The sequence below is a fragment of the Candidatus Chloroploca sp. Khr17 genome (assembly GCF_004138165.1).
GTDB lineage: Bacteria > Chloroflexota > Chloroflexia > Chloroflexales > Chloroflexaceae > Chloroploca.
Map to the genome: position 1 here is coordinate 57,672 of NZ_RYFF01000010.1, position 57,671 is coordinate 115,342.

Consider the following 57,671-nt stretch of genomic DNA (forward strand, 5'->3'; position numbering starts at 1 on the left):
TCTACAATGGTCAACGCCACGTGGCAACCTTGACGACGTTGGGAACCGCCCACACGACGTATGAGGTCTGGGTTCAAGAATTTGCCGGAATGGTCAATGGTCGCTATCCGGGGGCTTACTATCCACATATTCGTTATACCTCGGTGGTTGGGCGGAGTGTGCAGGGCAAACGTCTGGGGACACCCGAAGAGATTCTTGCCTTCCGCTCGTATGACGTCTCGTTTGGCGATGGTAACCAGCTTGGTGATGGCATTATTCCTACCCATGCCTGTTATCTTGACGGAGCCGATAACTTGGTGCTTGAAGGGGTGCGCCACGCACCCTACAATGCCCCACGGACATGGTATGGCGCACGCGATGTCGTGCTGGCCTGGTGGGAAGGCAGTAGTCTTGATGAGACGGTGCCTCGTAGCCAACCAGCACTGCTGAGCGGTCTTGCGCATGGGTAGGGTCGCAAGAACTGGTCAAAAATATTGACCAGGACTTGCTCGTTTTGTACTATAATACAATTGCATGTTCAAAAGGCTAAGTGACCGACAAATTCTGTATGCAATGGCCCTGGTCAGTGGTATCTCACTCGTATGTTATACCGCCGTACTCCGGCTCTGTCGACTTGAAGCACAGGAGCATCAAGCCGAGCGCGCCGCACAACGCACACGATTGGCGAATCTCGCACACGTGCTTGACTGGGTGATGAACGCGATGGTTGCCATCGTGGGAATTGGAAGACTCTTTCGCGAAGAGGATTTTGGGGGGCAGCATCAGCCCCGGTGGCTGAAGATCTATTTTATGATTACCGGCCCACTCCCAACCATTGGCATGGTTGGTGCGATGATCACGGGTCATCGTTGGGGGCCACAACTTGGGAGTGATCCCAGGCGGCGATCCATCCATCGGGCGTTTGCCTGGGTTGGCTATATTAGTTGGTGGCTCAGTTATATTCCTATCTTTGCCCAGCCACTGCTCAACCGCATCAGTGAAGAGCGGGTCGAAAGTTCGAGACCGTTAAGTGAGTAGAAAGACCACAGACATGACCAGTGCGGAGGCACAGTTTCGTTGTTTTCCGAATTGTCGCTGCATGAGCGATGATGCTGAACTCTACTGTTCTATGGAACGGGCCTATGAGATGGTCTTCAAAGGCACCGTTGACTTCTTTGTGATCAAAGCGGCGTACGATCTTGATTTGTTCGAGGCTATGGCGAGTGGGCCTCAGGAGGTTGAGACGCTGGCAAACGCAACTGGCAGTGTCCCGATGCGTCTTGAGCGGTTGCTGATCACCATGGAACAGATCGGCCTGACGCACCTGCACGAAGGGATCTGGGCGCTTACCCCATTTGCCGAGCAGTTCTTTACGACCCCCGAGCAACATCGCAACATGACGATGCTGCCCTTTGTCAGCTATATGACTGACTTGATCCAGACCTACTATTCTAGCCTGGCCGATGTGACCCGTGGCAAGATGGATTTTACCAGTCATGTGCCCCATCCGCCTCGTACTCGCGAAGATAGTGTCTTTTATGAAACAATCCATCGTAGCAATATCCACTTTGTGCAGAAGTTCTTGCGCGATCAAGCCAACTTGAACGGGGTTGAGCGACTCACAGATGTTGGCGGTGGCATTGGCGATATTGCGGCATCGCTGTGTGCCAAATACCCCGAGTTGCAGGTGACCCTGATCAACTTGCCGAGTGCGCTTGATCTGGTGCGTGAGAATGCCGAGGTGCGGGGGGTTGCAGGGCGAATTAACCCGATTGCGATCGATATGTATCGCGACCCCTATCCCAAAGCTGATGCGGTGCTCTTTGCGCGTATTCTCTACCCAATGAATCGCCAATTCTGCACGATGCTGCTACAGAAGGCGTATGAAGCCCTGGAGCCGGGTGGGCGCGTGCTCGTCCTTGATATGATTATCAGTGACCGCAGCAAACCAAATTATGACTATCTCACCCATTATCTGTGTGGGATTGGGATGAACTTCTCGGTACTCGAATTCAAAGATCACGCCATCTATCCCGAATTGCTGCGGGAGATCGGGTTTGATGAGGTGACGTTCGCCGAAGGGTATGATCATGTGCTCTATCAGGCGGTGAAAGTCTGATTGTGTACGCGTAGTGTGGGCAAGCGACCATATCTGAGTGTTAACATGCTCTCTACTTCTGAAAAACAGGTGCCACTCGGCAAAAAGATCAGGGCTCATATTGATCTGGCTGATCCGGTGACATGGATCTCGCCTTCGATTGTGACGATCTGTGGTGCCCTGGCATCCGGCCCATTGATTGGTTTTCAGTGGACAAATGTGCAACACTGGGGGCTTGTCATGCTCGGGGCATTGATGACTGGGCCACTCGGGACGGGATTTAGCCAGAGCATCAATGATTACTATGATCGTCACCTGGATGCCATTAATGATCCTGAACGTCCCATTCCAGCCGGGCTCGTCACGCTCAATGAGGCTCGCCTGAACTGGATGTTTTTGGCAACAGCGACGCTGCTTGTCTCGTTTGTCTTTCAAAATCTCTGGATCGTCTTGCTGGCCCTCGGTGGGTTGGTTTTGTCGGTCGTTTATAGTATGCCGCCAATCAAGCTCAAAAAACATTTCTGGCTTGGTCCGCCTGCAGTCGGGTTGGGCTATGTCAGTATGAGCTGGCTGGCAGGACATCTTATTTTTGCCCCGCTCACCTGGGAGAGTGTGGTTGTGGCGTGGATCAACGGCGCACTCGCTGCGGGTTTGCTCTTTCTCAACGACATTAAGAGCGTTGAGGGTGATCGGCAGCATGGGCTGCAATCGCTCGCGGTGGCAATTGGGGTGCATAAAACGTTACTGGTCGCCTATGCGACAATTAATCTGTCGCAGGCGCTGCTGATGGTTCTGGCGATTGTGTGGGGTTACTATGCTATCGCCGTGTTTATTGGATTGTCAATCGTTGTCCCGATTTATAATCAAATTAAACTCTATCAGGATCCATCGCAGAAGAACTATGTGCGGTATTTGCTTGCGAGCAATCCGTTCGTAGCGATTATCCAGTTCTTGTCGGGCTTTATGGTCGGCGGCTACTTTCGGTGATTGCAGATGGTAGTTGCTGCTTGGTGGAAGCTGGACTGATGAATGGTGTCAGAGGCTTCCATCGCATCTGTAATCGGTAAGAGCACAAGGGAGGAAAACATGTCGGAAACCACAGGTGAAGTGAGAGTGCGTAGCGTCCGCCCACAGCGGAATGACAGCGCGATGGAGTCGGCAGTTGAGTTTGGTGGCGGGATCGTGCGGTTCGGCTTTTCGCTGGTCACGCTGCCGTTTGCCTTGCTCCCCAGCGAGAGCCGACAGCATATGCGCAATGCCTCCAAGGAGTTGATGTACGCGTTCGCCAGCCTGCCCAAAGATTTTGCTGATATCGCAGGTGAGGCTATTGAGGAGTGGGCCGCCCAGGGTGAGGATGCTCCGGCCAAGCAAGCGCCGAAGGATGAACTCGTTGCTGGGTAAGCGGTCTGAAGACGATAGAAGGAGTGACGCATATGAGCGAACAAACAGGCGTAGCCCGTACAGAGCGTGACGGTGTGTTCGAGATGGGCGCGGCATTCGTAGGAGGTGCGGCACGCATCGGTCTGACGATCGTCTCGGCACCGTTGGTGCTCTTGCCCCGTGGCTCACGCCGCCGGGTTCGTCGGGCGATGGTTGAAGTGGCCCGTGCGGTCGTTGTGCTCCCCAAAGAATTGGCGAATGTTTCGGAGCGAGTGGTGGATGACATTTTCACCGGCCCGGCTCCGACGCTCAATTTGCCAAATTTGCCAAGCCCTGACCGGATCGGTGAGCGTGCCCGTGCGTTTACCGAGCGTTTGGCGAAGGCTGCTGATGAGTTTGGGGCCAGTGTCGGGCGTGCGGCGAACCGTGCTGCCGATGGCGTCGAGCGCACGGCAGCGAAGGTGGATGAGTGGGTTGAAAAACCCCCGACGACGCCCTCGGCCTGAGATGACAATGGTCGTTCCCCTGAGGTGATGCTGTTTGCTTGCCTTGCTGAACAGGCAGCATCACTTCGCGCAGTGAGGATCGAGCCTCGCTGTGCGGTTGGGGCTAGATGACAATGGGCCTGGATTGGGGGCGGCTGGTCAGCCGCCCTTGTTGTCGTCATGAGCGTCGCGAAGGCTGCGAATCCGTGCATTGATTTTTCAAAATCATGGTATGCTATTGGTATGCAAATCATCATTCTAGGTGCCGGTTATGCCGGTTTACGGACCGCGCTCGATCTTGATCAGATGCTCCGTGAGCGTGGACGCGACGACAAGGTTGTTCTGGTTGATCATTTTTCGTACCATCAAATAGTACAAATTCTGCATCTTACGGCTACCGATAGATCGCCTCAAGAAAAGGCGATCTATGAGCTCGCTCCATTGTTGCGCAAGACGAGCGTTGAGTTTGTAGAGGGCCATGTCAAGCTCGTCGTGCCCGGTCAGCGTGAGGTGCAGTTTGATGATGGACGGGTTTTGACGTATGATCGACTAGTCCTTGCGCTGGGGGCCGAGACTGATTTTCGTGATGTGCCCGGGGCGCGTGAGCATACGTTTCCCCTGCGTACCTATCAGCACGCAGTGCGCCTTCGTGACCATCTGATTGCTCAGTTCGAGGCGGCCGCTCGTACGAATGATCCGGTGGAGCAGCGGATCTTGATGACGACGGCTGTGGTTGGTGGTGGCTATACCGGGTGCCAACTTTCGGGTGAACTCGCCGGCTGGGTGAGTGAGCTTTGTCAACGAACAGGGGCACCACGCGGGCAGGCGCGCATTGCGCTGCTGCACCGTAATCCACGTTTGCTCGAGCATTTTGAGCGTTCTTCCTCGCTTGAGGCTGCGCGAGTGCTCGATCAGTTGGGGGTAAGCATTTACCTTGATACCAGTGTGACCAGTGTTGAGCCGCGCTTGCTGCGGGTCAATGATGGGCGTATCTTGCGTGCGGCCACCCTGGTCTGGGCTGGGGGCATTCGTGCCCCGGCGCTTCTCGCGAACTCGGGGTTTGTGGTTGATGAAATTGGGCGGGTGCTGGTTGATCGGTATATGCGGGTTCACGACCAGGCGCTGGTCTTTGCTATGGGCGATTGTGCCGCGATTCCCGATGGCTCGGGTAGCGTGGTGCCGTCTACGGCGAGTTATGCGATGCGCCAGGGTGAGCATATGGCCGAGTCCTTGCTTGCCGAGGTGATGGGCCGCGCCCCCCGTTCGTATGAGCCGCTCAAACTTGGTGAACTGGTCTCGTTGGGTCCCAAAGATGCTGTTGGTAGCCCCCTTGGTCTTCCCGCCAGAGGCTACCCGCTTATTCTGCTCAAAAAAGGAATTGAGCAGTATTACCGTGCGTCGATTGAGAGTGCGTCGTTGTGAGGAGTTTTGTCTATGATTGTGCAAGAAGAGTGGGTCTCGATTACGACAACACCAGATGTTGTTGAACGCCATTTGACCGAGCCAGCCTTGATGGCGCAGTGGCGCTCACCGCTGGTGCAACTTCAACCTGTTGAGGGTGACTTGATGAGCCTCGGCAGTGTCCACAAGATGCGTCTGGTCTCACTGGGGTTGGCAGGTTCTGATTATACGGTGGTCGAACGTGACCGCGAACATATTTTGATGAAGATCAATGGCCTCTGGGAAGGTCAGGAGTTGTGGCGCTGGTTTGCCGATGGCTCGCGGGTGGTGGTGCAGAACCGGGTTGAATATGAAGTGGCGAATGATGGCCTGCGTGTGTTTGTGCTAGGCCTGGGGCGCTTCGTGGCGGATCTGGATATGCGGGTGCAACTCTTCCGCCTCCGTGAGTTGATCGAAGGCCCCGCCTCTGGGCGTTCGTCAGATGGTCGTGGCCCCCAACGGATTGTGGTTGAGGAATAACGTGTCGCGAGGCTCGCTCGACGGGGCGCTGGCTGAGGCCGGGGCCCCGTTTGTTTTTTCCTGAGGCGTTGGGTAAGGTTGTCTTTCTGTAACAGCTTTTCAACTGTTCTACCACACAAGAACATGCTAGGATAGCGGCATATGTTGTGAACTTGTGAGACGATCCTCGTCAGGAAAGGTAGCGGCATGGCACAGCAGCAGCAGCGCCGTTTTAGTACACGTGATGAAGTCTATTTGAATAGCCCAGGCTTTGAGAGTTTTATCGTGGCCGGGATGGTCTTTGCGGCTCTTTTTACGGCCATCTTTATCTATAGCATCAAAGCCCATAGCGAGTGGATGGTCTGGCCTGGGATTGCCATTGCTGGCGCAGCTTGCCTTGGAACCCTCAAGTTCCTGCAACGGCGCGAATATCAGCGTAAATTGGCTGAGCTTGAGGCTGAGCAAGAGTAACTGCAGGACTAGACGCACAAACTGCCAGCTTTGCTGGCAGTTTGTGCGTCTAGGCTTTCAAGCTTGGTTACCCGCGGATGGTGCGTTGGAACATCGAGAGGGCGAGCCAGGTACCGAGGATGGCAAAGAGCGTAACGACGGCGATGCTGAGGGCTAGCGGCAGGGTTGCGGTGGTGCCAAAGGCAAGGGTGCGGATGGCGTCGATCAGGTAGGTGGTTGGGTTGAGCAAGACAATGGCTTGCATCCAGCCTGGCAAGACGGCAAGGGGATAGAGCGCGTTCGAGGCAAAGAGCAAGGGCAGGTTGAAGAGAAAGATCATGCCATGGTAGCCCGCAATCGAACGTGAAACTGCAGCAACGGCGAGCGCAATGCCGCTGAAGCCGACCGCAAAGAGCCCGAGCAGGAGCAGTGAGACGAGCCAACCGGCCGGGTTGAGCGCGAGACGTGCGCCCATCAAGATGCCAACCAGCAACATGAGCACCGCCTGAAAGAGGGCTTTGGTTGCGGTACTCGTGGCACTGCCGAGCAAGATGCTGAGGCGTGGGATCGGGGCAGCGAGATACTCCTTCAGAATGCCACGCAGCCGTTCGTCGAGCATCACCATGCCCCCACCGACCGCCCCGCCGAGCACACTCAGCGCCAGAATGCCCGGGAGGATGTAGGACATATAATCGCGGCCCTCAATCTCGCTGATCAGGCCACGCATGCCCACTCCAAAGAGGACGACCCAGAGCACGGACTGCAAGGCGAGCCCGAGCAGTTCCTCGCGATTGCGGAGGAACTTGACCATGTGCTTGTTCCAGATGACATAGGTTGCGTACATCGTGGGGTCTTTCAATCACGCAGGGCATTGCCCGTATGGTGGAGGAACACGTCACCAAGCGAGGGCCGGGCGACGGTGACATCATCGATCTGAAAATGATTGGCACCTGCGCTCGCCACGATTTCGGCGAGACGGCGACTGCCACTATCGACATAGACCAGCACAAATTCGCCCAGGGTGTCAAGGTCAACCCGGAGGACAAAAGGGATGTTGTTCAGGTGGGCAACAAACTGATCACGCTCGCCGTGACCACGGATCCTGATCACATCGGCACCCAGGTTGCTCACGAGGGTAGCGGGCGCATCTTCAACTACCAGCCGCCCCTTGTCAACAATGCCGACCCGTGCTGCCAGTGCTTCGGCCTCGTCCATATAGTGAGTCGTGAGCAAGAGGGTCAGATCGCGGGTCTGATTCAGGTCGCGAATATAATTCCAGATGCCAACGCGGTTCTGTGGATCGAGACCCTGGGTTGGTTCATCGAGAAAGAGGATCTCGGGATCGGTCATCAGGCCACGGGCGAGTTCGAGGCGGCGCTTCATCCCTCCTGAGTACGTGCGGACACGGCGTTCAATGGCATCAGTGAGTTGCACCAACTCAACCAGTTCACTGATGCGGCGCTGGCGTACGGCGGCTGGTTGGCGGTAGAGGCGTCCGTGGATATCAAGAACTTCGCGACCGGTGAGATCCTGATCCACCACAATATCTTGAAAGGTCACGCCGATCCGTGTGCGTACCTGATTGGCCGCACGCACAACATCGTGCCCAGCAACAGAGGCAGAGCCAGCCGTTGGGACAATGAGCGTCGTCAACATGTTGATCGTCGTCGTTTTGCCGGCCCCATTTGGCCCGAGCATCGCATAGATGCTGCCGCGGGGCACTGCCAGGTCAATCCCAGCCACCGCTGTCAGGTCACCATAGCGCTTGACAAGTCCATGGGCTTCAATCGCAAATGTTGTCATAGGGTTCGTATCATGCTGGAGCTAGCTAGGCGAGCTGCTCTTCGATCCAATCAAGTTCAGCCGTAACGTGGATCAGATGATGGCGGATGATGGCAAGATGATCGGTGGGGAGTACCGTCGCAAGGCTTTTGAGTTTCTGCTGATGGGCCAGGATGTTTTGGCGGCGTGTTTCAAGCAAGGTACGCACCTCGGCAGGGGGGAGATGCTGGTGAAAGATCAGGCCAATATCATTGGCATAGGTTGGAGGGGTATAGGTGGCAAGATTGGCGCGTAGCAGGGCTTGAAAATGGGTTTCACCGGCGGGGGTAATGCGATACACGCGTCGTTCGGGGCGGTTGCCGGTGCGTTCGGTTTCTTCGGTAACATACCCTTCGTGGCGCAGACGCTCGAGCAGATAGTAGGCGGTTGAACGTTTAAGGTCAACACAGAACGCCATCTGCTCGTCAATAAACTCGTTGATCTGATAGCCGTGCATCTCTTGATGGCGCAGGAGACCGAGGAGCAAAAGCTGGCGTTCGCTGTGATCTGGCATTCGTCTGGCCTGCACTGGTTGGCTAACAGAAATAGTCAGACTTGAGTATAGCGAAAAAAGATTCCTCTGTCAAATCTCACCTCGTTCAGCGACGCTTGCGCTCAAGGTTGCACAAAGATCTGATACGACCCATTGCGGGCCGCAGCGGCATTGACGGTATAGCGCAACTGGCCGCGTTCATTGGTACGGACAGAGCCAGAGCGGGTGACCTGGAGATCGGGGCGAGCGGCGACGGTGAAGACAACCGATCCATCGGGTTGGAGCAGTGACAGGGCCAGATCGCCCGACTCGACACCAACGATGACGATCACCTGTAATTCCGTTGCGGGCATGCCCACATCAAGGGTTCGTTCTTGCTGCCCTTCGGCCCCCACAAAGGTTGTCAAGAGATTGCCACTGGCATCTTGCAGGTCAATCATCGTTGTCTCACCGCTGATCAAAAGGCATCCAGTCAACAGGAGCAGCACGATAGCCGTGGCGAGCGGGCGCAACCAGGTGAAGTGCTGGAGGGAGCGGTATTGTTTAGCCATACGACTCGGGCCGATAATCAACGTGATAGGTTTCAGTCTCGGGTACCGGCTCAACCTGGAGGGGGCGACGACGGATGATGCGAAGGCTCGTGCCGCAACGGGGATTCGCGCAAACGACGAGTGATCCTAGCGTAATATACTTCTGCAGGGCAAGCTTCTGCTTGCAGGTTGGGCATCTGACAAATTCGACGTTCACAGCGGTCCCTTTCAGGTAAAGAGCGCATCAACAAACGTCTGAGCATCAAAGAGGGCGAGGTCAGACATCTTTTCGCCGGTACCGAGATAGCGGATCGGTCGTTCGATATCCTGCGCAATAGCGAAAGCGATCCCCCCCTTGGCGGTGCCGTCCATCTTGCTAACGGCCACATCGGTGACCCCGGCAGACTTGAGGAACGCCTTGGCTTGCAAGACCCCATTCTGGCCGGTTGTTGCATCGATCACGAGTAGCACCTCGTGGGGAGCTTCGGGGATCTTGCGTGCGATAATATTGCGCATCTTTTCAAGTTCTTGCATCAGATTGAATTTGGCTTGCAGACGGCCTGCGGTATCAATAATGAGCACATCAACTTGCTGTTCGAGTGCCGCATCAATTGCCTTAAAGACGACTGCCGACGAGTCGGCCCCCTGACCAAGGCTAACACAGGGCACGCCAGCGCGTTCGGCCCAGGTCTCCAGTTGTTCGGTAGCGGCAGCGCGAAAGGTATCGCCTGCGGCTAACAGAATGCTCTTGCCAAAGCGAAACTTCATGCGGTGGGCGAGCTTGGCGATCAGCGTGGTTTTGCCGGCTCCATTGACGCCAACGACGAGGATGACAAACGGTGTGGGTGTCGTAGCGGATTGGGGGCGCACCTGATCCTGGAAGACGCGCACCATCTCGGCCTTGAGCATATCGCGGGCCTCACTTGCCTTTTTGGTGCCATAGCGGTTGACGCGGTCTTTGGTACGATTGACGAGATACTGGGTTGTTTCGAGGCCGACATCGCCTTGAATCAGTGCTTCTTCCAGTTCATCCCAGAGTTCTTCGGTAATCGGATCATCGGTCGCAAACATCTGCGCGATGCGTCCAAAGATACCCTGACGGGACTTTTCGAGACTCTGCGTAACCTGTTCCTCTTCAACTTTAGCTTCTTCTTCTGTGCGTGGCGCATCTTGTCCGCGCCCAAATAAGCGTTTGAACATAGGTTCTGGATTGATCCTTTTGGTAATTTAAGAACAGTCTACCGCAAATTATAGCGCCTTTCAGCGAACCGTGTGAGGCGAACCTAGGGTCAAAACTTGCCGAGCACGATCCTCTGTGGTACAGTAGGTTACTTTCCTCGTGCAAGCAAACAACGTGGGCTGATCGCTAGCGGATCAGCGTGAGCGAAGGTTGAGATCTATGCCGATAGCAATGATCGTTCATGGCGGTGCCTGGGACATCCCGGATGAGCAGGTGGAGGCGCACATTCATGGGTGCCGCGTCGCGCTGGAAGCGGGCCTGAGGATTTTGCGGGTTGGTGGGACAGCCTTGGAAGCGTGTGAAGCAGCGGTTCGCCTCATGGAAGACGATCCTATTTTTGACGCGGGCACGGGCTCGGTTTTGACTAGTGCAGGCACGGTTGAGCTTGATGCAGCCCTGATGGACGGTCGTTCGCTGCGTTATGGAGCGGTGGCTAATCTAAAGCGCATCCGCAATCCGATCAGTTTGGCACGTCGTGTGCTCGAAGGCCCGGCGACATTTATTGGTGGTGAAGGGGCCGAGCACTTTGCGGCCAGTTGTGGCATGCCTTTTTGTGACAATGCGGAATTGATTGTCGAGCGTGAAGTGGCTCTGTGGCAAGCCTGGAAGGCGAGTCGTCGTCAGGACGAAGAGAGCACGCTGGTGGCGCAACCCGATCCTGGTGTGGTGCATGGTCATGATACCGTAGGAGCGATTGCGCTTGATAAGAGTGGCAATCTTGTCGCGGCCAATTCAACTGGTGGCACCCCGTTCAAGCTTCCGGGCCGTATTGGTGATACCCCGATGGTTGGATGTGGTCTGTATGCTGATGCAACGATTGGTGGAGCGGTTTGCACTGGTTGGGGTGAAGGCATTGTTCGCGTGGCGTTGGCCCGCCGTGCAATGGAACAACTCGAGCGAGGTGTACCGCCCCAGACGGCCGCAGAAAGTGCGATGCATACCCTTGCCCGTTATGTGGATGGGGGCCGTGGCGGCTGCATCATCCTGACCCCGAGTGGTCAGATTGGCCTGGCCTGGAATACGCGACGGATGGCGTATGCCTACGCAACCGAAGATACTCCGCTTATTGCGGGGGTCTGATGGATTCTTGCTGTTGATTCGCCTAGACAGATAGACGTACAGCGGCTACAATGGTCAACGGCATTTTCCGCCTGTGGATCGAACGACCACAGCAGGCCGCTTGTAGCCCTGGCAAGCCTGAGTGAGGAGAGCACATGGTTCGGCTGGAACACGAAATTTTGTTTACCCCGATTCCCGAGCGTATCGCCCGTCTGCGCGAACTTGCCTACAACCTCTGGTGGACCTGGCACCCCGAGGCGCAGGATCTCTATCGTCAGATCGATCCTGATCTGTGGGAGCTTGATTACCACAATCCGGTCGATTTCCTGCGTGATGTTCGTCAGCGCAAGCTTGAAGAAGCATCAGCCAATGCTGGCTATCTCAAGCTATATGACGCTGTGATGAAGAGCTTCGATGGCTATGTTGGTGCAAAGAAGACCTGGTTTCGCAAGCACTATCCTGATGTGAAAGATGTGCAGATCGCCTATTTCAGTGCAGAGTTTGGCCTGCACGAGTCGCTGCCCATCTATTCAGGGGGCCTTGGTATTTTGTCAGGCGATCACGTCAAAGAGGCGTCTGACATGGATCTGCCCTTTGTGGCAGTTGGCTTTATCTATCCGCAGGGCTATTTTCGGCAGCGCCTTGATCCGAGTGGCTGGCAATTTGCCGAGTACAACAAGATGAACTTCGCAGATGTGCCTGCGATCCCGGCACTTGACCCCGAGGGGCACGAGGTTGTCATTGAGGTTGAGTTGCCCGGACGCACGATCTATGCGAAGGTCTACAAATTCAAGGTTGGGCGGGTCGAGTTGTTATTGATGGATACGGATATCCACCCGAATAGCCCGCAAGACCGCGAATTGTCGGCACGTTTGTATGGTGGCGATCAAGAGATGCGCATTTCGCAAGAGCTGGTGCTTGGCATTGGTGGGGTGCGTGCGCTGCGCCGTCTCGGGTATAGCCCAACAGTGTGGCATATGAATGAAGGGCACTCGGCCTTCCTGGTGTTGGAACTCTGCCGCGAACTGGTGGTTCAGGGCATAACCTTTGAAGAAGCGATGCAACAGGTGAAGACGCAGTGCGTCTTTACAACCCATACCCCTGTGCCGGCAGGCAATGATGCGTTCCCGTTGCCCTTGATCGAGCGTTTCTTCTGGAGCTACTGGCCCCAGTTGAATCTGACTCGTGATGAGTTTATGGCGATTGCGTTGCAAGAGCAGCAGTGGGGGCCGACCTTTGCGATGACGGCGCTCGCGTTGCGGGCTTCCGACTACCACAACGGTGTGAGCAAGCTGCACGGCCATGTCGCCCGCGGGATGTGGCAGTGGCTGTATCCGGGCAAGAGCCGCGATGAGGTGCCGATTACCTCCATTACCAATGGCGTTCATACCTCAACCTGGCTTGCGCCTGAATTGCATGAGCTATTCAATGCGTACCTTGGGAAGACCTGGGAAGACAATCTGGATGATCCCAAGGTCTGGAAGAAGATCTATCAAATCCCTGATGATGTGCTGTGGAATACGCGTCAGGGCCTGAAGAGCGAGTTGATTACCTTTGCCCGTGGGCGTCTGGCCGCGCATTACAAGCATCTTAACCAGAATGCTCCGGTCTGGCCGGTACTCGAAGATGGCATTCTAACCCTTGGCTTTGCGCGTCGTTTTGCGACCTACAAGCGTGCCACGCTCATTTTCAAGGATATCGAGCGGCTGAAGTATCTGCTCAACCGACCCGGCAAGCCGATCCAGATCATTTTTGCGGGTAAAGCGCATCCCAAGGATGATCCCGGCAAGCTCTTTATCCAGAATGTCTACCAACTGGCGCAGCAGCCAGGTCTGGCTGGGCGCATTGTTTTCCTGGAAGAGTATGATATGGCGGTCGGGCGGGCAATGACCCAGGGCGTTGATGTCTGGTTGAATAATCCGCGACGACCTTACGAGGCGAGTGGTACGAGCGGGATGAAAGCCAGCCTGAATGGGGCTCCCAATTGTTCGATCCTCGATGGCTGGTGGCCCGAGGCGTACAATGGTAAGAATGGCTGGGCTATTGGCGAAGAACGTGAGTATAGCAATCAGGATGAGCAGGATTGGAATGATGCGCAGTCGCTCTATCACCTGATTGAACACGAGATTGCCTCGACATTTTACGATGGACGTGATGCCAGTGGGGTGCCGACGGCGTGGGTTCAGATCTGCAAAGAAGCCATCGCTACGGTTGCGCCGGCCTTTAGTATGCGCCGTATGCTCGCTGATTATGTGCGCGAGTTGTATATGCCTGCGGCGGCGTCAGTGACCAAGTAGGCTTGACGTGAGGCCAGCGTGCTCCCTCCACCAGTAAGTAAAACTTACTGGTGGAGGGAGCACGTTGTTGTCGGGAGAATCTGTGACTTCCCCAACACTTGAGGCTATCTATCATCGTCTGGTGACGCATTTTGGTCGCTTGCATGGGCCGCTGGCCGTGCGTCCCTGGTGGCCGATCTTTGGCGATGATCCGGCTTTCGAGATGCTTGTTGGGGCTGTGCTGGTGCAACAGACGCGCTGGGAGACGGTCGAGAAGGTCGTTCAGCGGTTGCTTGCGGCGGATCTGTTGTCGCCCGTTGCTCTGGGGCATGTGGAGGTTGCTGACCTGGTGCCACTGTTGCGTCCGGCGGCCTTTTATCCGCAGAAGGCGATCGGATTGCGAGCGCTTGCTGCTTATATTTTGACCGGGTATCATGGGAGTACGACGAGGCTGTTGGCGCGTCCCTTGGAAGATCTGCGCGCTGAGTTGCTTGCGTTGCCTCGGATTGGCCCCGAGACCTGCGATGTGACGATGCTTTATGGCGGTGGGCACCCGGTCTTTGTGGTTGATGCGTATACGCGGCGACTCTTTGCGCGCGTCGGGCCAGTTCCTCACCAGCATGAATATGAATGCTGGCGGCGCGACCGTTACGAGCAGGTGCGTCAGACGATTGAAGCGACCCTGGCCGCTTCTGTGCCTGCCGAGCCGCCGGTGGCGCTCTATGCCGAGTTTCATGCGCAGATCAACGAAGTCTGTGTGCGCTATTGTCTTGCTCGTCCGCGCTGCGACGGGCCTCCATCGCGCCGAGTCTATAGTCGTCAGGATGGCCGTGAGAGCTACCTTGACCATGCTGATGGCTGTCCGTTACGGGGGATCTGTCGATATTATCGTGAGGAGCAGCGCGATGCACCATCGCGACGAAGTAGTGGTCGCAACCGGGGGAAGCCTGCTTGAAGTTCTGGTGGTCTTTACCCGGCTTGGGTTGACCTCGTTTGGCGGGCCGGTGGCGCATCTGGGCTATTTTCGTGAAGAGCTTGTGCAACGGCGGCGCTGGGTAGACGAGGCAACCTATGCTGATCTTGTGGCGCTCTGTCAGTTTCTGCCAGGCCCTGCCAGTAGTCAGGTTGGGATTGCGCTGGGGACGGTACGGGCCGGTGTTTGGGGCGGCCTGATGGCCTGGCTTGGTTTTACGTTGCCCTCGGCGCTGGCGCTGACGGCCTTTGCGCTTGGTTTGGCTGCCCTGGGCACTGCAAGCGACAGTGGTTGGCTCCAGGGTCTCAAAGTGGTTGCCGTCGCTGTGGTGGCCCAGGCCGTCTGGGGGATGGCGAAGAATTTGACGCCCGATCGCCTGCGGGTGACTCTGGCTTTTGCGGCGGCGGTGCTGATCCTGGTCTGGCCAACGGCGCTTAGCCAGGTATTTGTGATTCTCGTGGGAGGGTTGGTGGGCTGGCGTTTGCTGGACGACGGATCGGTTGGCAAGACGGAGACGACGACCGCGATCCGTGTCCCGCGCTTGCTATCCTGGTTGAGCGCTGTGCTGATGGTGCTTGGCCTGGTTGGGTTGCCGTTGCTGACGTCCGCAACGCAGAGCCAGCCGATTGCGTTGATCGACGCCTTTTTTCGGGCTGGTTCGCTTGTCTTTGGTGGCGGGCACGTTGTGTTACCCCTGCTTGAAGCGTATGTGGTTGCACCAGGATGGGTGAGCGCTGAAGAGTTTATGGCGGGTTATGGGGCGGCTCAGGCGGTGCCGGGCCCGCTCTTTACGTTTGCAGCGTATCTTGGTGCGATCAGCAGCGTTCCACCAAATGGTTTGCTGGGGGCGGCTATCGCACTAACTGCCATCTTTTTACCCTCTTTTTTCCTGGTCTGGGCGGCTTTGCCGCTCTGGGCGCGTCTGCGTTCGGCGGCACCTGCGCAGGCAACCTTGCGTGGGGTGAATGCGGCAGTGGTAGGGATTTTGCTCGCTGCCCTATATGATCCGGTGATTACCAGTGCGATCCGCGGGCCACTTGAGGTTGCGGTGGCGCTGGTTGCTTTTGCCGCGCTGCAATTCTGGCGGGTTGCGCCGTGGATGGTGGTGATCGGGGTTGCCCTGATCGGGGCGGTCGTCTTGGGCTAGCAACGAGCAGCCCCAGGAATTGCGTTTGTGCTGGCGCAAGTTGGAGGGCGGTCGCCCTCAAGGTCAATTGATGCGAACACCACGAGTGATCACCGATGCGCCGCGACGGCGGAGTTCGCATAGATCGCGGCTGACGGTGGCGGTGCTGACCTGTAGCATCCGTGCGAGGTCGGCCAGGGTCGGCGCAGCCTCTTGCTCGCTTGCCTGGATAAGCAGGTCGTGCAGGTTCCGTTGACGTGCCTCGCGGTTGGGCCGTTCATCGGTGGTGTCGGGGAGTGACCAGAGAAGGCGGACTTCTTCCCAGGGATGCAAGGGCCGCCCGGTTGGGGCATATTTGCCGGCGAGGGTTATCAGGGGTATGTGCGCCTGTTGCCGTGCGACGGCGCGTGCGAGGCGCTTGGCAAAGGGTGTTGTCGGCATCCCTGCGGCGAGGTCGGGGGGGAGGGTTGCGGCCTGGGTGCAGAGTTGCTCCCAGGCTGTCTGGTAGAAGCGGGCGGCTTCACCGGTCTCCCCAAGCAATTCGGCGGTGAGCCCCAGGTAATAGCGGGGATCGACCAAGGTTTGCACGCGGGCCTCAAGTGCTGCGGTGCTTGCAGCCAGGTGAGCGTGCGCCTGGGCAAACTGCCCCTGGCGGGCGGCAGCGAGCGCCGCAATGGCAGTGATCAGGGCCTGGTAGAAGCGCACTCCCATGTGCATATAGATACGTTCGGCATGGGCCACTGCGGTTCCGGCCAGGGCAAAATCGCCGACTTCCAGGCCGATCACGGCTTGCCAGAGCTCGATTTCGCCGGCGACACGACGATCATCGCCGGTATGATTGCTTGCGCGGGCGGTCGCCAGATGATCACGGGCACAGGCAAACTCCTGGGTTGCCAGCGCAAGCATGGCTTGGCGGCAATGGGTCAACGCTGCATTGCCCCCGCGCTCGTGCCAGAGGGCAATGGCCTGGCTCAGCAAGCTCTCGGCGCGGTCGAAGGCCCCCACGAGGATCATCAACTCGGCTAGATTCTCGAGGTCAGGCGGGTCAACGGCCGCATTGCGGGCGCAACTGGTGATCACCTGTTCGTACCCGCAAATGGCTGCGGCCAACTTGCCTTCAGCCTGATCCAGCGCGGCCAGGTTGGCACTCGCCACCAACCCGGGCATGACCAACCCGTGCGCGTCACAAAAGGCCTTGACCTGATTGTAGTCGGCGCGTGCAGCCCCAAAATCACCGGCAAAATGGTGATAGACGGCGAGCTTGCCGAGAGCGGCCACCTCATCTTCGATTGAGCCGCAGGCCGCAGCCAGATCGCGTGCGTACTTCAGATGCGCGATACCTTCGTGCAACAGCTCGAGGCGCTGGGCCACCTTGCCATATTGAAAATGCAGCCGAACCAGTTGCTCTGGGGTAGCGTCGTTGCTCAACTGGTCAAGGGCCGTACGAATTTTTGCGAGAGCAACCTGATTTGCGCCAAGGGTGAGCAAGTACTCTATCTCGGCAAGGGTCAATTGCAGCCGCAACGGCCCTCGCGCTGGCAAATAGCCGTTGAGGGTCGCGATCGCCGCCGCCTGTTCTTGGGCATGTTCAGGTGGATGCCAGTTCCAGACCTGGAGTTGTTCAAAGAGCAGTTCGCTATGGTACTCGGTATGCAGGGCCGACGCCAGGCTACTCTGCGCTAATGCGTCGAGCGCGTGCTTGATCAGGCGGAGGGCGACACGATAATCGCCGCGTCGCCGCGCTTCTTTGCTGGCGGTGATGAGCAGCGGTAATGCCGCTTCCCACGACTCTGCGGCAAGGGCGTGCAAGGCACGGCGCAAGGGCGATGGACGAACATGTTTGTCGGGTAAGGCCAGCAGACGGGCATGATAGGTGCGTCGCGGTGCCGCGTCGAGCCGCTCGCGGGCGGCCTGAGCGATCAGGGCATGCGCATACGTGTAGCCAGAGGGACACTGGCGGACGATATGGCGCTGAACCATGCGTTGAGCCTGTTCGATGATGCTTGGCGCAGACCAGTCGGTCAGTTGTACCAGCGCTTCAACGCTCAGCGGTTCATTCTGCAGGGCCATCAAGGTGAGCAAGGTGAGCTCGCGCTCAGCGAGGCTATCGAGCCTGAGGCCGACCGTATGGGCGAGATCAGGCACTGGCTCGAGCTCGAACAGGCCCCCGTCAAGCATCCAGCGCCCATCACGCTCACGGCGAAGCAACCCATCTTCGAGCAACCAGGCCACAACTTCGCGCAGAAAGAGCGGGTGTCCTCCGGTGAAAGATACGATCTGTTCTACGGCAGCATCTGTCCATGGCCCCAGGGTCTCTTCAAGTAGCATACGACACGCTGCCTCATGCAGCGAGGCAAGCTCGAGGCAACGTCCTGTGGCGAGCGTACCAAGGCGTTGAAAGGCTGCCCAGCGCCCGCCTTCTTCGCGTGCTGATGGACGATAACTCACGATCAGCATCAACGGGCATTTGGTATGCATTGTGGCGAGCCGGGACAACAGGGCCAGATCCGCCTCGCTCGCCTCGTGCATGCCATCCAGGATGAGGAGGAGCGGCGTATGGCTGGTTAAACCTTCAAGCAGGTGCACGAAGGTTGCGTGATACGATTCAGCGGAGAGTTCAGGGTGGCTTGTGATCTGGGGAGTGAGTCCGCACGCATCATCAGGGGGAAAGAGCGCTGTTACCTGGTGATACCAGGTTGGCGGGAGGATGGCGGCCAGGTGTTCGTAGTGCAACGGGGTCAGCAATGATGCCAGGGCTTGTTCGAGGGTACTCCGGGTGGAATCGGTGGTTGCCCGTGCGACCTGCCAATTACGCCAGTGGGCATCACCAGCCACATAGTCAAGCAGGTAACTCTTGCCTATGCCCGCCATCCCTTCGAGTAAAATCAGCGTTGCGTGAGAACTGGCTTGGTCCATCCAATTCAAGATGCGCCGACGTTCATCGTCACGTCCCACAAGCGGTAACGTGGTCGGGAGCGCGGTTGGGGTTGGCCGTAGCGGTGGCGTGGTCTGGCGGATGAGGTACCGATAAGCCTGCTCGGTCTCGGGCCGTGGGGTAAAGCCAAATTCACGCTGGAGATGCTGGCACCATTGTTCATACTGTCTGATCGCCTCGCTGCGTGCCCCGAGGGCTTCAAAGACATGCAGCAAACTGACCTCGGCGACCTCGCGCAGGGGATCGAGTTGCAGCAACCGTAAGAGCAGATCCCGTGCTGACGCGAGTTGTCCTGCCTGGAGATCAACGGAGGCACACTGCTCTAAGCGGTTGAGTAAGCGTAAATGCAGCGTTTCGCGGGCAGGCAAGACCCACTCGTGATCGAGTTCAGGACAAAAGATCGGCTCGGGGCAAGCGAGAAGCAGTGTACGCTCGACCTGATCGGCTGGTTGGCGTAACAGGTGCTCGAAAGCGAGCAGATCACAATCATCCTGGGGTGCGAGGGTTAGCGCAAGCGTTGTGGGGGTTGTTTGCAGCCGTGCCGCCGGCAAGAGGCGGCGTAACAGGTAGATCGTATCAGAAAGGCGGCGTCGGGCCACAAGATCAGGCAGGTCAGGATCAAGTTGCCCCACCAGATAGCTACGGTCAACTGCTCGACCATGGTGCAGCAAGAGATAGGCGAGCAGGGCGTGGGCGCGTGAACGGGGAGGCAGGGCCAGAGTCTGCGTTCCCAGCATGACGCGAAATGGCCCGAGGATCCAGAGTGAGACCACGGATAAAGATGTGATATCGTGCGAGCCCATACATGCGCTATTCATGTCATATATGTACACTAGATCTTGATTATACCATGTTGCAAACAAAACGAGAGCCATACGAGAGCGAAGTTCTATAATGAGACCGTGCGCAACCTACTGTCCCCGGCAAGGAAGCTGTTTGCATCGCTGCCCTTCCCCTCCTTGCCATCTATGCCTGAGGGAGGTGCCTGATGTTACGTCCCCAACGCTTCCATGTGTTGATCGCTTTCGGTCTTATGGTGGTGCTCGCCTTTGGTTTCTGGCCGCAGGCCCAACCCCCTGTGGCCCGAGCTCAGGTCTTTGCTACGACGATTACGGTTGATAGCACAACCGATCCAGATCTCAGTATGTCGGCGACATGCGTCACGGCGAGTCCATGTACGTTACGTCGGGCGATTGTCCAGGCGCGGGCATCAACCACGCCGCGTCCTGTTTTGATCAACTTTAATCTGCCCGCCAATGAGGCGAATACCGGCGATGCCGCGGGAACCTGGACGATTGTGCTGAGCGAGGGTGTTGGTGCGAACCTGCGCGATCTCGCAGGTGGGCAAGTGACGATTGACGGCTCTACGCAACCAGGTGGGCGGGCCGTTGGCCCCAGGGTCTTTCTTCGTGGCTCGACCCAGGCTGACCGTTTTGTGATCAATGGCAATGAAAACCGGTTGATCGGATTGGGCTTTCAGTATTACAGCGTCATCTTCAACGGCAGTGACAATGGCGTCAGCGATGTCTGGAGTGGCCTGCGCGAGAGTGGTCAAGAGATCTTCTTTGTGCGGGGTGATCCAACCGTTGATAGCCGGGCGAGTTTTGAGGATGCCACGGCCAGTACTGGCAACACCTACAATAGATTGATTGTGACCGGATCGCGCACGGTCGCGATTAGCATGCGCGGAAGCAATGGCACGATCGAAGGGAGCCTCTTTGGTACCCGTGCCGATGGGACGGTGCCGACGATTGCGGCTGATCGCAAGTGCCGTCCGAATGCCCGTTACAACAACTGGTTTGGGGGTGCCGGGATTGCGCTGTTTGGCAGTGGCCATGTCGTCCGCGACAACCGCTTTGTCGGGTTGCTCTGGGCCAGCAACGATCCATTAAACACGCCGCCAACGGCCATTGATATTGATAAAGGCGGCAATCTGATCGAGAATAACATCATCGGGATTGATGCTGCTGTCCAGAAATTTGGTACCTGTGGCGATGCCATTCGCCTGACGAATCAGGGCAATGTCATCCGCGGCAATACCATTTATGGTGCCGGTACTCGCAACGACGATGTCAACAAAATTACCGAGGGCGAGCAGCCACAAACAGGCGCGATTGGACTGAGTGGCAGCGGCGTCTCGCTTGGCTCCAATCTGATCCGCAGCAACGTGGTCGAAGACTCGATTGCTCCGGTCTTCTTCTTTCCGAGTGTAACGGTCAATTACAGCTACTTCAACCCCGCGAAAGTGACGTCCATCGTAGGCCGTACCGTCTCGGGTACCTCGGGTGATCCGGGCGTACCGCCCCCGCCGGCGCAACCGGTGGATAGTACCTGCCCGAATTGTGTGATCGAACTCTTCCTCGACAATCGCGATGGCAATATCGAGACCCTGGAAGCGCTTGGCACGGTGACAGCCGATGCTCAAGGTAACTGGACGGCACCTGATATCTTGCCGCCCGGTGGTCTCGGCTCGAACCAGGGCCTTCGTACGCAGAGCACAACGACAGCTGAAGGCACGATCCAGGGCTTTGGGGCAGGCACAAGTACGCGTGTCTCGCGCAACCTCTACGGCCCTGATGGTGTGATCGCAACCCCGCCGCCACCAGTACGACCCGACGCTGATGCACCCACCGAGTTCACCCCGGTGCAAGCACGGCCAGTACCGCCGCTGCCTACCTATACCTTTGTGACCACCATTACTGTCAACAGCACGGCTGATCCTGATACAAGCTCGTCAACGAAGTGTGCGACGAACCCCTGTACCCTGCGGCGGGCAATTGTTCAGGCACGTGATCTGCCCGCGAACGAACGCCCGGTCTTGATCAACTTCAACATACCGACGACCGATCCGGGCTACAATGCTGCGCTGGAGGTCTGGCGCATTGATCTGAATAGCGCGGCCAGCAATGTTTTTCGGCGGTTGGAAGGGGGACAGATCGTCATTGATGGCACGACGCAGCCCGGTGGTCGCGCGACTGGGCCAAAGATCTTTGTCCGAGGAACGAATACCCAGCAGATCCTGATTGTGGATAGTCGCGACAATATCATTCGTGGTCTGGGTTTGCAGGGCTTTGGTCTTCAGGTCAATCTCGGTGGCAACTTCATCGAAGCGAACTGGCTCGGGCTCAACGAGGATGGGCAGAGTATCTACTACATCGGTGGCAACAACACGATTGATAACAAGGCGACGATTCAGGATGCCGAGACACCACCGGCCCAAGAAGGGGGTAATGTCTATCGCAACAATGTGGTGACTGGCTCGCGGGTGAGTGGCATGACTATCCGTAGTGACGACAGCTGGGTGGTCGGCAATTACCTCGGCACCCGCCCTGACGGCACCATCCCTGCGCCACCAGAGGGCGAGACGATCTGCACCGATCCCAACTGGATCGCGGGGCAAGGACTCAGCCTGCTTGGAGGGCTAGGCACACAGGCCGGTGGTCCAACTGAAGCTGAACGGAATTATATTGTTGGCCTGAGCATCCGCAGCAATGATCCCGCGTCAACCCAACCCTTTGGCATTCAGATCGGCAGTGTCGGCAACTATCTTGTCCAGAACAACTACATCGGGCGCGACACGGCGGGCAACGACGTGGGGGTCTGTGGTGAAGGCATCCGCATGTCGGGCAACTTCAGCGTCCTCCGTGAGAACTACATCGTCACCCCGCAGAACGCAGCGCTCAATCATCTACCCGATGTTGTCGGTGCGAACGCCAATACCTACCAGGGCAACCTGATCGTCACCAGCCAGCGGCCAATCATCTTTGGCCCGATTGTGCCGAACGATCTCGCCTATTTCAACCCTGGCAAGATCACGAGCATTGACGATACACTGGTGCGCGGTACCTCAGGCGATCCGGGCATCCCGCCAGGGGGCGCGCCGCCGGTTGACAGTACCTGCCCCTTCTGCACGATCGAGGTCTTTCTTGACAACGACGACAGCCTGGTCGAGACGCTCGAATCATTTGGCACAACGATGGCTGATGCCAATGGCAACTGGACCTTCACCCTGCCCCGTGCCCTCGAAGAAGGGGAACGGCTCCGTACGATGAGTACAACCAACAACTATGGTGTGATCAATCAGTACGAAGCAGGTACCAGCACCAAAGTCTCGGAACTATACCCACTCAACACCAACCGAGTCTTTCTACCCGTGGCGCTACGGTAAACGTACGTATGGCCTGCCCAAAGGCAGCAAAGCTGTCTTTGGGCAGGCCGTATTTGATCACCCCATCTGAGGTGGTGGGACGAGCCCGCGCTGCACCGCGACAATTGCCGCCTGGGTACGATTGCTTACTCCGAGTTTTTGAAAAATCTCACTCAGGCGATTCCCCACGGTCTTTTCAGAGAGGCTGAGTTTCAAGGCGATAGCTCGGTTATCATCGCCCTGCGCCACGAGGGCCAGGATATCACGTTCGCGAGGCGTCAACAGATCCGCACCAGCGATAGCCGTCTCGCCACGGCGCAGCAAATCAAGGACGCGTGCAGCGGCGCTTCCAGCCAGCGAAGCCTCACCACGGTGAACCAGGTGCACCGCCTCGATCAATTCATCGGAATCAGCATCTTTCAGCAGATAGGCATTGGCCCCGGCGCGCAGTGCTTCGAGCACCGTGCGTTCATCGCGATGCATGGTGAGCACGATACTGCGGGTATGTGGGCTTACCTGGGTAATCTGGCGAGCCGCCTCGATCCCTGTCATACCGGGCATCGAAACATCGAGTAGCGCGATATCGGGTCTTTGCTCACGCGCTGCTTCAACGGCGGCGATGCCGTCGCTGACCTCGGCGACAACTTTGAAGCCCCCCTTGCGTTCAAGGAGTTCACGCAGGCCCTGGCGGAACATCGTATGATCATCAGCGATCAGGAGGGTGATCTTCTCTTGCATATCTCGGTGCCCTGGTATAGGTGTGAGCAACGCCGATCATAGTGTACACCAGTTTCCGTCTTTCAGGTGCAGGGCGTAGCCCTGCACCTGAAAGACGGAAGTCACGATGCCTGGCGGCTGTCCAGCAGCAAGGTTTATCGTTTTGCCTGCCATTCACTGAGCAGAATGGCTGCCTGTTCGCTGGTTACTTCGGTTGTTGAGACGTCAAACCGTCGCTGCAATTCTTCATCAAGCTTGAGTGACCGACTTGCAGCGACCTTCGCCAGGGCTTTCAGTTGACGTTCGCTGGCAGGCTGATTTGGATCTGAACTGCTGCTTGCCGTAGGCTCGTTGACCATACGGGTGCGCGTCTCAGCGATGTAGCGCCCACGTTCTTCGGCCAGTTTTTTTAGGCCGTCAATAAAGAGTGAGGCCTGACCTTTCGTCATCGTCACCAGATCGACAGCTTGATCGGCTGCATGGGCTGCCAGTTGTTCGTTTGTCCAGGTCAGTTGATCCTGCAACGTCGCAATATAATTGCGTTGTTTGTCACTGGCAGGAGCGTCGGGATCGCGTACCGTCATTGGACCTGGCGTATGGTGCGTTTCGCGTAGTGTGACGATCTGTTGCTCAAACGACTCCCGTTGCGCTTGATAGATGCGCCAGCCAAGCTCAACCGCCTGTTGCACATCACTCTCGGAAGCGTCAACCGGTAACGTGATTGACTCTTCGAGCGTCATAAAGTCTTCACCGAGCCGAATAGCTGCCCGATAGGTGCGGGTCACGGTGCGTGTGGTGTTCCCTGTACTTTCCATTGCGTGTCTCTTTGCTTTGCATTGTGCTTACGTTGCCTTCGTTGCGGGCTAGTATCTATTATAGCACACTTGTTTTTATTTTGCAAGAAGGTAAACTGATGCGCTCCTTTAGACTACGGGAGTGACGCCGCGAACGATGACTTGCCCGTGCTCAAGGCGTTCGACCTGCGCCAGGGCGGCCACAGGAATGCCGAGGGCCTCGATGCCTGTACGTCCGTGTTGAAACAGTTTCTCGACCACAAATCCTGCGACTACCAGGCTTGCGCCGGCTTCACGCACCAACTCGGCCAGGGCCACTGCCGTTCGTCCGTTGGCGAGAAAGTCATCGACCAGGGCAACCCTGGTGCCAATGGGCAGATAGCGGGCCGAGACGACGAGGCGGGCTGCACCACCTTTCGTTGGTGAAGGCACGAGGCGTGAGAGCGCAGGGGCTTCAACTTCGGGTGAATATTTTTTCGCATAGACCATCGGGCATCCCAGGGCCATTGCGGTCGCCAGCGCAGGGGCAATGCCACTCGCCTCGGCGGTCAAGATCAATTCAGGATGGAAGGGACGCAAACGCTCGGCCATTGCTTCGCCCATCGCCTGCATCAACTCGGGTTCGATCCGGTGATTCAAGAAGTGATCAATCTTCAGGATGCGGTCATTTACGACGGTTGCTTCAGCTATGATGCGCTCGACCAGTGGCAAGAAAGGCGCGACGAGCAGTTCTGATAGTGGTTCATCCTTACCAAGCACACAATCCTCCGTTCCTCCCTGCGTTGCATACCAGTGCTATCTATGTTACCATAGCAGGAAGCGCCGTTGCCTGTCGCCAAGACAGGCTTTTTATATTCTCTTGCAGAGGTAGCTATGTCGGTGGGTGTTGCGTATACGTTGACGGTGCGTTGTCAAATTGACAATCGCCCCGGGATGCTCGGCCGGCTCACGACGCGCATTGGTGAAGTCGGTGGCGATATTGGCGCGATTGATATTGTCCGCGCCGAACGCAATGTGCTGGTGCGCGATATAACTGTACGGGTACAGGACGAGCAGCACGGCGAGACGTTGATCGAAGAGTTGAATGCGATTCCAGGCATTACAGTGCTTCAGGTAAGCGATCGCGTTTTTCTCGCCCACCTCGGCGGTAAGCTTGCAATGCAGAGTAAGGTGCCGCTCAAGAACCGCGATGATCTTTCCCTGGCTTATACTCCCGGTGTGGCCCGCGTCTGTCGGGCGATTGCCGATGATCCTGAGAAAGTCTTTTCACTGACCTGGAAGTCCAATAGTGTGGCAGTGGTCAGTGATGGTAGTGCGATCCTCGGTCTGGGCAATCTCGGCCCCGAGGCTGCGATGCCGGTGATGGAGGGCAAGGCGATCCTCTTTAAGGAACTCGCTGATATTGATGCGGTTCCGATCTGCCTCCGTTCGCAGCATCCCGAGTTGATTGTCCAAACGGTTGAACAGATTGCAGCGGGTTTTGGCGGCATTAATCTTGAAGATATTGCTGCCCCTAGTTGCTTTCTGGTGGAAGGTCGCCTCCACGAGAGCCTCAATATTCCGGTGATGCACGACGATCAGCACGGTACCGCAGTGGTGGTGCTCGCTGCACTGCGCAATGCGTTACGCCTTGTGGGCAAGGATCTGCGTGAGGTGCGGGCTGTCGTCAATGGCGTTGGCGCAGCCGGCACCGCGATTATTCGGGCCTTGCTCGAGGCTCATATCGGTGAGGTGACTGCCGTCGATCGTTATGGGATCCTCTGTGAAGGCGATGACCATGTGCAGACCACGATGCAGCGCATTATTGCTTCACAGACCAATCGCGAGCGTCGCCGTGGGACGCTTGTGGAGGCGATCCGTGGCGCTGATGTGTTTGTTGGGGTCTCGAAGGGCGGTGTGCTCACTCCTGAATTGGTGCGCAGCATGGCTCCCGATCCGATTGTCTTTGCTCTGGCGAATCCGGTGCCCGAAGGTGACCCCGAGATGCTCCGTGAATATGCACGGGTTGTCGCAACTGGTCGCTCGGATCAACCCAATCAGATCAATAATGTGCTCTCCTTCCCTGGGATTTTTCGTGGGGCACTCGATGTCAATGCGGCGAAGATGACCGTTGGCATGCGCCTCGCAGCGGCTGAGGCCCTTGCCAATGTAATTCCCGATGAAGAGATTAGCGAAGAATATATTGTCCCAAGCGTCTTTAATCGTGCGGTGGTGCCCACGATCGCGACTGCGGTTGCGCTCGCGGCCATCGAGGAAGGTGTGGCGCGGCGCGATCATCTGCCCTCACGTGGCGGTGACTAACGCGGGAGGCGTGTGTGCCCAAACGATTGCCAATGTGGGCGACTGCGACCCTTTACGGGACGTTGATCGTTGCCCTCAGTATGGGGGTTCGCCAGACGTTTGGGGTGTTTCTCCTCCCCATCAGTGAGACCCTTGAGATCGGGCGTTCGCAAGTCAGCCTGACGCTTGCCGTTCAGAATTTGATCTTTGGCCTCGGCCAGCCCTTCATTGGTGCTCTGGCTGATCGCCGTGGCGTCCGCCCAATCCTGATGCTCGGGGTGCTCCTCTATGCCCTCGGTCTCTGGGGCGTCACGGTGGTGACCAATGTCTGGGGGCTGTTGCTCTCCCTCGGTTTGGTTGTCGGCCTCGCGCAGAGTATGACGACCTTTGTCGTGATCTTTAGTGCCCTTGGTGCGCTCGTGCCGCCTCAGCGGCGTGGCCTGGCGTTTGGTCTGGTGACTGCTGGAGGTTCGCTGGGCATGTTCGCCTTTGTGCCTCTTGCGCAGATTCTACTCAGTATGATGTCATGGCAGGGCGCTCTGGTGAGCCTTGCGCTGCTCATCCTGCTGATCCTGCTCTTTGCCCTCGCGTTTCGTCGTCCGACCTCATCGGCGAGCCAGGCCGCCGCGCTGCCTTCCGCATCGCTCAAGCCGGTGATCGCGACGGCCCTCCGCCATCCAGGGTACCTGTTGCTCAATCTGGGTTTTTTTGTTTGTGGTTTCCATGTGGCGTTCATTGCGATCCACTTCCCCGCCTATCTCGCTGATTATGCGGTCGCGCCATTTGTCGCAGCCAGCGCCCTTGCGGTGATTGGTCTGGCGAATGTGGTTGGTTCGTACCTCTTTGGCTCGCTCAGCGATCGCTTTGTCAAAAAACGGGTGCTGAGTGGGCTCTATTTTGCGCGAGCGGTCGTCTTTGTGCTCTTCCTCCTTTTGCCGGTGACTGGTACGTCGGCGCTCGTCTTTGGCTTTGCGATTGGCTTGCTCTGGCTTGGTACCGTGCCTCTCACCAGCGGCCTCGTGGCCCAATTATTTGGGGTGCGGTATCTCGGGACGCTCTATGGCATTGTCTTCTTGAGTCATCAGGTCGGGGCGTTTCTTGGGGCTTGGCTCGGTGGTGCGGTCTATGATGTGACGGGATCGTATTTGCCGGTGTGGTATACCGCCCTCGCCTTGAGCCTCGTTGCGGCGTTTATTCATGTGATCCTTGATGACCGCCCCGTGCGAGGTCTGCAGGAGCAACGCGTATGACTGATGGTTCCGCATTGCTGGGGGAAACAGAACTGCCCGCGTTTGCGCAGGCAGTTGAGGGGGATGGTTTGCTCGCCTGGATCGCAGTGGTGGCCCTAGTACTGCTCGCTTTCGGCAGTGTAACCCTCTGGGTCGTCTGGTTCGCGATGGCCCCGAGCCTCCAACTCACTGATCCAACCTGGTTTTTCCTCTGTAGCTAGTGTTCAGCGACCCCAAGGCCCTGTTCGGTAAATTGCAACCGGTAGAGCCGGTGGTAGTAGCCACGCCGGGCCAGCAACTCGTCGTGCGTGCCGTCCTCGACGACGCGGCCCTGGTGTAAGACGATAATGCGATCAACATGGCGAATTGTGCTCAGGCGATGGGCAATAATGATGCTCGTGCGGCCGTGCAGCATCCGCTCGAGTGCATCCTGGATCAGAGCTTCCGTTGCCGTGTCAACACTGCTGGTCGCCTCGTCGAGGATCAAGAGCACTTCGGGGTTGAAGGCCAGCGCTCGCGCAAAAGCGAGCAACTGCCGTTGGCCAAGGGAGAGATTGGCCCCACGTTCACGGACTTCGTGCTCGTACCCATTGGGTAGACGCTCGATAAAGGTCGCTGCATTCACCATTTCAGCGGCCCAGCGCATGCGTGCATCGTCTATGGCCGTACTATGCAGGCGAATATTGCTGGCAATTGTCCCCGAAAAGCAGACCGGATCTTGCGGCACGGCGGCAATATGCTGCCGTAACTCGTGCTGGCGCAGATCACGCAGATCGATCCCATCAAGCGTAATGCGTCCTCCCTGGACATCATAAAAACGGGCCAGCAAGCCAACGAGACTGCTCTTGCCCGCCCCGGTTGCCCCGACAATTGCCACGGCCTGACCGGCTGGAATGTGCAGGCTGATCCCCTTAAGCACCGGCTCATTGGGGTCATACCCGAAAACAACGTTTTCGAGGCGAATTTCGCCGCGGACAGGCTGGGGCAGGGTCACAGGATGTTCGGGGTCACGCACCTCTTCGGTTGTATCAAGCACCCCCACCACGCGCTCGGCAGAAGCCATTGCGGCCTGCAAGATGGTATACCGCTCGGCGAGGTTACGGATGGGCTGAAAAGCGCGTTCGGTATAGAGCACAAACGCTGCCAACATACCGATCGATGCCCAGCCGCTCATCACGCCATAGCCACCACCCCAGAGAACAGCTGCGGTACCAATCGCGGCCATCAGTTGAACTGTGGGCATAAAAATGGCAAAGATCAGCAAGGATCGCACATTGGCCTGAAGGTAGGCTTCACTCAACCCACTGAAATGGCGTTGACTGGTCACCTCGCGGCCAAAGAGTTGGGTCACGAGGACGCCGCTGATCTGCTCGTTGAGAAACGCATTGATCTTTGCCAGCCGCTCGCGCACCAGGCGATACGTCGCCCGCATCATCCGCTGATAGATGGCAACTATCAGCATCAGGATGGGCAGCGTAGCGAGACTGATCAAGGCTAGCCGCCAGTTCAAGAAAAACATAATGCCAATAATGCTTAACAGTGTCACCAGATCAGCTAGGATGAGCACCAACCCCTGGGTCAAAAACTCATTGAGCGCATCAACATCGTTGGTAATGCGCGTCAGCAGCCGCCCGACCGGGTTACGGTCGTGGAAGCTCAAACTGAGCTGCTGGAGGTGCTGAAAGAGTTGCTTGCGCAAATCCATCACGACCGACTGGCCGGCGCTGTTTATGATATAGCTATGGGTATAACGCAGCGCAAAGCTGCTTGCCAGCACCAGCACATACAGGGCGAAAATTGGCCAGAGTCCCTCGAGGCGGCCCTCGCTAATTGGCCCATCAATGGCCTGCAAGACGAGCAAGGGTGGCACGATCTCGGTCAGCGCTGCCCCAAAGAGGAGCACCAGGGCCAGGGTCAGTTGCCGCCAGTAGGGCATGACAAAGACCACCATTCGGCGCATCAGTCGCCCATCATAGGCTTTCCCAAGGATTACATCATCATCAAAGCCACGTGCCATCGCATCATCCTCACCATTGGTCTTATGCCGATAATTCCGCTTCGAGCAATTCGCGCCGATACATCGCTGCATACTGCCCGCCGAGCTTCAGCAACGCACTATGGTTGCCTTGCTCAATAATCTGTCCATCGTGCAACACCACAATCTGGTCAACCTCGCGTACCGTTGCAATGCGTTGCGCAATGATAATCGTCGTCCGTCCACGCATCACCTCGCGCAGCCCGGCGAGGATTTGCGCCGCAGTCTGCGTATCAACGCTGCTCAATGCATCGTCGAGTACCAGCACTGGCGGATTGCGGAGGATTGCCCGTGCAAGCGAGACCCGTTGCTTTTGCCCGCCCGACAGGGTTACGCCACGTTCACCAACCATCGTATCCAGGCCATCGGGAAACTGGGCCAGATCATTGGCGAGGCGTGACACCGTCACGGCGTGCTCAATGCGTGCATCCAGGGCCGCATCGTGCCCTCCTTCCACCCCAAAAGCCACATTTTCGCGCAACGGCACACTAAAAAGAAAGGTCTCTTGGGGCACATACCCAATCGCACGCCGTAGATCGCCTAGATCCAGGGTTTGGACATTGATGCCATCGAGGAGCACCTGACCCTCATCGGGATCACGGACGCGTGACAAGAGATTGACGAGCGTTGTTTTGCCCACTCCGGTTGCGCCCACGATCGCCAACGAATGTCCTGCCGGAACGTGGATCGACAGATCGCGTAGCATCCACTCAGCCCGTCGCTCGGGGCACTGTGCTGTCGTTGCGTGATTGGCAGGTTCTTCATAGCGTAGCCCGACACGCCGAAACTCCAACTCACCACGGGGGTTGGGCAAAGGACGGGCATCGGGTGGATTGACCACTGCTGGCTGATAGCGCAGCACCTCCATCAAGCGCCCCATCGAAGCTGAGGCCTGCTGATAGAGGGAAACCATCCAGCCGAGCATAATCATTGGGAAGGCCAGTAAGCCCAAATATGCATTGAACTGCACCAGTTCACCGATGGTCAACGCACCGGCTACCACCAGACGCCCACCAACGAGCAGCACCAACGCGGCGACGATGCCAAGGCAGAGCGCCATCGCAGGCCAGAGCGCCCCACTGAGCAGCACATAGCGGAGATTCAGTTCGCGATAGCGCTCATTCTCAGCGGCAAAGACCCCGAGCTCGGCATCTTCCTGGGCATAGGCCTTGATCGTACGAATCCCAGAGAAATGCTCTTGGACACGGGTCGAAATGACACCGAATTGATCTTGCACGCGGGTAAAGGCCGTACGCATGCGATTGCCGAGCAGGACAAACACCACGGTTGCCACCGGCATAAGGAGCATCACAATCAGGGCCAGGGTCACATTCATCATCAACATCAAGACTGCGGCGGCCAGAAAGGTTAACAGAGCCGTTGCGGTGCCATTGATCCCAGGGCCGAGCAATTGACGGACGGCGCTGAGGTCATTGGTGGCACGGGCCATCAAATCGCCGGTATGATTGCGGCTAAAAAAAGCCTGATCGAGCCGCATATAGTGGGCAAAGAGTTGGGTGCGGAGATCGTACTCGATCTGATAGGAAACCCCGGCCAGCGTCATGCGCTGAATAAAACGAAAGACACCGTCAGCAAGGGCGACGATGATGAGCATCACACCATACCCGAGGATGCTCGTCAGCACCAGTTGGCCGGTTGCCAGTTCATCAACGGCAAGCCGCAAGATATATGGTCCAAGCGCACTCACCGAGGCAGCAAAGGCTGCACAAATCAAGCCTGCCAACAATGACCAGCGATAGCGCCTGAGATAGGGGATAAGATAACGAAGATTGGACATAGGGCACCATTGGTGAATAGTTGCTACACATTAACTTTTCGAAGAGAGACACCTGTTCGAGAAGATAGAGTGAGTATAGCATTGCTCTAGGGGGTTGTAGTCAGTCGTAAGGCTGATGGAAAGCGGTGCAAAAGACCATGAAACTGGTTGATTTTTCTTAAAAGCAACGGATTGACATTTTTTCTTGACTCCTATATAATTTAGGGCAATGAGCCAAGCAATCTACTACGCTTCCAGACGCACTGGCAAACCGACCTCAGCACGGCTGGGATCTCATTGTAGTAGTGCTTTGCTCCCACCCCGACAAAGGGTATGGAAGGTGCGACGACCGCCGCCAGGCGCGCAAGTCGTACCTGGTGTGTTCGGCCCTGGCGCTCGTAGTTGAAGTATCGGAGGTCCGCTCATGCGTGACGATGACGATCTGGTTCCCCCCAAATGGCGGTCGTTGTTCAACAATCAGGACTGGCTGGTTCATGACATCATGGTCAAATCCTTCTGGGCATTCGGTGTCATCGCCGTGATTGCTCACACTCTGGTCTGGGTGTGGCGTCCGTGGCTCAACGCCGGTTTCTAGCTCGGTCGGGTACAGGTGTGCGCGACGATGGTGGGCAATCGGCCCTGATTCAGATGCAACCTCTCCCAAAACCTGTTAAGGAGTTGACTTATGATGCCTCCACGCAGTGCAGTTCGCACCAACATCGTGATTTTTACGATCCTCGGCTTTGTCGTGGCTTTGCTCATCCACTTCATTGTGCTCAGTTCGGTTCGGTACAACTGGCTTGACAACCTCACACCAGATGGCGTAGTTGCGCCTGTGATGACAATGTTGCTCCAACTGTTCGCTATGTTCGGCTAGGTGCCGCTGGCGCTGGCGCGTCGCCAACTTATCGTGCGACACAAACGAAGCAACAGCCGCCAGCACACCATGCTGGTGGCTGTTGTCTTGTAAGCAATGCAACTGCACTTTTTTTGCACATATTCCAAAAGTTGACCTTCCGAAGTATCAGGTGTATACTGGCGCTACATTCAACTGGCTTGCCAGAGACCCTGCTACGGCTCAGCCTGATGGGTTGAGCAACGCAATCGTTTGCTGTCCCTCTTAAAGTGCTGCACGTCGGAGCCGGCCCCGGAGCCTCGGCACCGCCGAGCTGCTGATCCGGAGTTGAGGAGACCCTTATGCAATCGCCAACTCGACCGACAGATCGACAGGCGGCGATCTTTATTTCGGTGGCTGTAGGAATTGTGGTAGCTGTTGTGACTACGGCAACGTTCTGGTGGATCTACAGCCTGACGCTTGGTCCCGAACGGGCAGCAGCGGCGTTGACCGCCAATGCCCCGTGGAGTCCAAGTCAAGGCATCAAAGCCATCACCGATGCCGCACCCAATGTCCCTCCCGAAGGTCGCCAGGTTTGGCTTGGCAGTCAGGCGTGGACTGAGGGTGTTCAGGCTGGACAAGCCTGGGTGGACGCTAACCCCAATACCGTCAATGTCCAGGTGCTCTCAGGCATGACCTCAGCACAGGTATGGACGTATATGCAGCAGTATGTCTCAGGTGGCCTGGGCGTCGGCTGTCAGTATTGCCATAATCTGCAGAACTTTGCCAGTGATGAGTATGCCCAGAAAATCTCGGCGCGCAACATGCTCTATCTGGTATCTGATGTCAACACCGAATTTATTGTTGATCTGCCCAACTGGCGTGGCAACTATGTCCAGTGTGCGACGTGTCACTACAACGAGCCCAAGAATCTTGAGGCCGTTGGGACGCAGTTTATCAAGAGTGTGCCCGATATCCCGGTCGTGGTTGATCCCCTCGACGAGAATGGGATGCCCATCCTCGATCCGGCCCTGAAACCCGAAGAGATTCGTGGTCAGGTTGGTCTTCAGGATGCGGTGCTCTTCTACATTTACAACTATCAGATCTGGCGGCCGTTTGATCCTGCTGATGAAGAGAGTGGCCGTGGTTCACTTGCGCTGACCCTTGATGGTGGTCGTACCCAGGATCAGGTGACGATCAACCAGAATGTGATGAATTACAATTCCTGGGCGCTTGGTCAAGGCTGTGTCTATTGTCATAACTCGCGCAACTTTACTGCGTATGAATTAGGTGCGGCAAGTAACATCACCAACCCGGAAGCTGGCTATAACAAGCTGAAGGCAGCGCGGATGATGCAGTTGACAACCTGGCTTGCGTTCAACTGGACGATCAATGGGGCGATGCCGTACGGTGCGGTGCCGACGGCATTAGAAGGTGGAGCTAGTCGGTTCTCATATCGCAACATTGATGGTGAGATATTTAACGTGCCAGGGTGTTATACTTGTCACAGGGGTGTGAACATTCCGACCGGTGCGATCAATCAGACGCAAATTCCGGCTGGTGATGCAGGAGTGGTTGTTCTCCCGCCCGTCCTTCGTGGCAATTAGCCAATCGGTTGAGTAGTTCGTGTGCTGGCTTGCTCACAGTCACACACGATCTTGTGAAAGCCACGAAGGGCACAAAGTAGCGGCATACTCAGGTTTGCCCCTCAACTTTGTGGCCTTCGTGGCTTTCAAGCTAGAAATGAGCTGTTCATGAGCGATCTCCGCAAAGGTTCTAGTCTGGCCCCTCCGCCTTCTTCTTCGCCCATTCAGCCGTCGCTTACCCCCCGTGTTGCTGGTTTCCGTGGTACCCTCGGCCGCTCGATCACGTTGATGAAGCCAGTCACCTGGTTTGCCCCAGCGTGGGCGTTTCTCTGTGGGGCTATCGCGAGTGGTGGGCTCTCCTGGTCAGCCGAGCCGATCTTTCTCCTGGCGCTTGGTATATTGATGGCGGGGCCTATCCTTTGCGGCCTGTCGCAAGTTATTAATGACTATTGTGATCGGGATGTTGATGCGATTAATGAACCCCATCGCCTGATCCCTTCTGGGCAGGTCTCGTTGCGTCACGTCTACATTTTGACCCTGATCCTGACCTGGATCGGGACGAGTGTGGCGCTGTTGCTTGGCGGGGAAGTGGCCCTCTATGTCGGGCTTGGCTTGATCTGTGCCCTGGCCTATAGTCTCAAGCCGGTACGGGCCAAGCGCAATGGCTGGTTTGGCAATTCCCTGGTCGGTATCTCGTATGAGGGCCTGGCCTGGATGGCCGGTCACGCGGCCTTTGCGGCGTTGACAACCCAGAGTTTCTTGATTGCAATGCTCTATTCGCTCGGTGCTCACGGGATTATGACGGTCAATGATTTCAAGAGCATGAGCGGCGATACGCGGATGGGCCTTCGTTCGATTCCTGTGCAGTATGGCAAAGTTGTCGCTGCCCGTATGGTCGTGATTACGATGGGGGTTGCGCAGATCGGGGTGATTGCCCTGCTCTTCTTCTGGGGGCATCCTATCGCGGCTAGTGTGGTGGCGTTGCTGCTGATTGCCCAGAGTGTTCCGAACGTCCGCTTTATTCGTGACCCTGAGCATAACGAGGTCTTCTTTAACGCAACGGCGATTATGCTCTTTGTATGGGGCATGATGGCGGCTGCGATCGGGTTGGCGGCGTAACGAGAGGCTAGAAAGAACGATGGTATGGCACAGCGGGTGCTGATAGTTGGGGCGTCGGTGGGCGGGGCAACGGCGGCGATTACCCTGCGTAATCTGGGTATTGAGACGGTGTTGCTCGAGAAGGAACTGGTGAAGGCCAAACCATGTGGTGGGGCGGTTCCTCCAGCGGCGTTTCACGAGTTTGATCTCCCTCAGAGCCTGATCGACCGTAAGGTGAAGCAGTGTCTGATTGTTTCGCCTTCTGGTCAAGAGACACACGTCCCGGTGATGGGCAGTGTGCCTTCGGATGACGATTACGTGGCGATGGTGCGTCGTGAAGTCTTTGACGGCTTTCTCCGTGAGCGGGCGCAACAGCGTGGGGCCGAGTTGATCCACGGGCAGTTGGTCGGGTTACAGGTCGAGCCACATGGCGTGACGGCAACCTATCGCTCGATGCGTGATGGACGTGAGGCGAAACTGACGGCTGATGTGGTGATTGGGGCCGATGGGGCTTACTCGCCAACGGCACGGATGCTCGGTTTGCCCAATCTTCCCCGTGCCGTTGCGATCCAAGAGCGCATTGCTTTGCCACCAAGCAAGATGGCTCGCTGGGAAGAGACGGCCGATCTCTATCTTGGCCGTGAGGTGAGCCCCGATCTCTATGCGTGGGCCTTTCCGAAGTGTGATCATATTGCCGTCGGCATTGGGGCCGGACCCGGCCATACCGAAAAAGCGAAACAGTTGCTGGTTAATCTCAAGGCACGTCTTGGGCCAGCGCTTGATCAGGGCCGCCTGATTCTGCGTGAAGCTCATGCCTTGCCGATGGAGCCGCGCAAGCAGATGGCGTTTGATCGGGCGATGCTGATTGGTGATGCGGCTGGCCTAGTGGTGCATACCTCGGGCGAGGGGATTTACTGGGCGATGAAGAGTGGGCAGATCGCAGCCCAGGTGCTTGCGCATGCCCTCGATACGCCCGATGCCGCCCATCTGCGCCTCTACGAGCAGCTCTGGTGGCAACAGTATGGCACGATGTACACCTTCTTGCGCTGGTTGCAGCGTTGGGGCTATGGCAACGAGCGCCAGATGGAAGTGTTTACAGAGATGTGCCGCAATATTGATGTGCAACGTCTGACCTTTGACAGCTACATGTACAAACAGATGACGCCCGGCCCGTGGCTTGCGCAGATGCGGATGACCTGGGATATCATCAATGCCCAGGCACGCAACTATGTGCGTCGCCGTACCCCACTGCGTGAGCAGGAAGTGTACGCCGTTGTCTAGGAGTTGAAGCGCTTGCTGTTTGGATCGCATAAAAACGCCAGCTTTGCTGGCGTTTTTATGCGATCCAAGGGCTTGGGCCGCATCGCCGCAGCTGAGTTGACAGGAAGGCGTTGCGATGATACACTTGCGGCTAAACATCAGATCATATGATGTTTGAAGGGAGAGACAAGCATGGCGATCCAGCGGCGGCAACTGGTTGAGCAAGTGCTTGATCAGCTTCAACAGCAGATCAGTGTGGGCACCTATCCCCCAGGGAGTCGGTTGCCAACCGAGGTTCAGTTGATGGAAGAACTGGGTGTCGGGCGTTCGACGGTACGCGAGGCGGTACGGGTACTCGCGCATAGTGGCGTACTAGACGTACGGCAGGGTGATGGAACCTATGTACGGGCGCACCCTAGTGCGGGTGAGCCGCTGGCGCAGCGCTTGGCGCGGGCGCATGCCCCTGACGTGCATGAAGTACGTCGTGCGCTGGAAGTCGAGATTGCCCGTTTGGCCGCGCTCAGGCGAACTGAGACTGATATTGAGAATTTACGCCGCCTTGGGCAGCAACGGCGCACAGCATTGGCGAGCAATGATGGCGAGGCGGCGTTGGATGCCGATATTGCCTTGCATTGTGCGCTGGCCGATGCAACGCACAATCCCGTCCTGGCCGATCTCTACCGGGCGTTTGCGACGACGCTGCGTGGTGCCCTGGCCGCCCTCTGGAGCGAGCGCTGGCCTGATGAGGCGGTTGCTGATCAGCATGATGCCCTGATTGACGCCGTGATTGCCGGAAATCCGCACGAAGCGGCGGCAACGGTGGCGCACATTCTTGATCGTCATCAGGATCTGCTGGAGTGCGTCAGACCTCATAAATCTTGAAGGCCTGAGATGTCTCAGGCCGGTTTTGTTGCTTTGATAAGGTTTCAGGGTATGGAACTGTGGCAACTGGGACTTCTTTTTCTCGCGGCGTTGGTGGCGGGGGCAATCAACTCGGTGGCCGGTGGCGGGAGCTTTATCTCCTTTCCGGCACTCCTGTTGGTAGGGGTGCCGCCCATTGCTGCCAACGCCACCAATACAACAGCGTTGTGGCCTGGCATAGCCGCCAGTGTAGGCGCATATCGCCGTGAGCTCAGCCTGCAGAAACGTGGAATTATGCTCTTTAGCGGGTTAAGCATGTTGGGAGGACTCATCGGGGCGCTGCTCCTCTTGCGCACGCGTGAGGCCGTCTTTACCGAGATGATTCCGTACCTACTCTTGCTGGCGACCCTTGTCTTTGCCTTTAGCCCCTGGCTCACGGCGCAGGCGCGGCGGCTCAGTCATTCAGCCGAGAACACCCCAGGGCAGCGTTTTGTCATTCTGGGCATTTATTTGAGTATTGCGGTGTATGGCGGTTTCTTTGGCGCGGGGCTTGGCATTCTCACGCTGGCGGTACTTTCATTGATGGGGCAAGAGAACATTCACGAGATGAATGCGCTCAAGACGTTGCAGGCGACCCTCATCAACGGCATTGCAGTGGCGGCTTTTATTTTAGCGGGGATTGTGGAGTGGCCGATGGCCCTGATTATGATTTTGGGGGCGATTATTGGGGGCTATGGTGGGGCGGCGATTGCGCGCAAGCTTGATCCGTTGCTGGTGCGGCGCCTGGTGATTGCCTTAAGTGTCAGTTTGACGATCTACTTTTTTGTGGTCTGACGCGGCAGCAAGTTGGGTTGCTCGCACCACAAGCCGACGAAACTGGCTTGTAGTGCGAGCAAGAAACAAGTCTATTCAACAATCAGGACGCCCTGCATCCCGCCGACATAGTGACCGGGATAGGTGCAGATAAACTGATAGGTGCCGGGGCCGGGGACTTCAAAGGTGACGGTTACCTCTTCGCCTGGATTGATCATCTGGGTGGCTACCAGCACATCCGGGGTGTCAGGGGGGGGGACTGAGCCAAGGGCGTTGCGAAGCTGACGTTGCTGGGCATCGGCAAGATCATTGATCGCAGCAACGCGAGCGGCATCGCCGTCAATCAAGACCCAGTTGTGAGGTACTGCATCGGAACGATTGGCAAAAGTCAGCGTGACAAGGTTATCGGTGACCCGCACTTCCTTCTGGGCAAAGACCAGTTCAGCACCAGTTGCTGACTCGAGGTTGACCTGCTGACCTGTACCACTGGCGAGTGCCGGACCAACCGGCTCGGTTGGGATGCCAGGTGCAGCGGCAGGTGGCGTGGTTGCAGCGGGAGCCTCGGTGGGTGCCGTGGTTGCAGCGGGAGCCTCGGTGGGTGGCGTGGTTGCAGCGGGAGCCTCGGTGGGTGCCGTGGTTGTAGCGGGAGCCTCGGTAGCCACCGCTGCCGGCGGCGCAGTGGGCACGCTTGCGGCAGGTGGTGTTGTCGGTTGGGCCTGCGTTGGTTGCCCGCCTGCAGCACTGAACGAAATAGCGACGATCAAGCCAGTGAAACCCAACAACACGGTGATCGCAATCAAGACCTGCAACACGGGATCGATGACTGGAGTGCCGTTGCGTCCTCCCCCGCCCCCGCCGCCCCCGCCCCCGCTACCTCCACCGCGACGGGGGCGCGGATTATTGGGCCGAAAATTGCCGGATGAACGCCAGCTCATAACCGTACCTCCTTGTACCAACCAAAAAACTTCGTGACAATCTGAACAACATCTAGTGTAGCATAAAATGTTCAGTCTGGGGACAGGTTTTCTCTGGCTGATCGGGAGGATCGGGAGCCTTCTCAATACCCTTCAGGGGCGAGGTAGCGTTCGAGGTTCTGGAAGCGCGTGGTACGGGCTTCGAAGCGCAAGGGAATGACACCGAGGGGACCATTGCGATGCTTTGAGAGGTGGATTTCGGCAAGGCCCTTTTTGTCAGTCTCTTTATCATAGAGTTCTTCGCGATAGATGAACATCACGATATCGGCATCTTGCTCGATGCTATTGCTGACCACCAGGTTATTGGCGACGAAGGAGTGATGTTCATCGACGGTGAGATCATAGACCAGCGTGGTTCCTGCCGGTTCGATGCTGACAATTTCGTCCCAGGTGACATCACTTGAGGCGAGCAGCGCAAGGGCTTCAGCCTGCAAGGTTGTGGCGATGCGCTGGGCTGACGAGCGGGCGAGCGGGCGTTTGAGCAGCAATGAGCCGGTTGCGTGAGGGGCCGCAAAGATCGTCATATGCTCAAGCAGCGCCTGGTGGCGTGGCGACAGACCGGTCGCGAGGCGGCTTTGCCAACCGGCAGCGGGGATCAGGTCATCATGGGCTGGTGTCAGGCGTGGCAACTCAAGCGGATGGTGGGGGTGTGACCGCAGGGTGACTGGCAGGGCAAGGTGCTCGCCGGGATGGAGCCGATCGAGGCGGCGCCAGCCATTGACGGTCATAAACTTGTGGTTGCCGGTCGCCCGGATCGTATGCCCTCGGCGGGTGGTGAGGCGATAGACAGGCTTGTGGCCGGTTGCGAAGGCATTGGTCACGGGACGAGGTTCGAGTTTCCAGGTGGCGAGATTGAGCGCGAGCACCCTGAAGCCCGTGTCGCCAACGAGGTGATCGAGGCGCCGCGACCTACCCTCATCGGGCAAGTAGACCAGGGTTTCGCCGGCAAGACAGCCTGACTCGCGGAGGTCGCTGAGCATTGGGACGTGGCTTGTCCGGCCTTCCACGGCACGCGAGAGCTGGGAGAGGGCAATAATAGGCACATTGAGTTCGCGGGCGAGAGCTTTGAGGCCGCGGCTAATCTCACTAACCTCTTGGACACGATTATCATTGCGGCGTCCGGACATCAACTGAAGATAATCAATCATCAGCATATTGCAGCCTGTCTCAGCGGCGAGGCGACGGGCCTTGGAGCGCACCTCGGTAATGCTGAGGCCGGGCGTATCTTCGATATAGATCGGCAAATCGGAGAGCACGCCCATGCCCTCGAAAGCGAGGTTGAGCTCATCGGCGCGCAGATTGCCGGTACGGAGGCGCTGCATATCAATGCCCGTATGCATCGAGAGAATGCGTTGCACCAGTTGATCGCGGCTCATCTCGAGGCTAAAGATGCCGACGGTCGCGCGTGACAGGAAGGCGATATTATAGGCAATCGAAAGGGAGAGCGAGGTTTTGCCGACACCGGGGCGAGCGGCGAGGATAATCAAATCACTTGGTTGCAAGCCACCAGTGAGGGCATCGAGTTCGTGATAGCCGGTTGCGACGCCGGCGACCTCACCGCGGCGTTCCTGGAGGCGTTCGATCTGGGTAAAGAGGGTATTAACAATCTGGCCAATGGGTACAAAATCCTGGGTACTCCGGCGTTGTGAGACAGTAAAGAGCTCGGCCTCGGCCTTATCGAGGGTAACATCGAGTTCTTCGCTCTCATCGTAGCCAAGGGCCGCGATTTTGCCACCGGTTTCAATGAGGCGACGGAGGATGGCCGTACGCTCAACATTGCGGGCATAATATTCAATATGAACTGCGGTCGGCACTTCAGCGAGCAGTTCACCGAGGAACGCGATGCCACCGACGAGGTCGAGGCGTTCTTGGCGGCGCAACTCGGCGGCAACGGTGGCAAGATCGGGGGGCTCACGGCGGTTATAGCAGGCAAGCATGGCCTCATAGATGAGGGCGTGCTTTTCGAGATAAAAAAATTCAGCCGCAAGCCAGGCCGCGATGGCGATAATTGCATCGCGATCAAGCAAAATGGCCCCAAGCGTTGCCCGTTCAGCCTGGAGGTCAAAGGGTACTGAGCGTTCCAAAGGTGGCCTCTTGGTTCTCCGCCATTCTTCCCCAACCTATCGACAGCTTATCCACATTGGGCCAAGAAAGACGATGTGCCACAGCGCATGCTGCGGCACATCCTCAAAGTCGCAAATTCTTCTTCGCGGTCAGGGCTTCACGCGTACTTCGTTCACCGACGAATTACACTGATTCGGCGGCCACTTCCTCAGCGGGCGCATTTTCACCTGCGACGACAACTGTGACGGTAGGCTCGATGCCACTCGCGAGCCGGATCGGCACCGCAAAGGTTCCGGCACGCTTGATTGGCTCTTCGAGCTCAATCTTGCGGCGGTCGAACTCGATCCCAAGTGCAGCGCCGAGCTTTTCGGCAATATCGGCACTAGTCACCGAGCCATAGAGACGATTCTGCTCACCGACTTTCGCCGTGAAATGGAGGCTCAGGGCCGTAATCCGTGCCGCCAGCGCCTCGGCATCTTTGCGTGACGCCTCAGAGCGACGCTGCTGCGCGGCCAGGCGCTCTTCGGCCTGCTTGATCTGACCACGGGTAGCGAGCACGGCAAAACCCTTGGGAAGCAAATAGTTACGTCCAAAACCACCAGATACGTCTTTGAGTTCGCCGGTTTTGCCAAGATGTTCGACATCCTGCACCAGCAACACTTTCATTTTCGAACCCACAAAATCTCTCCTCACATGACATGCATTGGACAAAACATCGGCTCATATCTTACCACGGAGCAAGGTTGCCGTCAACGAAGAGTGCGATGGGTTTTAGGGCTACGCTGAAAATGGGGGAACCAAGTTCCCCCATTTTCAGCGTAGCCCTGGCAATGGGCTATGCTGCCCGATGGATAGTTGATCGCGACAATCAGCGCTGGAGATGGGGCGACACGGTCGGGGAACAGCACCGCCGTGCCCGTACGGGTTAGCGGGTGGCGACGACGACGATACGTGGTGAGTCTGGGGTGAGGGCGTGTAGGTTGATGCTGCCGTACCAGTTGATGGGTGCGAGGTTGGCCTGGCGGAGTATGCGGTCGAGTTCGGTGGCCGTGTAGATGCGAATGCGATGGATGCGTTCGTCTTCGTGGCCGTCGGGGTCGCGCCAGCGGTCAATTGAGGTGAGGATGCCGCGCAGCGGGTCGAAGTAGCGGCGGATCCAGACGACGGTGCCGTCATCGAGTTCGTACCAGTCGGTCGGTTGGAAGTCAGTGACGACGCGATCACGGTGGGCCAGTTCCATGATGAGGCGTCCGCCTGGTTTGAGGGCGCGGGCGATGCCTTCCAGGACGGACTGGTTTTCTTCTTCGCGGTCAAAATAGCCAAAGGCGGTGAACATGTTGATGACGGCGTCGAAGCATCCGCTGTAGGGGATGGCACGCATATCGCCGGCAACGAAGTCAACCTCGACGCCGGCGGCGGCTGCATCGGTACGGGCGAGGTCAAGCAGCGGCTCTGAGGCATCGAGGCCAATGACGGTGAAGCCTGCGCGAGCGAGATTGATACTGTGGCGGCCTTGCCCGCAGGCGAGATCAAGCAGATCGGCGGGTGGCTCGGGGAGCAGATCGCGCAACATCAGTACCTCGGCCACGGTCTGCTCGGAGTTGAGCGCGTAGCGTTGGGGATAGGTTGCATCAAAGTAGTCGTTCCACCAGTTCATTGGATGCTCCTTTGCTCAGGGAATGGTTCCGAGCGTCGCGAAATCGCCAAAATAGGTGCCATCAAGGTTCCAGACATCCTGGCGTCGGTCGTTTTCTTCGGGTAAAACCAGGGCGATGCGCAAGCGGTAGGGGCCAGGTGGAAGGGTGGTGGGGAGGATGAGCGTGTGGGTGTCGGCGATCCAATCGCCTGGGGTCCACAGCGGAAAGGGCAGCGAGGCCTTGCGGGGCTGGCTGAGGCTGGTGGTGACAATGCGCTCTTCTTGATCAAGCAGTTGTACCAGGACATGCCAGGGTTGGGGGACACGGCCCTGGCTTTGCCAGGTGAGGGTCACAGGGAGCGTTGCGCCGGGAGTCAATGGTTGTTCAAGCTTCCAGCCGCGGATCACGACGCCCTGTTCCCACGAGGCGGCAAAGCGTGCATAGACTGGTTGCCCAAGGGTAGCCTCGGCGGTACGCGGAGGAAGGGCGATCCAGGGATAGGCTGGTCGAATGATCTGAATCGGCGTGGCGAGGGCAAGAAGGAGCAAGCTTGACCAGATAGCGAGGGGGTTGATGCGGAGTTGCTGCAGGCCCACCGCGAGCAGGATGGCAAAGGCGGCGAGGGCGGGAAAGAGCATGCGGCCTTGCCATGCCACGAGACCGGCAGTATAGGCAAAGGCGAGTGTCCACACAACGGCCATCATGCTGGCGAGCAGCGGGCCGATTAGAATGGAGCGTGGAAGACCGGTGGCCCGCGTGGCAAACAGACGGACGAGACCGACCAGGGCGGCGAGGCTTAGCCCGGCGTAGAGCCAGAGCATCCAGGCGGGCGGGTGGAGGCTCATCCAGCCAAAGCGAGCCCAGAACGACGCAAAGAGTTGACGTAACGCGCCCGACCAGGCTTCGGCACTTGCCCAGGCAAAAGGTTGGGTCGCGAATTTCGCCGTAAATGCGCCGAGCGCAAAGGGATCGCCGTAGAGGTACAGATTGCGGAGGAACCACCAGCCAGCGACGAGCAGACTCGTCCCTCCCCAGGCGAGGGTGACGAGGACAAAGCGCCGCAGATCGGCCCTGGCGACCCACCATCCTGCCCAGAGCAGCAGTGGCCCGAGCAGCAGGGCGCTCTGTTTGGTCAGGAGAGCGAGGCCAAAGAGGAGACCGGCGACCAGTGCCCAGGGAAGCGTGCGGGTGTGCCAGGGACTCGGTGGTGTGTCTGGGGAGACCGAGGAGGCATAGCGAAGGGGAGGCATTGACCACCAGAGCAGAGCTGCCCCAAGGGCTGCGAGCAGGGCATCATTGGTAACGAGAGCGGTAGTGAAGAGAAATTGCGGATTGAACGCAACGAGGGCGGCGACGAGGGGCGGCAGGAGCGGATCGGCCTGGGCAAAAAGGCGTCGGGCGGCCAGATAGGCAAAGAGCACCGTCAGCACGCCCCAGAGCCCCGAGATAGCCCGAGCAGCGTGCCAGGCGAGGGTCATGCCCTGCCAGGGCCACAACTCACGGCTAGCGCGTTGGAAGGCCCCGGGCTCGTCGCCGCCGGCCCAGCGAAACTGCGGATTCGCGGTCAGGATAATGGACTGTTCAGCGGGGGGGAGCCAGGCGACGGCGGGCACCGCGAGCAGATAAGCCAGAGGCGGCTGATGGCCCTCACCGGGCACATCGGACGCCTCTGGCGGGAATTGCTGGACAGGCAAGCGTTGTTGTTGGGCAAGAAAGAGCACATAAGCCAGATGCCCTGGCTCATCGGGACCCTCGCCGAGGGGCACGGCCCAGTTATAGAGCAAGTGCAGCGCGGCGAAGATGACGAGCAGACCGTATCTACCCAAACTGCTCGACGAAGCGCGTATCGCCTGAGTAGAAGCCACGGATGTCATCAATTCCATACTTGAGCATGGCTATTCGTTCGGGGCCGAAACCGCCCGCGAAACCGCTAAATTCTTCGGGGTCATAGCCACCATTGCGGAGTACATTGGGATGCATCATGCCACAGCCACCGATCTCGAGCCAGCCGGCATACTTGCAGACACGGCAGCCTGTACCACCACAGAGGAAGCAACTGACGTCCATTTCAGCACTCGGCTCGGTGAACGGGAAGAAACTGGGGCGGAGACGGACTTTGGTACCGGGGCCATACATACGTTCAGCGAAATAGGCGAGGGTTCCCTTGAGATCGCCCATGGTAATATGGCGCCCGATAGCGAGAAACTCAAACTGATGGAACATCATCTCGCTGCGCACGGTCACCTGTTCATTGCGATAGACCTTGCCTGGCAGGAGGATACGGAGCGGTTCGGGGGCGCGTTCACGCATCACCCGGATCTGACCGGGGGAGGTATGGGTACGGAGCAAGACCGATGGCGCATCATCGGGCAGATCGAGGTAAAAAGTATCCTGCATATCGCGTGCCGGATGGTCATCGGCAAAATTGAGCAGGCTAAAATTATACTCATCGAACTCAACTTCAGGGCTTTCGGTCACGAGGAAGCCCATCTCGCCAAAGATCTCTTGGACCTGGGCCAGAACCTGATTGGTGAGGTGGACATAACCAAGGGCAGGAGTGCGTCCTGGCAGCGTAACATCAATGCGTTCAGCGGCAAGTTCAGCGGCCTGGGCAGCGAGTTTGAGGTGCTGCTCGGCGGCGGCATAGGCTGCTTCGAGTTGTTCGCGCAACTGATTGACACGGCGGCCAAACTCAGGGCGTTGCTCAACGGGCAGTGTCCCGAGGCTGCGACTGACGCGGGTCAACGCACCGGACTTACCGGTATACGTGCTCTTCCACTCAGCGAGCGCAGCGAGATCGCCGACCGATTCCAGGGCTATGGCGGCCTCTTGTTCAAGGCTTGCCAGCTCATTGCTCACCGTCATCACTAACTCCTTGTATGCGAGCCGAACCTGCATGAGCATGCCTGATCTATGGCTATTTGTCAACTACGTTGGCGCAAGGCCTCGAAGAGAATAATGCTACCGGCGACTGCGGCATTGAGTGACTCGGCCTGACCGACCATAGGAATCGTAATGCGCTGACGAGTAAGGTCAGCGGCTTCCGGGCTAAAGCCGTGGGCCTCATTGCCAATAATAAGGGCTGCTGGCTGGTGCCAATCGGCGGCGAAATAGGGCAGCGTAGCGTCGGCATCAGCGGCATAGACCGTAGGGAGCGCAGCCAGGGCCTCACCGATCTCCGACCAGGAGAGATCGGCTTGGAGGGGAAGGCTAACATGAGCCCCCATCGCGGCGCGGACGGCCTTGGGCTGAAAGGGATCGGCACTGCCGGGGGCACAGATGACGAGCCCGACGCCGGCAGCCTCAGCGGAGCGAAGAAGGGTTCCGAGGTTTCCAGGGTCTTGGATGCCATCAAGGAGGAGGCGGAGGCCGGGGCGTGGGGGGAGTTCGGGGCGAGCGACGGCGGCCACAACGCCCTGGGGATGGCGGGTATCAGCAGCGGCAGCGACGACCTCGGGGGTAGCGGGAAAAGCCCCGTAGTGAGGGGCGAGATCTTGGAGCAAGCGGGAGCCCTCGGGGGTCGTAGCGAGTTGTTGGGGCGCATAGAGGGCGCGTTGGAGCTGTGCGCCTGAGGCAAGGGCGTGAGCAACGAGGCGAACGCCCTCAAGGAAGAGGGAGCGCTCGCTCCGGCGAACTCGAACTGAGTCGCGGAGCGAGCGCAGGAACTTGACGTGCGGATTAGTCGTACTTGAAATCACGCGCCCTGAGTGGTTGGCGTTGCGGTCTGCATTGCGACAGCGACCACATTGCTAAAGGCAGCGGGATCACGGACGGCCATATCAGCGAGCATCTTGCGGTCGATCGTAATCCCAGCCTGCTTCATCCCGGCCACGAGGCGACTATAGGTCGTCCCATTGAGGCGTGCGCCCGCATTAATGCGCTGGATCCAGAGCCGACGGAACTCACGTTTGCGACGGCGGCGGTCGCGGTAGGCATAGGCCAGGGCGTGCATAACCGCTTCGTGGGCCACCTTATAATGGCGACTCCGCGCACCGCGAAACCCTTTTGCCTGATTGAGCAGCTTTTTGTGACGCTTATGCGTCATCGTGCCACGCTTCACACGAGCCATACGAGACACCTCCAATAAACAGGCCGGCCAGGGGGTGGCGAGACATCCCTGGACTACGCCCGACTAGATCTTGCTTTACTTCAAACCATACGGAAGGGCGACCTTGAGATGCTCACGATTTGCGCGTGAGGTCGGTTGGTCTTTGCCCCATTTCTGCTGCGAGCGCTTGGCGCGATTGATCTTATTGCCACGCACACCCTTCTGCTGCAGAACCTTGCCACTGCCCGTCACCTTAAAGCGGCGCTTGGCCCCTTTATGGGTCTTCATCTTTGGCATACAAACAACCTCTCGTTATGAACGCCGATCTTCTTCTTCGTCCTCATCGTCCTCATCGAGGTCTTCGTCGTCGAAGTCCTCTTCCTCAAACTCATCGTCGTCAAACTCATCGTCATCGAAGTCACCGTTGTCGAGGTCTTCGCCCTCCATCAACTCGTCATCAATTTCGACCTCGGCATCGACAGGCGCTTCACTCTGGCCTGGCTCATCAGTTTTGGCGGAGGCCTTCGACTGCGCAATTTTTGCCTTCTGGGCCTGCTGGGCGGCCTTGAGCACTTTGGCATTAGGTGCGACCAGCAGCGAGAGCACGCGCCCTTCCATCAGGGGTTTCTGCTCGACAACCGCAATATCGCGCAACTGCTCGGCAACGGACTCAAGCATCTTGCGCCCAATTTCCGGGTGAGCCATCTCACGCCCGCGGAAACGCACGTTAAACTTGACCTTGTCACCTGCAAGAAGAAACTTTTTGGCTTGATTCGCCTTGGTGGCAAGATCGTGGTCATCAGTCTTGGGCATCAAACGAATCTGTTTGAGCTCGGACTGTTTCTGGTTCTTGCGGGCCTCACGTTCTTTCTTGCTCTGCTCATAGCGGAATTTGCCATAATCAAGCAGGCGACAAACGGGTGGTACCGCATTAGGTGCGACCTCAACCAGGTCAAAACCGCGTTCTTCCGCCATCATGATGGCTTCACGAACACTTACGATCCCGACCTGCGTGCCATTCTCGTCAATCAGGCGCACCTCTCGTGCGCGGATGCGATTGTTGATCCGAAACCGTTCCCTAATGGCGTGACTCCTTCGTCTTCAGGGCATGTAGGCGGTGTTGAAGGGAGGAAAAGGCCACTTACAGCGTAGAAACACCGCCTCGACGTTTGATTGTCCGAGCGGTGCTTTTCTTCAACCCGAACCTGCCGACGATGACCAGCCTGCCCGGTCACTGTCATATTGAAAGCCTATTATAACAGCGTGCAAGAGTGTCGTCAACCTTGCTCATGCGGCTATGGAGGGCGATGGCATCTTCCACCACCTGCTGATTGCCCACGAGAGAAGCCTTTACCCGGCGTTAGGAGCCATTTTTTCTGTGCGCATGGGCTTAGATCTGATCGAGGTAATCTTTGAGCAGTTTGCCGAGCCGTGGGTGACGTAGTTTGCGCAGGGCTTTGACCTCGATCTGGCGGACGCGCTCGCGGGTGACACCAAAGGCTTTGCCTACTTCTTCGAGCGTCCGTGGTTGCCCATCAGAGAGGCCATAGCGCAATTCAAGCACCCGTCGTTCGCGTTCGGTGAGTTGATCGAGCGCGGTGGCAATCTGCTGGCGAAGCATGCCGCTCGCGGCGGCATCGTCGGCGTCGAGCGCATGCGGATCGGGAATGAAATCGGCCAGGGTGCTATCGGCCTCTTCGCCAACCGGGGTAGCGAGGGAGACCGGATCTTGCGCGGTACGCCGCAACTCGCGTAGTTTGTCTTCGCTCATATTGAGGAAGTTGGCCAGTTCGGCGTCGGTTGGTTCACGCCCCAGGTTCTGCGTCAGTTGACGGCGGGCCGCCTGGATGCGGTTGAGCGTTTCGCCCAGGTGAACGGGCAACCGGACGAGCCGCGATTGATCGGCGAGGGCGCGCGAGAGGGCCTGCTTGATCCACCACGTGGCATACGTCGAAAACTTGTAGCCTTTGTTGTGGTCAAACTTTTCGATCGCGCGCAAGAGCCCCAGGCTCCCTTCTTGAATCAGGTCAAGCAGGGGGAGGCCACGATCACGGTAGCGTTTGGCAATGCTGACCACAAGCCGTAAGTTGGCGGCGGCCATCTTCTGGCGGGCCTCGTTGCCGGCGGCGCGCTCAAGCTCAAGTTGTTTCGCCTCGGGCGAATCGGAGCTTACATCTTTATCTTTCAGCTTGCGCTCGGCGATCTGGCCCTTCTCGATCTCTTGGGCAAGATCTTTCAGCTTGCGCTCGGCGATCTGGCCCTTCTCGATCTCTTGGGCAAGCTTCTTCTCTTGCTCGGCGGTGAGCAAGGGAACCTGGCCGATTTCGCGCAGATAGAGGCGCACACTATCACCGAGCAGCGCATCAGACAGACCTTCATCAAGGTCAATCGCTACGGCTCCGTTGGGCTCCTCTTCGGCAGTTTGATCATCAGGCGTATCATAGACAGGAACGCCGGCCTCGGCCAGGGTTGCCTGAGCTACTTCCATTGCCTCTGCTGCATCTTCCGATGCAGGCACGACCTGGAGCAATTCGTCGAGGGTGACAAACCCTCGCTGCTTGCCCTGGACAATCAGCGCCTGCATATCGGTCGGATTGAGGGGCGGCAATGGACGCGCAGCTTCGGGTTGCGGTTGAGTCATCACTCTTCCTTAAGTCGGTTGGGCCTACACGCTTATGCTGGGCCCGTCCGAGGGGTACATATCTGGTCGTCAACCATATTCGGTGGGTTGCGATAACAAGATCAGGTTCGATTGAGCTTCACCACACACGAGGTCTATTTTAGCATATCGTGAGTCATCCTGGGGATGAACTGCGGGAGTGTTGTCAGGCGACCGTTTTGAGCAACGCTTGAACCGCTGCGGCATCGGGGGCTTCCAGGGCTTGCCGAGCCAGGATTTGCGCGGTAGCGTAGCTGGTTGCACGGATGGCGGCACGAACGTGTGGGATCGACCCAGGCGAGCAACTCAGCTCATCGACGCCAAGCCCGATGAGCAGGGCCGTAGCCTTTGGGTCGCCGCCAAGTTCACCACAGACGGCAACGTGACGTCCATGACGGTGGGCTGCGGTGCAGGTCATCGCGATCAGTTGCAGCACGGACGGGTGCAGGGGTTGATAGAGCGTTGCCACGCGCTGGTTGCCCCGGTCACACGCAAGCGTATACTGGGTCAGATCGTTGGTGCCGATGCTAAAGAAGTCAACTTCACGGGCAAGCGCATCGGCGGTCAGGGCAGCCGAGGGAACCTCGATCATCACGCCGAGCTCGACTTGCTGCGCATAGGCGCGCCCTTCGGCGTCGAGTTCACGACGTGCTCGGTCGAGCAATACCCGTGCCTGATGCACCTCGCTGACCGTGCTTATCATCGGCAGCATAATGCGTATCGTTGCATTGGCCCCCGCACGGAGCAACGCCCGCAATTGGGGGAGCAGCAGATCTGGTTCGCTCAACCCAATGCGCACGCCACGCCATCCAAGAAAGGGATTATCTTCGTGGGGGAGAGGAAAGGCGGGCAGATGTTTATCCCCCCCGACATCAAGGGTTCGCACCGTGATCGGCAAGCCGGACAATTCAGCCGCAATGGCGGTGTAGAGTGCGAGTTGTTCGGTCTCATTGGGCAGGGTCGAGCGTTCCAGAAAGAGCAACTCGGTACGCAGCAGGCCAATGCCTGCTGCACCCCAGGCGTGGGCTGCGCTCGCTTCGGCGACGGTCGAAGCGTTGGCGACCAGGGCAATCGCGTGGCCGTCGCTGGTCACGGTTGGCAACGATACGGCTTCACGCAGCGTCGCTTCTTGTTCGCGCAGAGCGGTAGCCTGCGCCCGTAGCGTTGCCAGTTCGGTTGCGTTGGGGGTGACATAGACCTGCCCGGTTGCTCCATCGAGCGCGAGCATCGTACCTGTCGGCACATTGTGCAGCAACGTCTCGCCGAGCCCAACCACAGCCGGAATACCGAGACCACGGGCGAGGATCGAGGCATGGGCAGTCAGCCCCCCGCCAGCGAGGACAAGGCCCAGCAGGCGCTCTTGAGGGACGCTCATCAGATCGGAAGGGCCAAGATCCCGGGCCACGATCACGGCGGGTTCACTCAATTGCTCGCCGAGACTCTTGGTACCGGTAAGTGCCCGTTCGAGCAACCGGGCCACATCGCGCAAATCGACCGCACGCGCTCGCAAATAGTCGTCCCCAATCTCCTCAAGCAACTCGGCCTGGGCATTGGCGGCGAGCAGCACTGCGTCAGGGGCGGGCAGGCTATGCTCGGTAATAGCCTGATCGATCATCTCGCGCAGCGAAGGGTCGTGCAACAACATGCGATGGGCGGCAAAAATATCAGCCTCTTCGGCTTTGTTGGTTTGGCGCAACCTAGCTTCGTGCTCACCCAGGCTTGCATCGGCCTGGGCGAGCGCCTTGCCAAGGCGCACTTGTTCCTGAGCCACCGAAAACGGCTTGGTTGAAGGTGTTGACGCAGGCGAAGCTTCGGCAGGTTGATAGACAAGGGCCGTCCCAATTGCAACACCGGGTGCAGCGGCAAGGCCGTGCAAAATCAGGGTAGACATACGAAAGCCACTCAATCTAGCTAGGGCCACGTCAATCGTTTGGCCTGAGCAGGGCCTGAACCCTTTACGCCCACTTTGACAGACGATGGTCACAGATACGTACCCGCAGATCAGACAACTTCAGCCAGTGCCTGGATCAGCAACGCCGCCGAGGTTGCGCCTGGATCCTGGTGCCCAATGGCACGTTCGCCGAGGTACGCGGCACGTCCACGGCGGGCAAGCAGAGGGATCGTTGCTACAGCCCCCTGGTGCGCTGCCGCCGCAGCTTGTTGCAGCGCCTCTGCGAGCGACTGCTGCTCGCTCAGGGCTTGCGCATAGGCTTCAACGGCAGGGGCCAAGGCATCAACCATCGTTTTATCACCTGGATGCGCCTTGCCCAGGGTTGCCACCCCGTCGAGAAACGCCTGGAGCATCGCAAGCACCTGGTATTCATCAAGGCTCTGGTACCCTTCGTTGAGCTTGCCAGCCCGACGGAAGGCTGTCCCGTAGAGGGGGCCACTGGCCCCGCCTACGGTCGCAATCATACGCATTGCTGCGGTCTTTAAGATTGTACCAGCATCGCCTCTGTGGTGCTGGGCCAGTGACTCGACAATCGCGGTAAAACCGCGATCAAGATTGACCCCATGATCGCCATCGCCAATCGCCGCATCAAGCCTGGTCAGATAGTCACGTTGTTCGTGGATCAGCGCTGCTGCATGGCGCAACCAGTTCCGCAAGGTTCCAGTCGTAAGAGACATCATGATGATATAGTTGCCTCAGATCAGCGCAGACCGAGGACAGACTGAGCAATCACCCCGCGCAAAATCTCCGACGTTCCTTCGCCAATGGTCAGCAGGCGGGTATCACGATACATCCGCTCGACGGGGAATTCCTGGCTATAGCCATACCCGCCAAAGATCTGGATGGCATCGCGGCAGACCCGTTCTGAAACCTCAGAGGCATAGAGTTTGCCGACGGCTGCTTCGCGGGAAAAGGGGCGATCTTGATCTTTGAGCCATGCCGCGTGGTAGATCGCGAGGCGGGCCGTCTGGAGGCCGACTTCCATATCGGCGATCAGATTCGCGACCGACTGATGGGCCCCGATCGGTTTGCCAAAGGCTTCGCGCTCGCGGGCGTAGCGTACGGACGCCTCAAACGCGCCCTGGGCGAGCCCGACGGCCATCGCGCCAATGCCAATGCGCCCGCCATCAAGCACCTGCAAAAACTGGACAAAGCCGCGCCCGCGGGTACCGAGCAGATTAGTTTTGGGGACGCGCACATCTTCAAGCATCACTGCGGTCGAGACCGAGCCACGCAGCCCCATTTTGGGCTCGTGTTTGCCAAAGCTCAGCCCGGGGGTGCCTCTGGGTACAAGAAGTGACGAAATCCCGTTTTTGCCACGGTCGGGATCAGTGACGGCGGTCACAATAAGATGGCCGGCAATGGGGGCATTAGTGATCCACATCTTTTGCCCATTGATCACCCACTCATTGCCCGCCAGGACGGCCGTTGTCCGGGTTGCGCCGGCATCTGAGCCTGCGTGCGGCTCGGTCAACCCGAAGGCACCGAGATACTCGCCCCGGGCTGCGGGCACGAGAAACTGTTGTTTCTGCTCTTCGGTGCCAAACATATAGATGGGCGCCGAACCGAGGCCCATATGGGCGGCATAGGCCAGCGCGGTTGAGCCACACACCCGAGCGACTTCTTCAATAGCTATGGCCGTGCTGACCGTATCAGCCCCGGCCCCGCCATACGCTTCGGGGAACGGCAACCCCATCAGTCCGGTACGCGCCATCGCCGCAAAGGTCGCGTGGGGAAACTCCCCGGTCTCATCAACGTGGCGCGCCCGGGGCGCAATCTCTTTCTCGGCGAACTCACGCATCGTACGCCGTATCAATTCCTGCTCATCGGTCAGTGCGAAGTGCATCGTTGTCTCCTCATATGCGCGATCATCGCTCTGGTGGCGATAGGGTCCCCTAGACCTCATCTCGGTGCATCGTTGCCTTCTCTCTGCGGGATGGTCTACCCTTGAGGCGTCAAGAGCTCAACCCCCTCCATTGTCTCCGCGACCAGATTATCAACCACCGCCCGCAGATCGTTGGTCTCGGCAAAGATGCGAAGTTGTCGGTCGGCACTCGACCCGCCTTCCGCGATCTTCAACAGATACTCAACCTCTTTGCGCGAACCGAGCATATCAACCACATCGTCAACGAGCTTGACAATCTCGTAGACAAGCGCTTTGGTCTCGACCTCGGTTCGTTTGCCAAAGTCGATCATTTTGGTCTCGAGACCCCAGCGCTGCGCACGCCACTTATTTTCGTTGATCAACGCTCGGCGATAGACGCGGAAGGTTGTATTCTCTTCGAACATAATATAAAACTTAACGATCAACGCCTGCATGACGGCTGCCAAGGCGAGGCACTCTTCGACGCGGGTCGCAATATCACAGACACGAAATTCGAGCGTGCCAAAGAAGGGATGCGGGCGCAGATCCCACCAGATCTTTTTGCCATTATCAATACAGCCTGTATTGATCAAGAGTTGTATATAACGCTCGAATTCGCCGGCGGAATTAAAACTTGGCGGAGTGCCGGTGCGTGGAAAACCGCTAAAGACAACGCTGCGATACGATTTAAAGCCCGTATTGCGCCCCATCCAGAAGGGCGATGAGGTTGAAAGTGCCAGCAGGTGGGGGCAGATATAGCGGGCTACATTCATCAATTCGATAGCTGTTTCATTGCTTGGCATACCGACATGGCAATGCATGCCAAAAATGAGCAATTGGAGGGCGGCATCCTGCATTTCACCAACCATCGCATCGTAGCGCTCGTGCTGAGTGATCTCTTGGGTCATCCACGAGGAAAACGGATGCGTGCCAGCTGCCGCGATCTTCAGGCCGTGACGCGATGCCAGGCCCGCAATCGTGCCCCGTAAATGGGTGATCTCGGCGCGGGCTTCCGCAATCGTACGGCAAGGTTTTGTCCCAACCTCAACGATGCTCTGATGCATTTCGGGCTTGATCTGCTCACGCAAGATCATCCGGCCTGGCTCGAGGATCTGGGTAATGTACGAGCGCAATTCGCGGGTATCGGGATCGATAATCTGGTACTCTTCTTCGATACCGAGCGTAAACGCAAAGTCGGAGTCCATCGGATTATAGACGCTCAAGGCTTTCTCCTGACACGTAGCGGCCTATTATCGTGCGCCTGGGGGCTTCTTTATTATACACTCAAATCCGTGGGTGAAGCTCATCCCGCCGAGCGCCGCTCCCTCCACCGTTCACGCAGGTAACTGAGCCCGTTGCGTTGATAGACGAGCCATTCAATGACGAGGATGATCAGCGCGATCAGCGCAACCCACCGCCAGAATTCTTGCCGTCCGTCGCGCTCGCGTGAGACGGTGCTCTGCGCCCCACTGGCCTGGGCAATGTTGAGGTCGCGTTGGGAGGCAATGCGCGATTCGCTCGGCGCAAAGAGATTGACTGCATACTGGCGCTGCGCAATCAGTTCGTTGCCCTGAAATTCTTCGACCAGATAGACGCCCAGGCTGCTGGTGGCAGCAAAGATCGCCTGCCCACCCTGGATCTGCACCTCGTTATTGCGACTGCTCATGGTGCTGCCGTCGGGTAGGCGCACCCGTACTTCAGTGATCGTCTCGTCAACCTGAAAGGCGAGCGGTTGCCCAGGCAGGATCTGGGCACCTTCGGCCCCACTACCTGGGGCCAGAAAATCCATCAGGTTCGAGAGCAAGAGCGGGAAGGCTACCTGGAGCGGGAGATCGGAATTGCGTAGGTCAAATGCGAGCACCGCAATCCGACGCCCTTCCCGTTCGCCAACGATCAAGAGCGGGGCCCCGTCGCTGTCAACCACGGTACGTGCCCAGTTTCCCGGGACAAGGCGTGCCGCCTTGAGAATGCTGACCTCGCTGAGACTCACGTTGCGCAGCAGTTCGTCGCCCCCAAGTGGGCGTACGACGGGAAACTCAATTTCGCCAGTGACCGAAAAATAGGGGCTTGAACGCAATGGCCCGATAAAGAGCAAGTTGCCTGCTGGAAGTTCTGGTGGCACGACGCCATCAAGAATGGTCACGGGAACCTGCACGACCGACTCGGGGAAGACCGTGGTTGCTGCTGGCACCTCAGTTACCGCGATCCCGCGCAGCAGACCGAGGCCCGTTGCGAGGAAGCGGTTGCCATCACTGACTAGGCGCACCTGAACGGTATCGCCCACACTACTGACGGCAAAGGCACGATCATCAGCGGCGAGCGCATCTTCACCGGCCAAGTGCGCCTCGACGACCTGCACCTGTGCTGGAAGCTCAACGACAATGCTCTGATCGCGGCCAGGTTCGAGGGTCAGGCCATAGGCGTTAAAGACCGCCCCGTCGAGATAGAGATCGAGGCGGCGATTGACGATGGTTTCGCCATAGTTGGTTGCCTGCACAAAGAGGGTCTGCCCTGCCAGGCTCGGCTGGAGATTGATCGTACTGAGGGCAACATTTTCGGTGCTGCGCCCAATTGGGAAATAGCTGACGCGGGCGGGTACGCGCAACTCGGCGGGCACGGTGACATTGCCATCCGAGATGATCGCCACCTCGCTATCGGCATCGCGGGCCGCCAGGGCCGACGCGAGTGTCAGCGCCTGACCAAGATCGGAGCCACCATTGTTGGTCAATTGGATTCCCTCGATCGCCTGGCGCAACTCGCGGCGGTCAGAGGTTGCCGCTGCTGGCACCTCCATTTCGCCACCTGCTGCAATAATGGTCGCCCTGCCATTGTCGGGCAACTGGTCAACCAGTTGACGGGCGCGTTGCTTGGCGGCTTCGAGGCGATTCGGTAGCTCATCGGTCGCGCCCATGCTGGCCGAGCGATCGAGAATGATGATCAGATTGGTGCCACTGATGCCCTGGGCGGCGACAAAAGGTCGTGCGAGCGCAAAGACCAGCAGCAGCATCAAGAGCAATTGGAGCAACAGCAACAGATTGCGCCGCAGCTTTTGCCACGGTGCATTGGCCTCGACATCGCGTACCATGCGTCGCCAGAGAAAGGTCGACGAGACCGGACGATCCTCGCGGCGCAACTTGAGCAGATACATCGCCACAATCAGTGGCCCAACGAGAGCAGCGCCGAGCAGCGCCAACGGAGCAAGCAATGACATAACGATGCCTCCTTAATTACACGATAGCAGCCCCTTTGCCTGTTCGTCAAGACCAAAAACCTACGCCCAAAGTCCCTTGTCGCTCGTACCAAGCAATGCTACAATCCATATACAGTGTCGTTAGGCGCACGTTCGTGCGTGATTGATTGGGACGTAGGCGCGTCCTGAAGGGAGACGAACATAGAAGAGTTGCGTTCTCAGGATGGGAAGCGGTTGCATACGACGGCGACGCCACGGACACGGGCGTTGCTCGTTGGTGCCGAGGTCGCAAGTGCGCGTAGTCCGTGGACGGCGAAAGATTCGCTGGCTGAGTTGACGATGCTGGCCGAGACGGCTGGCCTCGAAGTGGTCGGAAGCCTCTTTCAACGGCTCGATCAGCCCTTCCCCAAATTTTTTATTGGTCCTGGTAAAGTCAAAGAGGTTGCGGCCCTCTGCCAGGAACACGCCGCCGGCCTGGTAATCTTTGATGATGAGTTGAGCCCCGGACAGACGCGCAATCTTGAGCAGGAGTTGCAGATTGGGGTGTTGGATCGCACTGCGTTGATCCTTGACATCTTTGCTCAGCATGCCCGCACCCACGAGGGGCGTCTGCAAGTCGAACTCGCCCAATATCAGTACCTGTTGCCCCGCCTCCGACGCCAGTGGACGCACCTCGAGCGTCAGGCCGGTACCGGTGGGGGCACCTCGGCGGGCGGTGTGGTTGGTCTGCGTGGGCCTGGTGAAACCCAGCTCGAGATCGACCGTCGTCTGATTGATCGGCGCATCGCCTGGCTCAAAGATCAGCTCGTTGATGTCCATCGCCACCGTGAACTCTACCGCAAACGCCGTCGCCAGAGTCAGGTTCCCGTGGTGGCCCTGGTTGGCTATACCAACGCAGGCAAGAGTACGTTGCTGAATGCGTTATCGGGGGCGGATGTCTACGCGGCAGATCAGTTGTTTGCGACCCTTGATCCGACGACCCGCCAGCTGATGCTCCCTGGTGGTCAGATGATCTTGATGACCGATACGGTCGGTTTCATTCAAAAATTGCCGACCCAGCTTATTGCGGCCTTTCGGGCCACGCTTGAGGAGATCAATGAAGCTGATA

At 57.9% G+C, this 57,671-nt stretch carries 53 protein-coding genes (2 of these 53 cut by a window edge); 25 read left to right on the forward strand and 28 right to left on the reverse strand.

Annotated elements, in window-relative coordinates; translation table 11 throughout:
* From EKD05_RS08325 to EKD05_RS08365, 9 genes are all read left to right on the forward strand, one after another.
* On the forward strand, positions 1-449 hold the 3' portion of the coding sequence (locus tag EKD05_RS08325; RefSeq protein WP_240695688.1) for a lipase. It extends 298 nt beyond the left edge of the window; 449 of the gene's 747 nt are visible here — the last part of the coding sequence; its start codon lies beyond the left edge, outside the window; it ends in the stop codon at positions 447-449.
* A 64-nt stretch (positions 450-513) separates the two neighbouring features.
* Positions 514-1,017 (forward strand): hypothetical protein, encoded by a 504-nt coding sequence (locus EKD05_RS08330; protein ID WP_129671973.1) that lies wholly within the window; start codon positions 514-516, stop codon positions 1,015-1,017.
* Positions 1,018-1,030: 13 nt separating this feature from the next.
* Positions 1,031-2,098 carry a bacteriochlorophyllide d C-20 methyltransferase BchU gene (bchU, locus tag EKD05_RS08335; protein WP_205703894.1) on the forward strand — a complete coding sequence of 356 codons (1,068 nt, stop codon included), beginning with the start codon at positions 1,031-1,033 and terminating at the stop codon, positions 2,096-2,098.
* Between the two features lie 45 nt (positions 2,099-2,143).
* Positions 2,144-3,064 (forward strand): (bacterio)chlorophyll synthase, encoded by a 921-nt coding sequence (gene bchG / locus EKD05_RS08340; RefSeq protein WP_129671974.1) that lies wholly within the window; start codon positions 2,144-2,146, stop codon positions 3,062-3,064.
* A 99-nt stretch (positions 3,065-3,163) separates the two neighbouring features.
* Positions 3,164-3,478 carry a hypothetical protein gene (locus tag EKD05_RS08345; protein WP_097650453.1) on the forward strand — a complete coding sequence of 105 codons (315 nt, stop codon included), beginning with the start codon at positions 3,164-3,166 and terminating at the stop codon, positions 3,476-3,478.
* 32 nt (positions 3,479-3,510) lie between these two features.
* Entirely contained in the window at positions 3,511-3,963 is a 453-nt protein-coding gene (locus EKD05_RS08350) for a hypothetical protein (protein WP_129671975.1), read from the forward strand.
* Between the two features lie 222 nt (positions 3,964-4,185).
* Positions 4,186-5,364: an NAD(P)/FAD-dependent oxidoreductase gene (locus EKD05_RS08355; protein WP_129671976.1), complete on the forward strand. Its 1,179-nt coding sequence runs from the start codon at positions 4,186-4,188 to the stop codon at positions 5,362-5,364.
* A 12-nt stretch (positions 5,365-5,376) separates the two neighbouring features.
* Positions 5,377-5,862 (forward strand): SRPBCC family protein, encoded by a 486-nt coding sequence (locus EKD05_RS08360; protein ID WP_129671977.1) that lies wholly within the window; start codon positions 5,377-5,379, stop codon positions 5,860-5,862.
* A gap of 186 nt (positions 5,863-6,048) precedes the next feature.
* Positions 6,049-6,312, forward strand: a complete 264-nt coding sequence (locus EKD05_RS08365; protein ID WP_129671978.1) for a hypothetical protein — start codon at positions 6,049-6,051, stop codon at positions 6,310-6,312.
* A 67-nt stretch (positions 6,313-6,379) separates the two neighbouring features.
* Here EKD05_RS08365 and EKD05_RS08370 read toward each other — a convergent pair whose 3' ends face one another.
* From EKD05_RS08370 to ftsY, 6 genes are all read right to left on the reverse strand, one after another.
* Complete coding sequence (locus EKD05_RS08370; RefSeq protein ID WP_129671979.1) at positions 6,380-7,135, reverse strand: ABC transporter permease; 756 nt, start codon at positions 7,133-7,135, stop codon at positions 6,380-6,382.
* Between the two features lie 11 nt (positions 7,136-7,146).
* Positions 7,147-8,094, reverse strand: coding sequence for an ATP-binding cassette domain-containing protein (locus EKD05_RS08375; RefSeq protein ID WP_129671980.1), 948 nt, complete (start codon positions 8,092-8,094; stop codon positions 7,147-7,149).
* Between the two features lie 25 nt (positions 8,095-8,119).
* Positions 8,120-8,626: a PadR family transcriptional regulator gene (locus EKD05_RS08380; RefSeq protein ID WP_129671981.1), complete on the reverse strand. Its 507-nt coding sequence runs from the start codon at positions 8,624-8,626 to the stop codon at positions 8,120-8,122.
* Between the two features lie 101 nt (positions 8,627-8,727).
* Positions 8,728-9,156, reverse strand: coding sequence for a hypothetical protein (locus EKD05_RS08385; RefSeq protein WP_240695689.1), 429 nt, complete (start codon positions 9,154-9,156; stop codon positions 8,728-8,730).
* Positions 9,149-9,352, reverse strand: coding sequence for a hypothetical protein (locus tag EKD05_RS08390; RefSeq protein ID WP_129671982.1), 204 nt, complete (start codon positions 9,350-9,352; stop codon positions 9,149-9,151). Before EKD05_RS08390 ends, EKD05_RS08385 begins: the two co-directional genes overlap by 8 nt.
* Positions 9,353-9,363: 11 nt before the next feature.
* On the reverse strand, positions 9,364-10,335 hold the full coding sequence (ftsY, locus tag EKD05_RS08395; RefSeq protein ID WP_129671983.1) for a signal recognition particle-docking protein FtsY: 972 nt from the start codon (positions 10,333-10,335) through the stop codon (positions 9,364-9,366).
* 199 nt (positions 10,336-10,534) lie between these two features.
* Here ftsY and EKD05_RS08400 point away from each other — a divergent pair, with 199 nt between their 5' ends.
* The 4 genes from EKD05_RS08400 to chrA all read left to right on the forward strand — a co-directional run bounded on the left by EKD05_RS08400 (position 10,535) and on the right by chrA (position 15,830).
* The gene (locus EKD05_RS08400; RefSeq protein ID WP_129671984.1) at positions 10,535-11,455 is read left to right on the forward strand and encodes an isoaspartyl peptidase/L-asparaginase family protein; all 921 of its coding nucleotides are present in this window, start codon (positions 10,535-10,537) and stop codon (positions 11,453-11,455) included.
* A gap of 134 nt (positions 11,456-11,589) precedes the next feature.
* The gene (gene glgP, locus EKD05_RS08405) at positions 11,590-13,731 is read left to right on the forward strand and encodes an alpha-glucan family phosphorylase (RefSeq protein WP_129671985.1); all 2,142 of its coding nucleotides are present in this window, start codon (positions 11,590-11,592) and stop codon (positions 13,729-13,731) included.
* 82 nt (positions 13,732-13,813) lie between these two features.
* Positions 13,814-14,665 carry a Fe-S cluster assembly protein HesB gene (locus EKD05_RS08410; protein ID WP_240695690.1) on the forward strand — a complete coding sequence of 284 codons (852 nt, stop codon included), beginning with the start codon at positions 13,814-13,816 and terminating at the stop codon, positions 14,663-14,665.
* Positions 14,616-15,830 (forward strand): chromate efflux transporter, encoded by a 1,215-nt coding sequence (chrA, locus tag EKD05_RS08415; protein ID WP_129671987.1) that lies wholly within the window; start codon positions 14,616-14,618, stop codon positions 15,828-15,830. Before EKD05_RS08410 ends, chrA begins: the two co-directional genes overlap by 50 nt.
* Before the next feature lie 63 nt (positions 15,831-15,893).
* Here chrA and EKD05_RS08420 read toward each other — a convergent pair whose 3' ends face one another.
* A complete protein-coding gene (locus EKD05_RS08420; protein ID WP_165360645.1) occupies positions 15,894-19,547 on the reverse strand; it encodes an AAA family ATPase in 3,654 nt (1,217 codons plus the stop codon).
* A 185-nt stretch (positions 19,548-19,732) separates the two neighbouring features.
* On the opposite strand from EKD05_RS08420, the gene EKD05_RS08425 reads away from it, so the two are divergent.
* Positions 19,733-22,912 carry a hypothetical protein gene (locus EKD05_RS08425; RefSeq protein WP_129671989.1) on the forward strand — a complete coding sequence of 1,060 codons (3,180 nt, stop codon included), beginning with the start codon at positions 19,733-19,735 and terminating at the stop codon, positions 22,910-22,912.
* A 57-nt stretch (positions 22,913-22,969) separates the two neighbouring features.
* On the opposite strand, the gene EKD05_RS08430 is transcribed toward EKD05_RS08425, so the two are convergent.
* From EKD05_RS08430 to EKD05_RS08440, 3 genes are all read right to left on the reverse strand, one after another.
* Positions 22,970-23,629: a response regulator transcription factor gene (locus EKD05_RS08430; RefSeq protein WP_129671990.1), complete on the reverse strand. Its 660-nt coding sequence runs from the start codon at positions 23,627-23,629 to the stop codon at positions 22,970-22,972.
* A gap of 134 nt (positions 23,630-23,763) precedes the next feature.
* Positions 23,764-24,423: a hypothetical protein gene (locus EKD05_RS08435; RefSeq protein WP_129671991.1), complete on the reverse strand. Its 660-nt coding sequence runs from the start codon at positions 24,421-24,423 to the stop codon at positions 23,764-23,766.
* A gap of 108 nt (positions 24,424-24,531) precedes the next feature.
* The gene (locus EKD05_RS08440) at positions 24,532-25,161 is read right to left on the reverse strand and encodes a xanthine phosphoribosyltransferase (RefSeq protein WP_129671992.1); all 630 of its coding nucleotides are present in this window, start codon (positions 25,159-25,161) and stop codon (positions 24,532-24,534) included.
* Positions 25,162-25,275: 114 nt separating this feature from the next.
* Here EKD05_RS08440 and EKD05_RS08445 point away from each other — a divergent pair, with 114 nt between their 5' ends.
* Genes EKD05_RS08445 through EKD05_RS08455 form a run of 3 tightly spaced genes read left to right on the forward strand, consistent with a single transcriptional unit; the run spans position 25,276 to position 28,132 of the window.
* Positions 25,276-26,703 (forward strand): malic enzyme-like NAD(P)-binding protein, encoded by a 1,428-nt coding sequence (locus EKD05_RS08445; protein WP_129671993.1) that lies wholly within the window; start codon positions 25,276-25,278, stop codon positions 26,701-26,703.
* A gap of 14 nt (positions 26,704-26,717) precedes the next feature.
* Complete coding sequence (locus tag EKD05_RS08450) at positions 26,718-27,932, forward strand: MFS transporter (protein WP_205703895.1); 1,215 nt, start codon at positions 26,718-26,720, stop codon at positions 27,930-27,932.
* Positions 27,929-28,132, forward strand: coding sequence for a hypothetical protein (locus EKD05_RS08455; RefSeq protein WP_129671994.1), 204 nt, complete (start codon positions 27,929-27,931; stop codon positions 28,130-28,132). Before EKD05_RS08450 ends, EKD05_RS08455 begins: the two co-directional genes overlap by 4 nt.
* On the opposite strand, the gene EKD05_RS08460 is transcribed toward EKD05_RS08455, so the two are convergent.
* Together EKD05_RS08460 and EKD05_RS08465 are read right to left on the reverse strand one after the other, a co-directional pair.
* Entirely contained in the window at positions 28,129-29,928 is a 1,800-nt protein-coding gene (locus tag EKD05_RS08460) for an ABC transporter ATP-binding protein (protein ID WP_129671995.1), read from the reverse strand. The two genes, EKD05_RS08455 and EKD05_RS08460, sit on opposite strands and share 4 nt — an antisense overlap.
* Positions 29,929-29,950: 22 nt before the next feature.
* On the reverse strand, positions 29,951-31,744 hold the full coding sequence (locus EKD05_RS08465; RefSeq protein WP_129671996.1) for an ABC transporter ATP-binding protein: 1,794 nt from the start codon (positions 31,742-31,744) through the stop codon (positions 29,951-29,953).
* Between the two features lie 403 nt (positions 31,745-32,147).
* On the opposite strand from EKD05_RS08465, the gene pufB reads away from it, so the two are divergent.
* The 7 genes from pufB to EKD05_RS08500 all read left to right on the forward strand — a co-directional run bounded on the left by pufB (position 32,148) and on the right by EKD05_RS08500 (position 38,197).
* The gene (pufB, locus tag EKD05_RS08470) at positions 32,148-32,318 is read left to right on the forward strand and encodes a light-harvesting antenna LH1, beta subunit (protein ID WP_129671997.1); all 171 of its coding nucleotides are present in this window, start codon (positions 32,148-32,150) and stop codon (positions 32,316-32,318) included.
* Positions 32,319-32,411: 93 nt separating this feature from the next.
* The gene (locus EKD05_RS08475) at positions 32,412-32,600 is read left to right on the forward strand and encodes a light-harvesting protein (RefSeq protein WP_129672044.1); all 189 of its coding nucleotides are present in this window, start codon (positions 32,412-32,414) and stop codon (positions 32,598-32,600) included.
* A 320-nt stretch (positions 32,601-32,920) separates the two neighbouring features.
* Positions 32,921-34,165, forward strand: coding sequence for a cytochrome c-554 Puf2C (gene puf2C / locus EKD05_RS08480; protein ID WP_129671998.1), 1,245 nt, complete (start codon positions 32,921-32,923; stop codon positions 34,163-34,165).
* A gap of 147 nt (positions 34,166-34,312) precedes the next feature.
* Positions 34,313-35,263: a chlorophyll synthase ChlG gene (gene chlG, locus EKD05_RS08485; RefSeq protein ID WP_129671999.1), complete on the forward strand. Its 951-nt coding sequence runs from the start codon at positions 34,313-34,315 to the stop codon at positions 35,261-35,263.
* Between the two features lie 24 nt (positions 35,264-35,287).
* The gene (locus EKD05_RS08490; RefSeq protein ID WP_129672000.1) at positions 35,288-36,523 is read left to right on the forward strand and encodes a geranylgeranyl diphosphate reductase; all 1,236 of its coding nucleotides are present in this window, start codon (positions 35,288-35,290) and stop codon (positions 36,521-36,523) included.
* A 171-nt stretch (positions 36,524-36,694) separates the two neighbouring features.
* Entirely contained in the window at positions 36,695-37,384 is a 690-nt protein-coding gene (locus EKD05_RS08495; RefSeq protein WP_129672001.1) for a FadR/GntR family transcriptional regulator, read from the forward strand.
* Positions 37,385-37,435: 51 nt separating this feature from the next.
* Entirely contained in the window at positions 37,436-38,197 is a 762-nt protein-coding gene (locus EKD05_RS08500; RefSeq protein ID WP_129672002.1) for a sulfite exporter TauE/SafE family protein, read from the forward strand.
* A gap of 71 nt (positions 38,198-38,268) precedes the next feature.
* On the opposite strand, the gene EKD05_RS08505 is transcribed toward EKD05_RS08500, so the two are convergent.
* The 16 genes from EKD05_RS08505 to EKD05_RS08580 form a co-directional block, all read right to left on the reverse strand.
* Complete coding sequence (locus EKD05_RS08505) at positions 38,269-39,111, reverse strand: plastocyanin/azurin family copper-binding protein (protein ID WP_129672003.1); 843 nt, start codon at positions 39,109-39,111, stop codon at positions 38,269-38,271.
* A gap of 122 nt (positions 39,112-39,233) precedes the next feature.
* Positions 39,234-41,234 (reverse strand): replicative DNA helicase, encoded by a 2,001-nt coding sequence (gene dnaB, locus EKD05_RS08510; RefSeq protein WP_129672004.1) that lies wholly within the window; start codon positions 41,232-41,234, stop codon positions 39,234-39,236.
* Between the two features lie 163 nt (positions 41,235-41,397).
* Positions 41,398-41,880: a 50S ribosomal protein L9 gene (rplI, locus tag EKD05_RS08515; RefSeq protein ID WP_129672045.1), complete on the reverse strand. Its 483-nt coding sequence runs from the start codon at positions 41,878-41,880 to the stop codon at positions 41,398-41,400.
* A 259-nt stretch (positions 41,881-42,139) separates the two neighbouring features.
* Complete coding sequence (locus EKD05_RS08520; protein ID WP_129672005.1) at positions 42,140-42,871, reverse strand: class I SAM-dependent methyltransferase; 732 nt, start codon at positions 42,869-42,871, stop codon at positions 42,140-42,142.
* 15 nt (positions 42,872-42,886) lie between these two features.
* On the reverse strand, positions 42,887-44,725 hold the full coding sequence (locus EKD05_RS08525; RefSeq protein WP_165360646.1) for a hypothetical protein: 1,839 nt from the start codon (positions 44,723-44,725) through the stop codon (positions 42,887-42,889).
* On the reverse strand, positions 44,670-45,716 hold the full coding sequence (gene pheS / locus EKD05_RS08530) for a phenylalanine--tRNA ligase subunit alpha (RefSeq protein WP_205703896.1): 1,047 nt from the start codon (positions 45,714-45,716) through the stop codon (positions 44,670-44,672). The genes EKD05_RS08525 and pheS overlap by 56 nt, the downstream gene beginning before the upstream one ends.
* A 59-nt stretch (positions 45,717-45,775) precedes the next feature.
* On the reverse strand, positions 45,776-46,549 hold the full coding sequence (locus tag EKD05_RS08535; protein ID WP_129672007.1) for an RNA methyltransferase: 774 nt from the start codon (positions 46,547-46,549) through the stop codon (positions 45,776-45,778).
* Entirely contained in the window at positions 46,546-46,920 is a 375-nt protein-coding gene (gene rplT / locus EKD05_RS08540) for a 50S ribosomal protein L20 (RefSeq protein WP_129672008.1), read from the reverse strand. Before rplT ends, EKD05_RS08535 begins: the two co-directional genes overlap by 4 nt.
* Positions 46,921-46,995: 75 nt before the next feature.
* Positions 46,996-47,196 (reverse strand): 50S ribosomal protein L35, encoded by a 201-nt coding sequence (locus tag EKD05_RS08545; protein WP_129672009.1) that lies wholly within the window; start codon positions 47,194-47,196, stop codon positions 46,996-46,998.
* Positions 47,197-47,211: 15 nt separating this feature from the next.
* Positions 47,212-47,937, reverse strand: coding sequence for a translation initiation factor IF-3 (infC, locus tag EKD05_RS27160; RefSeq protein ID WP_370374890.1), 726 nt, complete (start codon positions 47,935-47,937; stop codon positions 47,212-47,214).
* Positions 47,938-48,289: 352 nt separating this feature from the next.
* Positions 48,290-49,540 carry an RNA polymerase sigma factor RpoD gene (rpoD, locus tag EKD05_RS08555; protein WP_129672011.1) on the reverse strand — a complete coding sequence of 417 codons (1,251 nt, stop codon included), beginning with the start codon at positions 49,538-49,540 and terminating at the stop codon, positions 48,290-48,292.
* A 184-nt stretch (positions 49,541-49,724) separates the two neighbouring features.
* Positions 49,725-51,449 (reverse strand): phosphoenolpyruvate--protein phosphotransferase, encoded by a 1,725-nt coding sequence (ptsP, locus tag EKD05_RS08560; protein ID WP_129672012.1) that lies wholly within the window; start codon positions 51,447-51,449, stop codon positions 49,725-49,727.
* Positions 51,450-51,559: 110 nt separating this feature from the next.
* Positions 51,560-52,189: a dihydroxyacetone kinase subunit DhaL gene (gene dhaL, locus EKD05_RS08565; RefSeq protein WP_240695691.1), complete on the reverse strand. Its 630-nt coding sequence runs from the start codon at positions 52,187-52,189 to the stop codon at positions 51,560-51,562.
* A gap of 20 nt (positions 52,190-52,209) precedes the next feature.
* The gene (locus EKD05_RS08570; protein ID WP_129672013.1) at positions 52,210-53,355 is read right to left on the reverse strand and encodes an acyl-CoA dehydrogenase; all 1,146 of its coding nucleotides are present in this window, start codon (positions 53,353-53,355) and stop codon (positions 52,210-52,212) included.
* 95 nt (positions 53,356-53,450) lie between these two features.
* Positions 53,451-54,596 carry a carboxylate-amine ligase gene (locus EKD05_RS08575; RefSeq protein WP_129672014.1) on the reverse strand — a complete coding sequence of 382 codons (1,146 nt, stop codon included), beginning with the start codon at positions 54,594-54,596 and terminating at the stop codon, positions 53,451-53,453.
* An 80-nt stretch (positions 54,597-54,676) separates the two neighbouring features.
* Entirely contained in the window at positions 54,677-56,584 is a 1,908-nt protein-coding gene (locus EKD05_RS08580; RefSeq protein ID WP_129672015.1) for a VWA domain-containing protein, read from the reverse strand.
* Between the two features lie 189 nt (positions 56,585-56,773).
* Here EKD05_RS08580 and hflX point away from each other — a divergent pair, with 189 nt between their 5' ends.
* On the forward strand, positions 56,774-57,671 hold the 5' portion of the coding sequence (hflX, locus tag EKD05_RS08585; RefSeq protein WP_129672016.1) for a GTPase HflX. The gene runs 449 nt beyond the window's last position; only the first 898 of its 1,347 coding nucleotides appear in the window; its start codon is at positions 56,774-56,776; its stop codon lies beyond the right edge, outside the window.

Coding starts and splice junctions, on each gene's coding strand:
- EKD05_RS08380 (WP_129671981.1), bottom strand. CDS start 8,626: ATGCCAGATCACAGCGAACGCCAGCTTTTGCTCCTCGGTCTCCTGCGC.
- EKD05_RS08465 (WP_129671996.1), bottom strand. CDS start 31,744: ATGTCCAATCTTCGTTATCTTATCCCCTATCTCAGGCGCTATCGCTGG.
- EKD05_RS08495 (WP_129672001.1), top strand. CDS start 36,695: ATGGCGATCCAGCGGCGGCAACTGGTTGAGCAAGTGCTTGATCAGCTT.
- EKD05_RS08360 (WP_129671977.1), top strand. CDS start 5,377: ATGATTGTGCAAGAAGAGTGGGTCTCGATTACGACAACACCAGATGTT.
- ptsP (WP_129672012.1), bottom strand. CDS start 51,449: ATGTCTACCCTGATTTTGCACGGCCTTGCCGCTGCACCCGGTGTTGCA.
- EKD05_RS08385 (WP_240695689.1), bottom strand. CDS start 9,156: ATGGCTAAACAATACCGCTCCCTCCAGCACTTCACCTGGTTGCGCCCG.
- EKD05_RS08370 (WP_129671979.1), bottom strand. CDS start 7,135: ATGTACGCAACCTATGTCATCTGGAACAAGCACATGGTCAAGTTCCTC.
- rplI (WP_129672045.1), bottom strand. CDS start 41,880: ATGAAAGTGTTGCTGGTGCAGGATGTCGAACATCTTGGCAAAACCGGC.
- EKD05_RS08355 (WP_129671976.1), top strand. CDS start 4,186: ATGCAAATCATCATTCTAGGTGCCGGTTATGCCGGTTTACGGACCGCG.
- EKD05_RS08505 (WP_129672003.1), bottom strand. CDS start 39,111: ATGAGCTGGCGTTCATCCGGCAATTTTCGGCCCAATAATCCGCGCCCC.
- EKD05_RS08520 (WP_129672005.1), bottom strand. CDS start 42,871: ATGAACTGGTGGAACGACTACTTTGATGCAACCTATCCCCAACGCTAC.
- bchG (WP_129671974.1), top strand. CDS start 2,144: ATGCTCTCTACTTCTGAAAAACAGGTGCCACTCGGCAAAAAGATCAGG.
- EKD05_RS08425 (WP_129671989.1), top strand. CDS start 19,733: ATGTTACGTCCCCAACGCTTCCATGTGTTGATCGCTTTCGGTCTTATG.
- EKD05_RS08330 (WP_129671973.1), top strand. CDS start 514: ATGTTCAAAAGGCTAAGTGACCGACAAATTCTGTATGCAATGGCCCTG.
- EKD05_RS08400 (WP_129671984.1), top strand. CDS start 10,535: ATGCCGATAGCAATGATCGTTCATGGCGGTGCCTGGGACATCCCGGAT.
- rplT (WP_129672008.1), bottom strand. CDS start 46,920: ATGGCTCGTGTGAAGCGTGGCACGATGACGCATAAGCGTCACAAAAAG.
- puf2C (WP_129671998.1), top strand. CDS start 32,921: ATGCAATCGCCAACTCGACCGACAGATCGACAGGCGGCGATCTTTATT.
- pheS (WP_205703896.1), bottom strand. CDS start 45,716: ATGACGGTGAGCAATGAGCTGGCAAGCCTTGAACAAGAGGCCGCCATA.
- EKD05_RS08430 (WP_129671990.1), bottom strand. CDS start 23,629: ATGCAAGAGAAGATCACCCTCCTGATCGCTGATGATCATACGATGTTC.
- EKD05_RS08525 (WP_165360646.1), bottom strand. CDS start 44,725: ATGACATCCGTGGCTTCTACTCAGGCGATACGCGCTTCGTCGAGCAGT.
- bchU (WP_205703894.1), top strand. CDS start 1,031: ATGACCAGTGCGGAGGCACAGTTTCGTTGTTTTCCGAATTGTCGCTGC.
- chrA (WP_129671987.1), top strand. CDS start 14,616: ATGCACCATCGCGACGAAGTAGTGGTCGCAACCGGGGGAAGCCTGCTT.
- EKD05_RS08580 (WP_129672015.1), bottom strand. CDS start 56,584: ATGTCATTGCTTGCTCCGTTGGCGCTGCTCGGCGCTGCTCTCGTTGGG.
- EKD05_RS08545 (WP_129672009.1), bottom strand. CDS start 47,196: ATGCCAAAGATGAAGACCCATAAAGGGGCCAAGCGCCGCTTTAAGGTG.
- EKD05_RS08500 (WP_129672002.1), top strand. CDS start 37,436: ATGGAACTGTGGCAACTGGGACTTCTTTTTCTCGCGGCGTTGGTGGCG.
- ftsY (WP_129671983.1), bottom strand. CDS start 10,335: ATGTTCAAACGCTTATTTGGGCGCGGACAAGATGCGCCACGCACAGAA.
- dhaL (WP_240695691.1), bottom strand. CDS start 52,189: ATGATGTCTCTTACGACTGGAACCTTGCGGAACTGGTTGCGCCATGCA.
- EKD05_RS08490 (WP_129672000.1), top strand. CDS start 35,288: ATGGCACAGCGGGTGCTGATAGTTGGGGCGTCGGTGGGCGGGGCAACG.
- EKD05_RS08365 (WP_129671978.1), top strand. CDS start 6,049: ATGGCACAGCAGCAGCAGCGCCGTTTTAGTACACGTGATGAAGTCTAT.
- chlG (WP_129671999.1), top strand. CDS start 34,313: ATGAGCGATCTCCGCAAAGGTTCTAGTCTGGCCCCTCCGCCTTCTTCT.
- EKD05_RS08445 (WP_129671993.1), top strand. CDS start 25,276: ATGTCGGTGGGTGTTGCGTATACGTTGACGGTGCGTTGTCAAATTGAC.
- EKD05_RS08375 (WP_129671980.1), bottom strand. CDS start 8,094: ATGACAACATTTGCGATTGAAGCCCATGGACTTGTCAAGCGCTATGGT.
- EKD05_RS08570 (WP_129672013.1), bottom strand. CDS start 53,355: ATGCACTTCGCACTGACCGATGAGCAGGAATTGATACGGCGTACGATG.
- EKD05_RS08475 (WP_129672044.1), top strand. CDS start 32,412: ATGCCTCCACGCAGTGCAGTTCGCACCAACATCGTGATTTTTACGATC.
- EKD05_RS08345 (WP_097650453.1), top strand. CDS start 3,164: ATGTCGGAAACCACAGGTGAAGTGAGAGTGCGTAGCGTCCGCCCACAG.
- EKD05_RS08435 (WP_129671991.1), bottom strand. CDS start 24,423: ATGGAAAGTACAGGGAACACCACACGCACCGTGACCCGCACCTATCGG.
- pufB (WP_129671997.1), top strand. CDS start 32,148: ATGCGTGACGATGACGATCTGGTTCCCCCCAAATGGCGGTCGTTGTTC.
- EKD05_RS08455 (WP_129671994.1), top strand. CDS start 27,929: ATGACTGATGGTTCCGCATTGCTGGGGGAAACAGAACTGCCCGCGTTT.
- EKD05_RS08460 (WP_129671995.1), bottom strand. CDS start 29,928: ATGGCACGTGGCTTTGATGATGATGTAATCCTTGGGAAAGCCTATGAT.
- glgP (WP_129671985.1), top strand. CDS start 11,590: ATGGTTCGGCTGGAACACGAAATTTTGTTTACCCCGATTCCCGAGCGT.
- EKD05_RS08350 (WP_129671975.1), top strand. CDS start 3,511: ATGAGCGAACAAACAGGCGTAGCCCGTACAGAGCGTGACGGTGTGTTC.
- EKD05_RS08420 (WP_165360645.1), bottom strand. CDS start 19,547: ATGGGCTCGCACGATATCACATCTTTATCCGTGGTCTCACTCTGGATC.
- rpoD (WP_129672011.1), bottom strand. CDS start 49,540: ATGACTCAACCGCAACCCGAAGCTGCGCGTCCATTGCCGCCCCTCAAT.